This window comes from Janthinobacterium sp. GW460-12-1-14-LB5, from assembly GCF_059423585.1.
On record NZ_JBWKYD010000022.1, the window covers coordinates 1 to 56,646 of the forward strand.

The following is a 56,646-nucleotide window of genomic DNA, read 5'->3' on the forward strand; positions in this document are numbered from 1 at the left end:
TTTCAATTCACAAGAGCGCAAGGAATTCAATCATGTCCACTACATGCAAATGTAGAGCCATCATCTATTAAATCCATGTCCTTTGTTATGTTAATGTGTTGATCGTGCTTGATTGTTGAGGCCAACAATCATTGAGCAACCTGCTTCATTTAATCCGCTCATCGGGTATCTCCATCCCCCGTTTCTTCACATATTCGAGAAACAACCTTGCCCCCTTGGCCATCCTCGACGTGCCATACACGGCATGGATGCTCGGGTCCAGTTCCTTTGACGAGGTCAACCGGTAGGCCGTGCAGACGCGGCGCAGAGTGCCGGCGGCCACGGCCGGTTCCGCCAGCCAGCTGGCCAGGCGCACGATGCCGGCGCCTTCCAGGGCGGCCTGGAAGGTGGCGATGCCGGAAGTAAAGCGGAAGCGCGGCTGCACCTGGTAGCGCACGTTGCGTGTAGCCGAGACGAAATGCCAGTCGCGCAGGATGCGGGGCGCCGAGTGCATGATGATGTCGTGGCCGGCCAGCTCTTCCGGTTCGTCGGGCGCGCCCATGCGTTCTATATAGTCGGGCGAGGCGTACATGTAGCGGCGGTAGTTCCACAGGGGATAGCCGATCAGCTCGCTGGACTGGGGGAAGGCGCCGCGGATGGCAAAATCCAGCTTTTCCTGGATAGGGTCGATGGATTTGTCCGAGAAATGGATGTCCACGGAGACGTTCGGGTAGTCGCGCGAAAATTGCGCCACCACTTTCGGCAAGAAACCCAGCGACAGGATTTCCGGCGCCGAGATGCGTACCCAGCCTTGCGGCGAGTTGCTCAATTCCGCTAATTGGTCTTCCGCCTCGGCCTGCGTTTCCAGCAAGTGTTTGGCCGATGCGTAATACGTTTCGCCGGCCGTCGTCAGGGTGAACTGCTTTTGCGTGCGCAGGATCAGCTCGGCGCCGATGGCGTCTTCGAGGAACTGGATGGCGCGCGTGACGGCCGACGGTGAGCGTCCCAGCATGCGCGCCGCGTGGATGAAGCTGCGTTTTTCCACCACGGTGCAAAAGGCGCGGATCTCCCACATCAGTTTCATTGACATCGCGTGACTCCCGGCAAAAGAAGCCAGTAGACCGCACGGGGCGCATTCCGTCAAGCGTTACGCCTGATTGCGTTTTCCGCAATTTGAAGTTGCATCCGGAAAAATCCACGGCGCCTATACTGCCGCTGTCGCCAATTCCAGATTGCCTATCATGCTGACCATCTCGCTGCTGTGTTTATTTGCCTTCTTTGCCGGCCTGATCGATGCCGCCGTGGGCGGAGGAGGGCTGATACAGTTGCCGGCCCTGTTCAACCTGATGCCGAACATGGCGTCCACGTCCTTGCTGGGCACGAATAAACTGGCGTCCGCCTGCGGCACCACGTTTGCCGCCCGCTCGTTTGTCGGCAAGGTGCATATTCCCTGGCTGCTGGTGCTGCCCGCCGTGGCCAGCGCCTTCGTCATGTCCTTCATCGGCGCGGCCGCCGTGTCCTACGTGCCGCAACAGGTGGTGCGGCCCATGGTGCTGGTATTGATCATCATCATGGCGATTTACACCTTCATGAAGAAGGATTTCGGCACGACGCGCGAAGCGCGCCCCATCGGCCCGCGCGAACGCGTCCTGGCCATCGTCATCGGCGGCGCCATCGGCTTTTATGACGGCCTGTTCGGGCCGGGTACGGGCAGCTTTTTGATTTTCCTGTTCATCCGCGTCTTCGGCTTCGATTTCATCCTCGCTTCGGCCTGCTCGAAACTGGTGAATATCGCCACCAACGTGGCCGCGCTGGCCTTTTTCATTCCCGCCGGCCACGTGGTCTACGCCGTGGCGGCACCTATGGCCGTGTGCAACATCCTGGGCGCGCTGACGGGCACGTGGATCGCCGTGCGCCGCGGCGCCGCCTTCGTGCGCATCCTCTTCCTCGTGCTGCTGGCGCTGCTGATCGTGAAATTGTCCTACGACATCTTCTTCAAGTAAGTTTTTGAACGACAACAAGCCATGAAAACCATCCAGGGCGTGCTGTGGGACAACGATGGCGTGCTGGTCAACACCGAGCAGCTGTTTTACGAAAGCAACCGCGACTTGCTCTTGCCCTACGGTATAGACTTGACGCCAAAGCAATTCTTTGACTGGTTCCTGGACAATAACTACGGCGCCTGGCATCTGTTGCTGGGGCAGGGCCACGATATCGAACTGGTCGAACGCCTGCGGGCCGAGCGCACCGTGCTGTTTGCGCAACGCCTGCGCCAGGCGCGCCGGCTGGCCATGCCCGGCATCGGGCAAGTGCTGGCGGCGCTGCGCCCGCACGTGGCCATGGGCGTGGTCACCAGTGCCTACGAACAGCATTTCCGGATCAGCCATGCGGCCACGGGCTTGTTGCAGCACTTCGACTTCGTGCTGACGCGCGAAATGTATGGCGAGAGCAAGCCGGCGCCCGACGGCTACCAGCTGGGCCTGCAGCGCCTGGGCCTGGCCGCGGCCGACTGCGTGGCCGTGGAAGACTCGCCGCGCGGCTTGCGTGCCGCCAGGGCCGCCGGGCTGGAATGCATCGTCGTGCGCAATCCCATGAACCGTCACCATGCGTTCGACGACGCTTTTTGCGTGGTGGATTCAAACGCCGAGCTGGGCGAGGTGCTGGCCTCGTTCGTGCCCGGCATGGCGGCGGCGCGGGGACAATTAGAGGCCTTCCTCTGATACGGCTTGCCGGTGTGCCATTACAATTGTTTATCGCATTCACCGGCACCGTCCCACGATGACCCTCCCGCAACTGCACTTTGCCCACGCCAACAGCTATCCTGCCGGCACCTACCGCAAGCTGTTCGGCTTGCTGGGCCAGCACTACCATGTGCAGGCGCTCGACATGCATGCGCACGACCCGGATTACCCCGTCAGCACGGGCTGGCCGGAGCTGGTGCGCGAGTACATCGACGACCTGGAGCGCCGCTACAGCGCGCCCGTGATCCTCGTCGGCCATTCGCTGGGCGGCATGCTCAGCGTGATGGTGGCCAAGCAGCGGCCGGATCTCGTGCGCTGCGTGGTCTTGCTCGATTCGCCCGTGGTGGCGGGCTGGCGCGCCTTGCTGGTGCGCCTGGCGCGCAACACGGCGCTGGGCGAGCGTTACTCTCCCGCCCGTTTTTCCGCCCGGCGGCGCAAGCTGTGGCCCGACGCGCAGGCGGCCTATGAACATTTCGCGGCCAAGGACATGTTCGCCATCTGGGCGCCGCAAGTCTTGCGCGATTATATAGACAGCGGTCTGGTCCCCCATCCGGACGGGGTGCAGCTGCGCTTTACGCGCGAAGTGGAAACCGATGTCTACCGCAGCTTGCCGCACCATATCGGCGGCCTCGTCAAGGATGGTTTTCCCGTGCCCATCGGTTTTATCGGCGGCACGGAGTCGGTGGAATGCCGGCAAGCGGGCTTGACGGCCACGCGCAAGCTGGTCGGCAAGTTCTTCCGCCAGGTGCCGGGCGGGCATCTGTTTCCCATGGAAAACCCGGAACTGACGGCGCAAGTGGTGCGCGAGATGATCACGGCATTGCTGGCGAAACAATAGCCTGACGCCAAGGATTTTCAGGGGATGGGGGCCAACAACGGCGGATTTTCGCGTAAAATCCTGCCATTCGGGCCGCGCCTGCACCTGGCGCGCCGCCCCAGCCATTCGATATTCTAGAAAGATACCCCTGCGATGACGATTAAAAGCGATAAATGGATACGCCGCATGGCGGAAACAACGGGCATGATCGAGCCGTTCGAACCGGGCCAGGTCAAGGAACGCGACGGTAACCGCATCGTTTCCTACGGCACTTCCAGCTATGGCTATGACATCCGCTGCGCCGACGAGTTCAAGTTGTTTACCAACATCAACACCACCATCGTCGACCCCAAGGATTTTGACGCGAATAACTTCGTCGATGTGTCGGGCAAGGGCTATTGCATCATCCCGCCGAATTCGTTCGCGCTGGCCCGCACGGTCGAGTATTTCCGCATTCCCCGCAACGTGCTGACGATTTGCCTGGGCAAGAGCACCTATGCCCGTTGCGGCATCATCGTCAACGTCACCCCGTTCGAACCGGAATGGGAAGGCTATGTGACCCTGGAGTTTTCCAACACGACACCGTTGCCGGCGAAAATCTACGCCAACGAAGGCGTGGCGCAAGTGCTGTTCTTCGAGTCCGATGAAGTGTGCGAAACGTCGTACAAGGACCGCGGCGGCAAATACCAGGGCCAGGTGGGCGTGACCCTGCCAAAAACCTGAAGACGTTGAACGGGCAGGGCGCCGGCCCTGTTCTAAATCTGTTTCAGCAGCCACGCCTTCAGCGCGGTTGACGGCTGGTACAGGGGAACATGGCCGCGCAGCAAGATTTGCGCGCTGCGCCGGTAGGCCGCGCCGTCGATGGCGATGGCGTCTCCCGTCTGGCGCGCCACGATGGTGGTGGCCAGGATGCCGGCCGGGTTTTCTATGCCCAGTGCAATTTCCTCATTTACTTGCCCGGCAGGCGGCACGCCGCGCGCCAGCGCATGCGCCACCGTGCCCGGTATCAGGCAAGCGGCCGCCAGGCAGCAGCCGCCCGAAACGGCCAGCGAAGCGTGGCCCGCTTGCGGCGTAAAGTAACGTACCGCAATATTTCCCTCTCCCACGGCAGGCCCCACGATGCAGAACTTGGGGATGGTTTCGCTGCGTTCCAGTTCTTCCAGGGTCATCAACCCGCCATCGCGCTTGCGCAAGCCCATCAGCAGGCCTGCCGCGCTCCACACCTGGCGGATGGCGGCCATGAAAGCCGTGTCCGCTTCCAGTTCCGCGATGGACTCGCGCGCCGTCTTGCCGAACTGGCTCGCTGGCGCGATGACCATGGGCACGGCCACGTCCACGCACGAGACGGCATAACCGTGCACCACATCCTGCGCATTGCCTGTTGGTAATAATTTGCCCGTCTTGGCGCCTGCCGGCTGCTGCAGGAACAGGTCGACGCGGGGGAAACTGCCGGGCACGCCGGGAATTTCAGTGCCGGTAAAGCTGCCGTCGCGTTCGCGCGCCATGCGCGAGGTGGTGATGACGCCCGTATTCGTGTTGCGGATATCGATGTCGTGCGCGCCGATGGCCAGCGCCTCGATCACGCCGCTGTCCAGTCCCCACAGTTGCAGGGCGGACGACATATTGCCGCAGTTCACGCTCCAGTCGATATCGCCATGCTCGCCGGCCAGCTGCGCCAGGGTGCTGACCAGGCGCGGCTGGCCCGCGTGCTGCTCCACCTCGGCGAGGAAGACTTTATTGCTGGTGGGCGCGCCCCGTCCCAGGCCCGTGATCTGCCGGTTGCCCGGCTGCCGGCCGGACTGGGGCACGCCCAGCAGGTGGCGCAGCAACTCGTTGCGCAGCGCCGGGTCCGCAGGCATGGAGGACGCATGCAAGACCAGGCCCGTCGACGTGCCGCCACGCATGTGGTGGACGGGAAACTCGATCACGCCGCAGCGCTGGCGGGGCACGAGGTCGGGCAGGGCGGGCAGCAGGGGCGTCATCATCATTGATCGTGGTCAAGGCAGGAAGCGCCAGTGTGCCAGTTTTTCTTGCTGGCGTGCAAGCGGATGGCGTGTGCGGCGTCTTTACCCGCCTTTACACTTGCCGCCCTGTATTGAGTACCTTGCGCGCCGATAATAAGGTATTGAATGATCAGGGAGGCAATATGGTAGCGGCAATCGGTTCAGGCAGCGCGGTCAGTGCGGTCAGTGGCAGCAGTTCGGGCAGCAGTGCGCAGATCGCGGCGCTGCAAAAGCAGATCACGGCGGCGCAAAAGCAGTTGACGGAATCGCAGAAGGGCGAGCAGACGGAGGCGTCGCAAAAGCTGCAGCAGCAGCTGGCGCAGCAAATCCAGGCCTTGCAGGCGCAAATTGCTCAGTTGCAAGCGGTGGCCGCGCAGCAGGCGGCGCAACAGGATGCGCAGCCGGCCAGCAGTGCCGAGACGGCGGCCAGCCCGGCCAAATCGACTTCGTCCACCCTGGGCAGCATCATCGATACGCAAGCGTAACAGCATTCTCCGCGCGTAAAAGACGCCAGGCTCGCCGACAGGTCAGCCTGGCGTTTTGACGGGCAGCAACATTTCCACGCACAGCCCGCCGCCGCTGCGCAGGCTGGCGCCGATGCGGCCGCCATGGGCGCCGATGACGTGCCGGGCGATGGCCAGGCCCAGGCCGTGGCCATCCGTGCTGTGCTGGGTATTGCTGGCGCGGAAGAATGGTTCAAAAATGCGGACCAGGTCGGCTGGGGCCACGCCGGGGCCCCGGTCCAGCACGGCGATGCGCAGCAGATCCTGCTTGCCATCAGGCAGGCGCGACAGTTTCACTTCCACCGTGCCGCCATCGGGGCTGTGCTTGACGGCATTGCGCACCACGTTTTCCACGGCGCGCGCCAGCAGTTCCGGCTGGCCCGTGACGCTGGCGTCGGCCATGGCCGCGTCACCCGCCAGGGCGATATCCACTTGGCGCGCCTTCGCTTCGTAGCGGGCATCTTCCACGATGTCGTGCAACAGGTCGGCGATGCCGACGTCTTCGCTGAGCGGGGAGCCGGCCCCCGCTTGCCCGGCTCCCGCTTGCCCGGCGCCCGCTTCCAGCCGCGACAGGGTCAGCAGCTCGCCGATCAGTTTATCCATGCGTTCGCTTTCGCGCTCGATGCGCTGCATCGACGCGTCCATCTTGTCCGGCTGCTGGTGCGCCAGGCCGATGGCGGCTTGCAGGCGGGCCAGCGGCGAGCGCAGTTCGTGCGAGACATCATGCAGCAAACGCGTCTGGCTATCCATGAGATGGCGCAAACGTCCCGTCATGCGGTCGAAATCGCGGCCCAGGTCCGTCAATTCGTCGCCGCGCTTGCCGCTGGCGTGAAAACGGGGCGCCAGGTTGCCGTGCGAGGCGGCCTCGAACGCTTGCCGCAGCTCGCGGATGGGGCGCGCAAAATACCAGGCCAGCAAGAAGGAAAACAGCAGGCTGGCGGCGATGGCGGCGGCCAGGGGAATGAAGGTGCGGTAGGGGCTGTCCATGCGCGGGCCGGGCGGCATGCCGCGGCCGAATTCGCCGCGTGGCGGCGGGGCGCCCGCTTCATTGGGACGTGGTCCGGCTCCCATGGCGCGCGGGCCGCTCATGGCGACGGCATTGAGGGTGTCGCGCGCGGCGCCCGCCTCGGCATTGCGGAAGCGTTCGGACGAGGGCAGGAACAGCAGGTAGCGCTGGCCGTCGCTGCCGGTGACCGTGCGCACGACGGGATGGGGCGGGTTTTGCGCCAGCATGGCGCGCGCCTTGGCCAGCATGGCGGGATGCACCGCGCGGCCCATCAGTTCTTGCCCTTTGGCATCGACGGCAAACACGCGCATGCGTTCCATCTTGCCGAGAAATTGCCGCAAGGCCTGGCTGCCGCCCGCTTCCAGGGTGGCGCTGGCCGCTTCGATGGCCATCTGCGCGGGCGGGCTGGTATCGATGTCGAGCGCCCGCTCCTGCTGCGCGGCCCGGTTTTTCAGCCAGAAGGTGCCGCCGATGCCGATGGTGGCCGTCACTTGCGCCAGCATGATGCACAGAAAAAACTTCCAGAACAGGCGTCCCACGCTTACTCCTTGATCAGCTGGTAGCCGAGGCGGTACACGGTCTGCAGGCAGGAGCGGCCGTCGGCCAGACTGCCCAGCTTGCGGCGCAGGCTGCTCAAGTGCACGTCGATATTGCGGTCGAAGCGGGCCATGGGCCGGCCCAGGCCCAGTTCCGACAGTTGATTCTTGCTCACAGGCTTGCCCGCGTGGCGCACCAGCACTTCCAGCAGGTTGAATTCCGTGCTCGTCAGCTCCAGGTGCGCGCCGGCCCAGGCGGCACGGCGCTGTTCCGGCCACATCGTCAATTGCCCCACGGTCAGCGGCGCCAGGCCCGACGTATCGTGCGGCGCCGCTTGTGAACGGCGCAGGATGGCGCGGATGCGCGCCGTCAGCTCGCGCGGCGTGCACGGTTTCGTCACGTAATCGTCAGCGCCCAGCTCCAGGCCCACGATGCGGTCCGTATCGTCGCCGCGCGCCGTCAGCATCAGAATGGGCAGGTTGCTGCCGGCACGGATGCGGCGCAGGGTTTCCAGGCCGTTCATGCGCGGCATCATGACGTCGAGGACGGCGATGGCATACAGGCCCGTCAGCGCTTCGGCCGCGCCGCTTTCGCCGTCATGCACGGCGCGGGCGTCAAAACCTTCCTGCGTCAGGTATTCCTGGAACATGCCGACCAGTTCCACGTCGTCATCGATTAACAAAACCTTGCTCATGCCTGTGCTTTTTCGGGTGAATATCGCCCGATGATAGCAGTCAACAGGGGCTGTTCAGGACGCTTTTACCCGCTTTTACATCGGGAAGGCCACATGCCTGCTTACAGTCCTTTACACGCTTTTACGCGGCCCTAACGTTGCTTTACACGCCAGACGCCGACAATCAGGACTGATCGCCACGAAAGGAAAGCCGATGAAACACCTGAGTATTGTCCTGTCCCTGTTGCTGCTGTCCGCCTGCAGCATGCCGCTGGTCGCCCTGGCCCAGCAGGAATTCGCACCGGATGGTCCGCCGCCGCGCGCCATGCCGGGGCCGCCGCCCGGCTTCGGCCACGGCGCTGGCGGTGCGCCAGGCTTGCCGCCGTTTCTGCACGGCATCGAGTTGAGCGAAGCGCAGCAAGACAAGATTTTCGCCGCCACCTACGCCCAGGCGCCCTTGCTGCGGGAACAGGAAAAGATCGCCTTCCAGGCCCATGAACAGCTGCGCGCGCTGGCCGCCTCCAGCGCCTACGACGATGCGAAGGCCAGCGCGCTGGCCAGCACGGCGGCGCAAGCCATGGCGACGATCAGCTTGCAGCAGGCGCGGCTGGAGCAGCAATTGCTGGCCGTGCTGACGCCGGAACAGCGCAAGCAGGCGCAACAGTGGCAAGACAGCCGCCCCGGCCCACGCCGCCCCCAATAACCGACAGGAGATTAAGCATGAGCATCAGTGCCTTGAGTTCGACCAGCGCCACCAGTCAGCTGAGCGCGTTCAGCCGCCTGGACGGCAGCGGCAGTTTCAGCAGTACCAGCAGCCTGGGCGCGGCGAGTGCGGGCGGCAGCCTGTCCTCCAGCGGTAACCTGGTCAATACAACGGCTTGAAGCATGGAACGCAAGCTCGCCATTGCCGCCAGGAAAGTGCTCTCGCAACGGGCCACGCAAGCCCTGTTCCTGTGCGCCAGCCTGAGCCCCGCCTTGGCGGGCTTGCCCCACTTGATGGAGTATGTATGGAACTACATGGTCACGGTCTGGCATCCGACCTCGAAATGATGCGGCGACAGGCGGCCGAGCGGCGGCAAGTGCTGCGCTGGCTGCTGGCCGGCGCCGCCACCTTGCCCCTGGCCAGCTGCGGCGGCGGCACGGACGCCAGCGGTATCGCCGCAAGCAGCGGCTCTGCCGCTGCGGGTACGGCTACGACACCCGTCACGGGCGCCTGTTCCGTGATTCCCGAGGAAACGGGCGGGCCGTATCCGGCCGATGGCACGAACACGCATGGCGGCAGCATCATCAACGTGCTGAACCAGTCGGGCGTCGTGCGCAGCGATATCCGCGCCAGTTTTAACGGCGCCACGGGTGTGGCGGCGGGTGTGCCGCTGACCATCCATTTGCAGTTGCTCAACGCCAGCGGCAGCTGCGCCAGCCTGGCCGCTTATGCCGTGTATCTATGGCATTGCGACCGCGACGGTCTGTATTCGCTGTATTCGAGCGGCGTGACGGCGCAAAATTACCTGCGCGGCGTGCAGGAAACGGACAGCGCCGGCAACCTCAGCTTCACGACCATCTTTCCCGGCTGCTACGCCGGGCGCATGCCGCACGTGCATTTCGAGGTCTATCCCAGCCTGGCCAAGGCGGCTGCTGCCGCGAACCGCCTCAAGACCTCGCAGTTCACCTTCCCGATGGCAACGTTGAATGAGGCCTATACGGCCAGCGGCTACACGGCCAGCGTGCGCAACCTGGCGCAGATCAGCTATGCCAGCGACAACGTTTTCAGTGACGGCACCAGCCTGCAGATGGCTACGGTGACGGGCAATGCCACGCAGGGCTATGTCGCCACCCTGGTGATCGCCGTGAACGGTTAAGTTGCTGTCATGAAACCCAGGTCGCGCCGAGCGAAGTTGCCGATATTCGGGAACACGTCGGCCAGCTGGCTGTCGGCCACGCCGAACCACTTGGCCAGGGTGGCGCCGTACTGGTCGACGGAAGTGGTCGGCAGCAGGGCGCCGGAACCCACGTCCAGCGCATGGCCCAGGCCCGTGACGGGGAAGGCGCCGTAGATGTCGCCGCCCTTGACGGCGCCGCCCACGACAAAGTGGTGCGCGCCCCAGCCGTGATCCGTGCCGTCGCCGTTGCTGCTGAAGGTGCGGCCGAAGTCCGAGGCCGTAAACGTCGTCACCTGGCGCCGCACGTCGGCGCCCTGCAGGGCCGCCAGGGTCGCGTCGAAATACGCCAGCGCGTGCGCCAGGCGCGCCATCAGGTCGCCATGCAGCTCCTTTTGGCGGTCATGCGTGTCGAAGCTGCCCAGGGTCACATAAAACACTTGCCGCTTTGCCCCCAGCGCACTGCGCCCGCCGATGATGCGCGCCACCGTCTGCAATTGCACGGCCAGCTGGTTGACGCCGGACGCGCCCGTGTTCGGATTGACATAGGGCGGCGGATTGGGCACGCCGCCCGCGCCGGCCGCCAGCATGGCGCCGCTCAGCACGCCCTGGCTGGAAATGGCGCGCTGCACCGTCGCCACGTGCTCCTGCTCCATCAGGTCGTCGCCCGCCGTGCTGATGATGTCGCGCAAGGCGGTCTCGCCCTCGGTGGTGCCGAACAGGTAACCGCTGCCGATATTGCGGATCGGCACGGCACCCGCCTGGCCCACCTGGAACTGGCGCACCTGGCGCCCGCTGAGGAAGAGGGCGTTCGAGGCGGCCGAGATGGCCGTAAACGTCGCATTCGCGTTGCCGGCGCCCAGCAGGTCGCCCAGGCGCCCGCCCCAGCCGATGCTGGCGCCTTCCGGCAAGCCCGATTGCCAGGTCGATTGCTGGTCGTTATGCGAAAACAGCTTCGGCGGCAGCGCCACTGTGCCCGCCTTGTATTGCGCCAGCGTCACAGGCTGGATCAGGGTGCCCACGTTGGCAAGGATGGCGGCGCGGCCGCCGTCGAACAGGTCTTTCACGGGAGCAAGGGCGGGATGCAGGGCAAAGCCGCGGCCCGCCTGCGCCGTGGCGGGCACGATGGGCAGCACGCCGCCCGTTTCGCCGACCCCGGGCAGGTGGATGGAATCGTTGCCGCCCGTGTTGCGCAGGCGCACATATTCACTCCAGGACGGCGTATCGGTGGCCAGCACCGTGTTGAAGGTATCGTTGCCGCCGGCCATGAACAGGCAGACGAGGGCCTTGTAGTCGTCGGCGGACTGGGCCGCAGCCTGGCCCATGGCGGCCAGGTTCAGGGCGAAGGGCGCGGCCGTGCTGCCGGCCAGGCCCAGCATGGAACCGAGGAAGCGGCGGCGCGAGAAATGAGAGGGGGTAGTCATGCAGCTTCCTTATTTTTGAACCAGGTATTCAGGCGAGGCCATGGCCAGGAAAATGGCCAGGTGCACGCGGTAGGTTTTCGCCGTCGTCACTTGCGCGGCATTGCTGCCGCTGGCGGCGGGAATCGCGATGCTCGTGACGGCTGACAGGATTTTGGCGCGCAGCCGGGACGACATATTGCCGGACATCAACAGCAAGTTGACCCGATCCAGCAAGGCGGCCGGCTGGTCGGCCAGGGCCAGTTCGGCCGAGTAATCGGCCCGCACGGCGCGGTTTTCCGCCACGCCGCCGCTGATGGCATCCTGCATGAAGTTCAGGTAGCCGGTGACGGACGGCTCCGACGTGATCTGCATTTCCGGCGCCACCAGGCCCGCCGTGGCCAGCGCCGAATTGGGCGGCACGTACGAGGGGCGGAAGTAGTTGAAGACGGACGGCGCGTTCATGGGATTCTGGCCCAGTCCCGCCAGCGGATCGCTCAGGTAATAGATGCGGTACTGCAAGGAGGCATCCCTGGCGTGAAACGCGCGCATCCAGTTAGCCAGGCGCACCAGCGGTTCGCGCAATTTACCCGTGCGCAAGCTGCTGCCGGCAGGCGCCAGCGCTTCGGGATCGAGCAGCACGGCGCGGATCACGGCCTGCATGTCGCCGCGCACGCCCGCACCATTGTTGGCAAAGGCGGCCGCGACCCGGCCCACGTAGGCGGGGCCGGGATTGCTGGTCACTAAGCGCTGGATCAGCTGGCGGCCAAAGAAGGGGCCCGCGTTCGGATGGTTGAACAGGGTGTCGAGGGCCAGCGCCATGTCCGCTTCGCCGCCTGCCGCGCCCGCCGCGCTGACGCCCAGAAAGCGTTTTTCGCTGGCCGAGTGATACGCCGCATAGAGCTGCATCGGCTTCCAGTCGCGGTCCGGATCGGCCACGCTGCCAAAAAAACGGTTCGCGGCCTGGTCCGGCCCGGCCCAGCTCCAGCCCGTAAACACTTTCGCCAGTCCGCTCACATCGTCGCGCGTGTAGGTGTCGATGGGTTTGCCGCCGGACAATTTCAATGACCCATCCGCATTCAGCTGGTACAGGCCGATGGTAAACAGCTGCATCACCTCGCGCGCGAAATTCTCGTCGGGCGTGCGCGTGGCCGATTCCTTCTGGTTGCGCAGGTGCGACAGATACAGCCCCATCATCGGATGGGTGGCCACACCTTGCAGCAGGGTGCGGAAGTTGCCGAACGCATGTTGCCCCAGCATATCGTAGTAGCTGGCGACACCCCGCGTTTGCGGCCACACGGCCTCGTTTTGCGTGGAAACGACGAAGATTTCCGACAAGGCAAAGGCCACGCGCTGGCGCAACTGGTCGTCGCCGCGCACGGCCTGCTGCCAGAACGATTCATAGAAGTCGTTCGGCCTGGCCTGGGTCGCCGCCGCGCCCGCTGCGGGATATTTGGCGTCGATATATTTGCGGTGCAAGGTTTGCGGCTTGGAAAACTGCGCGCGGAACCAGGCGTCGCTATCGCTGGCGGCCAGCGCATCGATGGCCGCCATGTCCGGCCCGAACGTGGCGCGGCCCAGGAAACGCGACGCTTCCTGGCGCGAGAAGGTGGCCGTCTGATTCGCCGGCGGCGTGGTCAGGGGCGGCGGCGGAATGGTATCGCCTGGCGCGGTGCCGGGGGCGGTGGTCGCCGGCGGCACGGCCGATATGTCCGGATTCGGGGTGGAGCCGGTCTTGCTGTCGCCGCCACCGCCACAGGCGGAAAGCAGGCTGAGTAAGGTAACGGCCAGCAAGCGGCGCAAAGTAGGGTCAGTCATTTAGTTTCTTTCAGGCAATCAAATTCTGGCCCGCTAATTGTAGGGCTTGCCTACCAAAATCCTGTTTCCAATTAACTATTTACGTGTTGGCCACGTTTATTTTTGCTGTGTGTTGAGGTGGTTTTGGCGGTATTTTTGACGAGATAGGACGAAGTTTGTTTTTTGAAAATGGAAAATATTTTTTGCCGGCCGCGGTCACTGTGGCGGATAGGCCACGTAATCATTCCTGCCAATTAAGCTTGTTTGAAAGCTCATCTTGACAACGAAACCCGCTTCGCCGGCAACGGTGGTTTTTACGCTATCGGCGAAACGCCGTTCGCCGCTGGCGCCGTTCTTTCCCCTTGGCGTATGGCTGGCATGACCCTTGCGTAAGGGAGGCATGGGCCACTGGCCCGACTTCTCCGGAGCCTGTCATGACCAGCCGCCTGCTTGCCTATCGTCCCGAAATGGAATTACCCGACGCACCGGCCACGCCGCCCCTGCAGCAGGAAGATGAGCTGGCCCTGGCGGCGCACTTGCTGGAATTGCAGGGGCCGGCCCAGTTCGATGCTTTCCTGGCGCGCCAGCTGGGCGCCACGGCGGCGGGCCAGCAGGTGCGCGGCACGCCGCTGGAAGGGCCGCTGCGCCAGCTGCTGGGCAAGGTGGTGGCGCCCCTGCTGCCGCTGCACGGCGGTTCGCCGCAGGCGCTCAAGCGGCGCGCGGCAGGCATCTTCGGCATGGAACTGGAAGGATTGAGCCCGGAAGACAAGGAATTCGAACTGGCGCGCCAGGTCGTGCATCTGATCGATGCCGTCAATACGGCACTGGCGCAAGACGGCATGGACCGGCGCGCGCCCGGGGCGCGGGTGGAAACTGCCCTGCTGCAAGTGGCGCGCAGCGTGGCGCCAGGCTTGCTCAGGCAGGCGGCGCAAACGCCGGGACGGGACGCTGGCCGCTGGCGCCGCGAGGGCGGGCACATCGTCGTGCTCGATTGTTAGCCGGACGGCCAGTTCGTCCGGCACTGTAGTGTCAACCGAGGTGCTAACTTTGAGGAGCTCATCATGCATGACTTAGATCGTACGACCCTGGAATACGGGCAGGAGATGTCCGGCTTTGAAGCGGAGCAGTTCGAGTTCGGCCAGGGCGAGTGGAGCGGCGAGGGCGGCTCAAACGCGATGTTTTCCGAAGCCGAGGAGATGGAACTTGCCAATGAACTGCTGTCGGTCAGCAATGAAGCCGAACTGGAACAGTTTCTTGGCAATTTCCTGCGCAAGGCCGCCTCCGTCGCGGGCGGCATCATCAAGTCGCCCGTGGGACAAGCCATCGGTGGCGTACTCAAGGGCGTGGCGAAGAAGGCGATTCCCCTGGCCGGCGGCGCCATCGGCGGCTATTTCGGCGGCCCGCTGGGGGCCAAGATCGGCAGCGGCCTCGCTTCGGCGGCCGGCAGCGCGCTGGGGCTGGAAGGAGAGGCGTCGTCGAATGAAGACCGCGAATTCGAGGGCGCCAAGCAGTTCGTGCGCCTGGCCGCCGATACCGTCAACCGCGCCGCGCAAGCGCGCGGCAATGGTGACCCGCGCGCCATCGCCCAGGCGGCGGCCAGCGCGGCGGCGCGCCAGTTCGCGCCCGGCTTGCTGGGCCGTCCCGGCGGCCAGGTCGCGGTGCAGAATGGCAGCGGCGCGGGCAGCCAGGCGCCGGGCGCCGCGCGCAGCCAGGCCGGCATGCGTCCGTCCAGCGGGCGCTGGGCGCGGCAAGGCCACAAAATCGTCCTGTACGGCGTCTGACATCATGGCCATCGGCGCTTACGCCGCCTGGATGCTGGCACAGGAGGCGCGCTCGCTGCTGACGCGGCTGGCGCGGCTGGAGCCGTTCGCGCTGATCGAGCCGACGGTGCTGGCAGCGGCCCTGATGCCCAGCGCCCAGTCGGCCATCGAAAGCCAGCTGGTGCAGGGCCGGCGCGAATTGCGGCGCATGGTGGCCCAGTTCCAGGCCTGGCTGCGGCGCGAAGCGGCCGATGGCGCCAGCATGGCCACCGCCGCCGAGGCGCAGCGCCGCTTCACCTTCCTGCGCCTGAAATTCAACGCCGCGCTGACCCAGTTCGACCTGTTCAACGAAGTCATCACGCAGCGCAGCGAGCACAAGACGGGCGTGTGGCTGGCCGGCCTCGACATCGTCGCCGCCGACGCGCTGGCGCTGCCCGGCAATGTGTACCAGGCGCCGCCCGTGATCTGCTACCTGGACCGGGGGCCGGGCGCCGCCATCCGCCGCGCGCGCACGCGCCTGCCGGGCGGCGGCGACAATCCCGTCGCCATCATCCGCCTGCCGCGCGAACGCATGATCGGCAGCAGCATCGCCTCGTCGCTGGTGCACGAGGTGGGCCACCAGGGCGCGGCCCTGCTGGACCTGGTGGCGTCCCTGCGGCCCATGCTGCAAGCCATGCAGCATGGCGGCAGCGGCCTGGTGCACGTGTGGCAGCTGTGGGAGCGGTGGATTTCCGAGATCGTGGCCGATTTCTGGTCGCTGGCGCGGGTGGGCGTGGCTGCCACCCTGGGCCTGATCGGTGTGGTCAGCCTGCCGCGCGTGTTTGTCTTCCGTCTCAATATCGACGATCCCCATCCGGTGCCCTGGCTGCGGGTACGCCTGAGCTGCGCCATGGGACGGGCCTTGTATCCGCATCCGCAATGGAGCCGGCTGGAGCAGCTGTGGCTGTCGTACTACCCGCTGACCGGCTTGCCGCCGGCCCGCCAGCGCCTGCTGGAGCAGCTGCAGGCCAGCATGGCGGCCCTGGTCGGCTTGCTGGTGCAGCACCGCCCGCCGGCCTTGCGCGGCGGCTCGCTGGCCGAGGCGATGGCCGTGCACACGCGCCAACCGGCCATGCTGGCGCGGCTGTTTCGCAGCTGGAACCTGGCGCCGGGGCAGATGTACGCGGCCGCGCCCACCCTGGTGTTCGCCGTGCTGGGCCAGGCGCGCGCCAGCGGCACCTTGAACCCGGAAGACGAAAGCGAGCTGCTGGGACGCCTGCTGACCCACTGGGCCCTGCGCAGCACCCTGGACACGTCGGAGCTGTGCGCCGACATCGTGCGGCATGGCCGCCGGCCCGGCAGGGCGGTAGCGCCCCTGGCATCCCGTTTGATTATCCATTGAGGAGAATGACATGAGCAGCAAGATCAGCAGCAAGATGGGTGGCAAGAGCAGGGGGGCGGGCCAGGCTGGCCCGATACACCGCGGCGGCAGCATCGCCGTGACCGTACACGAACAGGATAGCGGGGTCATGGTCGTCAATGCCGCCGTCAGCCTGTACCGGGGGCTTGACGCGGATTGCCATAATTTCGATCCCGCCACCTGGGTAGCCGATCCCGCCATGCTGGTGGGCGTGCGCTGGACGGATGGCCGTGGCTGCACCGTGTTTTCCGACCTGGCGACGGGCAGCTACGTGGGGGTGTACGGCAATTTCCCCACCACCGCGCCCCAGTGCGTGACGGTGCAGGCAGGCTGCAGCGCCGTGCTGTGCTTCAAGCCCCACCTCAATCCGCAGGTGGGGCTGGCATTCGAGACGCCCGAATGCCAGCCCAGCGATTGCAATTTCGGCAGGGTGGGCGACCGCGCCGTGGCAAGCGTATCGTTTGACGGCGATCAAAGCGCCGATGGACGCGACCTGGTGCAGGTCCTGGCCGCCTCGCCGTGGGTGCCCCTGCGCGGCACGCCGAACGCGTTTTCCACGCCCGTGCGGCGCGCCGGCATGCACCGTTTCGCGGCGCAGATGATGTTGTCGCAGCGGCCGGAACTGCGCAGCGCCTTGCCCGTGCCTGAGGGACTGAGCCCGAACGCCATGCTGGCCGTGGATGCGGAATACGAGACGGAAGAGCGCCAGCCGCAGCCCATCTCCGGCAATGTGGGCGTGTCGCTGACGCGCACGGAAACGGAACCGACGGAAGACTTGCCGCTGTGGACCCTGATACGCAACAGCACCGAGGCGATGTCGTTTACGAATTACCTGCATTTCATGGACAGCCTGTTTTGCGGCGACCTGGCCAATGTGCGCGGCTTCGAGCAGGAGCGCTTCGTCAAGAAGGCCGACATGTTCCAGCAGCTCAAGCAGCGCCGCGCGCTGCCATTCTCGGATTCGGATTCCTACCGCGTGCTGAAAGTGGCGACGGAAGCGTTCGTGATGGTCAATTGCGGCGTGCTGAACCAGCCGCTGGCCTTCAATCCGGCCGAGGACAACGCCTACCTGGACCGGCGCGACATCCCGCAGGGACGCGACCTGGAAACCGTGCTGCGCAATGATTACCTGGAAAACATCGACGGCTTCCAGACCTTGCCGTATTTGGCCGTGATCCGCCGCAAGCTGCCCGACATCCCCATCAGCATCCCGCGGGGCCAGGAAGGCGAAGTCGACCTGTGCTTTGGCATCATTCAGGAAAAGCTGGCCAATCCTTGCCTGCTGGAACTGATCTGGTCGTACTGGCATGAAGAAGGCATGCTGGTGCAAACCATGAATGCCATCACGCAGCGTTTCCAGAACCTGCGCGCATCCGGCGCCGGCCTCGATCCCCTGTCGAACACGGAAATCGACATGCTGCGCCCCCTGAATAACTTGCTGTGGGGATACACGCAAGATGAGCAGCACCGGCTGACCGTGGTGCGCCGCAACTACGAGTACGACCACCATTACGGCGTGCGGCTCGATGGCAAGGCGGTGCAGCATTTCCGGCCGGCCGACAGCCGCTCGAAATTCCTGGAAGCCTTTCACCATTTGCTGCGCCTGCTGACCTCGTTCTACAAGCAGGATGACGACACCACCGTCAAGGCGGATGCCTTCCCCGTGCTGAATGCCTTGAAGGAAATCCACCTGATCCTGTCGCAGGGCGCGCACAACCAGTTCGGCGACTTGCCGTCGACGGCGCGCATCGAGATGCTGATGCAGCAATGGATGCTGGCGCGGCCCGAGTTCCGCGAATTTTTGCCCACGCGCGTGATGGTGGCGTATCCGGAACCGTGGATGGACCGCGTTGATGCCATGAAGAAACTGCAAGGCTGGACCGATACGAGCGTGATGCATTTCCGCAACCTGGCCATCTTTGGCGAGCAATTGCTGCTCTCCGTGCGCTACGGCAACTGGAGCGATATCTATGAACCCACGCAAGCCTTCAACTGGGCGCGTTTCTGGCGTCCGCAAGTGCAGGGCTATATCCACGGCTACCGCGCCGCCACCGGGGTGGATTTGTCCGTCGACAGCAGCGACCCGGTGGTCGAAGCGACGATGCCCTCGGTGTTGCTGCGCCAGCGCCTGAGCCAGCAGCTGCGCAGCGTCTAGGGCGGGGGCGGGGCGCGTGCATGCTCGACTTTACCAGTGCCCTGTACCTGGGCATGCGCCATCCGGCGGCCGCGCTGGCGCCATGGAGCAGCTTGAGCCTGGGCCAGCCGGCGGCGCTGCGCGAGCCGCCGGGCGCGCAGGCGCTGGCAGCAAGCCTGGCGGTGCTGCAAGGTTGCGAGGCGGCTTGCGTGCTGCCGTCGACCCTGCACCTGTTCTGGGACCTGTTCGGCATGCTGGCTGCCGAGCGGCTCGTGATCCTCATCGATGGCGGCAGCTACGCCATCGCCCGCTGGGGCGCCGAGCGGGCGCGGGCGCTGGGCTTGCCGCTGCGTTTGTTTCCCAGCGGCGAGATGGGAACATTGCGGCGCCTGGTGGCGGCCTGGGGCAGGCAAGGGCGGCGTCCCTTGATCCTGGCCGATGGCTATGTGCCTGGCAGCGAGCAGGCCTTGCCGCTGGCCGCCTATGCGGCCCTGGCGCGCCAGGGGGGCGGCTATCTGCTGCTGGACGATACACAGGTGCTGGGCGTGATGGGCGCGTCCGGCGGCGGTTCGGCGCGGCTGCATCGCTTGCCGGGCGGCTACGACAAGGCGGGCGGCCACCTGATCGTCGGCGCCTCGCTGGCCAAGGGTTTTGGCGTGCCGCTCGCCGTGCTGGCAGGCAGCGGCGCCCTGCTGCGGCGCTTCGAAGCGCACAGCCAGACGCGCGTGCATGCCAGCCCGCCCTCGGCCGCCGTGCTGGCGGCGGCGCGGCGGGCGCTGGTGCTCAATGCGCGGCACGGCGACGTCCTGCGCGTCAGGCTGGCGGACAGGGTGGCGCAATGGCGCAGCGGAATGGCGGCTGCCGGCATCGCTTGCCGGGGCGGCAGCTTCCCCGTGCAGCGCCTGCCCGGACGCGCCCACTTGCAGCCAGCCTTGCGCGCGGCTGGCGTGCTGGCGCTGGCGCAAGCGGGGGAAGGCCCCGGGGCGCTGACTTTTCTGCTGCGGGCCGACCAGGCGCCCGGGCAACTGCAACAGGCAATGGACTTGCTTGAACATCACACGAGGAGGCGATATGAACGAAGCGTTTGAAATGCTGCCCTTTGCGGGGCTGCCAACAGGGGCCGGCGAGCAGGAGTGGCTGGGGGAATGGTCGCAGGAGTGGTCGCAGGAATGGCAAGGGGAGGACGAAGCCGAGGCCGAATGGGAGGGCGAACGCCCGCGTCCCGGTAGCGCTCGCGGCGCCATGCGCGGCGGCGGGCTGCGCGCGCGGCCGCCCTTGCGCGGACAGCGCCGTCCCGCGCCGCCGCGCTACCAGGGGCAGGGCCGCCGGCCGCCCCGCTATGCTGCCCAGCCCTTGCCCTATCTGCCGCCGCGCTACCGGGGCTGGGGCGGCTATCCCGCCATTTATCCCACGCTGTATCCCGCGCCCTATCCCGTGGCGGAACCGGCTTTTGGCGACCAGCAGGAGCCGGATGCGGACCAGGGGCTGGACCAGGGGCAGGACGACGGCCAGCAGCAGGGCGAGATCCCGCCCACCCTGGCCGGCACCATGGGCCGGGTGCCGGAAGCGGCCGCCCTGAATTACCTGGCGCTGGGGACGCTGGCCAATGCCCTGCTTGACCCGAATGGCCGGGGGCCGGGCATGTACGTGATCGAATTCGATGCGGGCGGGCGGCGCCGCGCCTACAGCGGCCAGACGGACGATCTGCACCGGCGTTTGCTGCAGCACCGGCTGTGCGGCCAGATGATGGGCGTGGACCTGAGCGGGCACCAGGTGTACGTGGCGCCCCTGTCCTCGGCGGCGCAGCGGCGGCGCATCGAGCAGCGCATCCACGACGACATGTTTGCCAACCAGCGCGGCGTGCTGACCAACCAGCGGCGCGAACTGGAACTGGCCGTGCTCGGTGAAATGTGGAGCTGACGATAGCACCTTGATAACTGCGAAGGAGAGCATCATGCACCAACTCGAATGCGCATGCGCGCAATGCCGGCAACGGGCCGGCGCCGCGTTTGAAGTGCTGGAATTCGGCCGGGACTGGCCCGGCAAGGGCACGGCGCCGGCCGTCTTCGGCGAAGAGGAGGAATTGCAGCTGGCCATGGAATTGCTGGAAGTGGCCAGCGAGGAGGAACTCGAGCAGTTTCTCGGCAATGTCTTCAAGAGCGTGTGGAAGGGCGTCAAGAAGGTGGGATCCACCATCGCCAAGGTGGCCAAGCCCCTGGGCGGGGCCTTGAAGGCCGTGGCCAAGACGGCCTTGCCCTTTGTCGGCGGCGCCCTCGGCTCGATGATCCCGATACCGGGCGTGGGCACGGCGCTGGGCTCGGCCCTGGGGCGCGCGGCCAGCAATGCGCTGGAGCTGGAAATGGCAGCCGAGGCGCCGGCCGACCGCGAACTGGAGATGGCGCGCCGTTTCGTGCGCATCGCGGGACAGGCGGCCCGCCTGGCGGCCGACGGCGATGGCAGTGCGCGCGCCGTGGAAAGCGCGCTGACGCGGGCCCTGCACCAGCAATTGCCGCATTTCCGCTCGCCTGCGCCGCAGCAGGAGGAGGAAAGCGGGCGCTGGCGCCGGCGCGGCAACCGCATCGTCGTCATGGGCGACTGGAACTGAGCGCAGGGAGGCGGCCATGGCGCTGGTCATCGATAGCCACTGCCACGCCGGTCCTGGCGACGGCTTGAGCGGACCGTGGGACAGCGATGCGCCGCTCGATGCTTATCTGCGCCGCGCCCAGGCGGCCGGCATCGCCCGCAGCGTGCTGTTCGCCACCTTTCACTCCGATTACGCGATCGCCAACCACGGCGTGGCGCGCCTGGTCGCTGCCGATCCCCGGCGTTTTTACGGCTTTGCCTTCGTGCATGCGCGGCGCGACCGGGGCCGCATCCAGGACTTGCTGCGCACGGCCGTCGAGCGCTACGGCTTTGTCGGCATCAAGGCGCACCGGTTCGATGCGCGCATCAGCGGCGAAGTGTGCGATGCGGCCCGCTTCTTCGGCTTGCCCGTGCTGTACGACCCGGCCGGCGAAGTGGCCGTGGCCGAACTGCTGGCGCAGCAGTATCCCGACGTCAACTTCATCCTGCCCCACCTGGGCAGCTTCGGCGACGACTGGGCGGCCCAGCTGGCGCTGATCGATCACCTGGTTCGTCACGCGAATATCTACACGGACAGCTCGGGCGTGCGCCGTTTCGACTTGCTGCGGCAGGCCGTGCGGCGCGCGGGGCCGCACAAGGTCTTGTTCGGCTCGGATGGCCCCTGGCTGCATCCGGGGCTGGAATTGCACAAGATTGAGCTGCTGGGCTTGCCGTCGCTGGATATGGCGCTGATCACGGGAGGCAATTTTTTGCGGCTGGCGGGACTGGCTTGAGGCAGATCAAAGCGCGGCTGGCGAGGCCGGCAAGGCGGCTGCAGCCGCTTGCGTCGCGCAGGCAGCCGCCTTGCGGCGTATCTGCAGGGCGCGGTCCGTCACGCCCAGGCGGGCGGCGGCGCGCTGGTTGTTGCCGTGTTCATCGGCCAGCACCAGGCGGATGGCCATGTCGGTGGCGCAGCGCGTGATGTGCGACAGCTTGCAGCCCTGGGCCAGGGCGCGCCGCACGGCCGCCTCGAAGTGCTGGTCGGGCCACAGCGGCGCCAGCAGCCGTTCTTCGGGGGGCAGGGCGCCGATGGTGATGGGGCCGGGGCCGCAATGGCGGTGCCAGATGCGCGTGACGGTCTGGCGCAGTTCGCGCACATTGCCCGGATAGTCGCGCAGCAGCAAATATTCGCGCACGGCGGCGTCCAGCGGCGGCGCGGGGCGTTGCGCCAGTTCGGCCAGGAAATGGCGGGCCAGGGGCAGGATATCGTCCTGGCGTTCGCGCAGGGGCGGCGCCTGGCAACGCCAGCCGGCGATACGGTAGTACAGGTCGGCGCGGAAGGCGCCGCGCGCCACTTCGTCTTCCAGTTCGCGGTTGGTGGCGCAGACGAGGCGAAACTGGGTTGGCTGCCAGGTATTGCCGCCCACGCGCTTGTATTTGCGCTCCTGGATGGCGCGCAGCAGCTGCGCCTGCAGGGGCAGCGGCAGTTCGCCCACTTCGTCGAGAAACAGCACGCCGCCGTCCGCCAGGGCGAAAGCGCCGTCGCGCGCGCCAGACGCGCCCGTAAAGGCGCCCCGTTCATGGCCGAACAGTTCGCTGCCGGCCAGGTCCGGCGACAGGGTGGTGCAGTCGAGAATGGTGAAGTCGCCGCTGCAGTTGCCGAGGCGGTGGACCAGTTGCGCCAATAAATCCTTGCCCGTGCCCGTCTCGCCCGTGATCAGCACGGAGGCCTGGCTGAAGGCGGCCATTTCCACCACCTGGTGCAGCAAGGTGGTCCAGGCCGCGCTGTCGCCCACCAATTGCCGGCGCACGGCGCTGGATGCCAGCAGCTGCGCCACGGCTTGCCAGCGCTGCAGGCGCGCCAGCACCGGGGCCGCATCGGCGCCGCCGGCTGGCCACAGCAGCACATCGCGTGCGCCAGCGGCCATCAGGGCTCGCTGTTGCGCGCAGCTGGGGGACTGGCCGCAGGCGGCAATGGCCAGCACGCGGGCATGGCCGCACAGCGCCGGCAGCGCTTGCAGCAGCGCCGCATCGGCCTCGGCAAACAACACGATGCCCGCGCCGTCTTCTTCACCATCGTGCCGCCGGGCTACAGTTACCTGAGCCTGCTTCAATGCCGTCATCAGCAAGGCGCCACTGCCAGCCGCCGCCTGCTGCACGATTTCCAGCCACACCTTGAGCGTCATATGCCAGCCATCACGAGGGCACGAGTCGCCCATCTTAGAAGCCCGATACCCCAGCCATTTGATCTGGCGCAAGCGTGCGCGGGAGGCACACAATGAAAAACGCCGCCTGACTCACATCAGGCGGCGCTATTAATGAAGTTCAACGAACGTCACGAGAGTGCCTAGAAACGTTCAGGGCAAGGCGCGTTGCCGAAGACAGTACGAATAGTACGGCGAGGCAATGCAACGCCGCCATGGACGTTTTCTAGGTGCTCTAGTCCTGACGAACGCAGTCGACGAAATAGCCGCGCTTGCCATCGACTTCGCGTTTCACGAGACCATGCACATCCGTCTCGAAGCCGGGGAAGCGCTCGTTGAAGTCGCGCGCGAAGCGCAGGTAGTCGACGATGGTCTTGTTGAAGCGCTCGCCCGGGATCAGCAGCGGGATGCCCGGTGGATACGGCGTCAGCAGGATGGACGTGATGCGGCCTTCCAGTTCGTCGATGGCCACGCGCTCGATTTCGCGGTGCGCCATCTTGGCGAACGCGTCCGACGGCTTCATGGCCGGGATCATGTCCGACAGATACATTTCCGTCGTCAAGCGCGCCACGTCGTAGGCCTTGTAGAAATCGTGGATTTGCTGGCACAGGTCGCGCAAGCCCATTTTTTCGTAGCGTGGGTTGGCCGCCGCAAATTCCGGCAGGATGCGCCACATCGGCTGGTTCTTGTCGTAGTCGTCCTTGAACTGCTGCAAGGCCGTCAGCAGGGTATTCCAGCGGCCCTTGGTGATGCCGATGGTAAACATGATGAAGAACGAGTACAGGCCGCATTTTTCAATGATGACGCCGTGCTCGGCCAGGTATTTGGTGACGATGGACGCGGGGATGCCCGTGTCGCCGAACTGGCCGTCCAGCGACAGGCCAGGGTTGACGATGGTCGCCTTGATCGGGTCGAGCATGTTGAAGCCGGGAGCCAGGTCGCCGAAGCCGTGCCAGTCATCCTCGGCGCGTATCATCCAGTCTTCCTGCTGGCCCATGCCTTCGTCGTTGAAGCTGGACGGGCCCCACACCTGGAACCACCAGTCCTGGCCCCATTCCTGGTCGATCTTCTTCATGGCGCGGCGGAAATCGAGCGCTTCCATGATCGATTCTTCCACCAGGGCCGTGCCGCCCGGCGCTTCCATCATGGCCGCGGCCACGTCGCACGAGGCGATGATGGAATACTGCGGCGAAGTCGAGGTGTGCATCAGGTAAGCCTCGTTGAAGGCGTCCTGGTCCAGCTTGACCGTATCCGATTCGCGCACGAGGATTTGCGAGGCCTGCGACAGGCCGGCCAGCAATTTGTGCGTGGACTGGGTCGAGAAGATCATCGATTCCTTGGCGCGCGGACGGTCCTTGCCGATGGCATGCATATTCTTGTAGAAATCGTGGAAGGTGGCGTGCGGCAGCCATGCTTCATCGAAGTGCAGGGTGTCGATCTTGCCGTCGAGCATTTCGCGCAGGGTTTCCACGTTGTAGATCACGCCATCGTAGGTCGATTGCGTGATGGTCAGAATGCGCGGCTTCTTGTTCTTCGCTTCGCGCGCGAACGGGTTCGCCTCGATCTTGCGGGCAATGCTTTCCGGCGTGAATTCGTGCAGCGGGATGGGGCCGATGATGCCCAGGTGATTGCGTGTCGGCATCAGGAACACGGGAATCGCGCCGCACATGATGATCGAGTGCAAGATTGACTTGTGGCAATTGCGGTCGACGACGACGATATCGCCGGGCGCCACGGTCGAGTGCCACACCATCTTGTTCGAGGTCGACGTGCCGTTGGTGACGAAATAGCAATGGTCGGCATTGAAGATGCGCGCCGCATTGCGTTCGGACGCGGCGACGGGACCCGTATGGTCGAGCAGCTGGCCCAGTTCCTCGACGGCGTTGCAGACGTCGGCGCGCAGCATGTTTTCACCGAAGAACTGGTGGAACATCTGGCCGATCGGCGACTTCAGGAACGCCACGCCGCCCGAGTGGCCGGGGCAGTGCCACGAGTAGGAGCCGTCGTTGGCGTAGTGCACCAGCGCGCGGAAGAACGGCGGCGACAGGCCATCGAGGTAGGATTTCGCTTCGCGGATGATGTGGCGCGCGACGAATTCCGGCGTATCTTCGAACATGTGGATGAAACCATGCAGTTCGCGCAGGATATCGTTGGGGATGTGGCGCGAGGTGCGCGTTTCGCCATACAGATAAATCGGGATGTCGGCGTTCTTGTAGCGGATTTCCTCGACGAAGGCGCGCAGCGATTTCAAGGCATGGTCAGTTTCCTCGATGGAACCGCCGCCGAATTCTTCATCGTCGATCGACAGCACGAAGGCTGACGCGCGCGATTGTTGCTGGGCAAATTGCGACAGATCGCCGTAGCTGGTCACGCCCAGCACTTCCATGCCTTCTTTTTCCATTGCGGCGGCAAGGGCGCGAATGCCCAGGCCGGACGTATTTTCAGAACGGAAATCCTCGTCAATGATGACGATGGGGAAACGAAATTTCATGCATGTCTCCAAAAAAGCAAGCCGCCCCTGACAGATGTGGAGGGGCGGACTAGGGCGCGACGGTCAGGCGGTGGTACAACCCGGCAGCCGCAGAAAAAAAATAAGAACGGGATTCTCGCAGAAATGCGGCGTCTGCGGGAAAAAAATATCAGCCCTCAGCCTCACAAGCTTGCGCTAGCGTGACGCATGGGTGTGACAGGGGTATTACAGCAACATTCTGTCAATAACTATCAACCTTATCAGGCTTTGCGTTCCAGCGTGACAAAGGCGTAAGGCAGGCCGGATTTCTCCGATACATGCGCCTCGCGCGCGGTTTCTTGCCACAGAGCATGGTCCACGGCAGGGAAAAACGCATCGCAATCAAAGCTCTTGCCGATTTCCGTGACGATCAAGCGCTGTGTCAGGGGCAATGCTTGCCGGTAAATCTCGGCGCCGCCGATGACATAGCCTTCGGCGCCGTCCAGCAGGGCGATGGCCGCTTCCACCGACGGCACCGCTTCCACGCCTTCATGGCGCCAGTCGGCATTGCGCGTGATGACGATGTTGCGGCGGTTCGGCAGCGGCCGGCCGATGGAATCGAAGGTCTTGCGGCCCATGAGGATGGGGTGGCCCGTCGTCAAACGCTTGAAGTGCGCGAGGTCTTCCGGCAATTTCCACGGCAAGGTATTGTTGATGCCGATGCCGCCTTGCTGGTCGGTGGCGACGATGATGGTCAAATGGCTCATTGCTTCTGTCAAAGTAGTTGGGGCGGGGCCCGATGCCCGTCATTATCGTTGAAATTGCCGGCAGCCTCCAGATGCGCACGCATGGCATCGGCCAGCGCACCCGGCGCTTCCAGCGGAATCATGTGGCCGGTGTTGTCTTTTAGTAATGCCAGGGTGGCCTGCGGCAGGCGGGCGGCCATGGCGCGCAGGTCGTCGGGATGGACGAGCTTGTCGTCTTCGGCGCCCACGATCAGCACGGGGAAATCGAGTTCCGGCAGGCGCGCCATCAGGTCGGGACGGTCGATGGTGGTGAGAAATTGCGCCAGCAGCACGTCCTTGCCCAGGTCCAGCCCCATTTGCCGGATCAGGCCCGTGATGGCGGGATCGTCCAGGTGTGACGGGTGCAGCAGTTCGCGCAGGCGCTGGCGCGTGATGCCCGCATAGGCATTGCGCTCGAGCATGGCGACGATACGCTGGCGCGTTTCGATTTCCGCCGGCAGCAAACCTTTGGCCGAATTGGCGATCAAAGTGAGGGATTTCACACGCTGCGGGTGCGCCAGCGCGTGTTCGAGCGCCAGGTAGGCGCCCAACGAAAAGCCCACCAGGTGGGCTTGGGGCGCGCTGTGGCCGGCGATCAGCGCCTGCATCTGCGGGCGCGTGCGCGCCTCGTGCAAGGGCACATGCCGTAGATCAAAGGCGCCGCCCAGGGCAGGCGCCAGGCGCGACCACAGACGCTCGTCGCACAGGGTGCCGGGAATGCAGTCGAGTTGTATCTTGTTCAAGGACATCCCGGGTTCAAGTCGCTGATGGGGGTGAAAATTTTTGTCGAGCGGCATTATCCGTCATTTTGCGCATTAGGACAGCCGTTCGGTATTTTCCTCATGGCATTATTTTCAATAGTGCGCGGCTGACAAGCAGGAACTTTATGGTAGGCTCATGGCTCATCAAGCCGGCGTGCCGGCGGCGTGACTTGAAACACCGGATGCAACCCATTCATTACTAAATACTAAAGAGGAATTACCATGGCGATCAGTTTGCAAAAAGGCGGCAATGTCAACCTGAGCAAGGAAGCTCCCGGCTTGAAGAAAATCGTGATTGGCCTGGGCTGGGATCCGCGCGCCACCGATGGCGCCGCTTTCGACCTGGACGGCAGCGCCTTCCTGCTGAAAACGGACGGCAAGGTCCGTTCCGATGCTGATTTCATTTTTTACAACAATCTGAAGTCGGCTGACGGTTCCATCGTCCACGCGGGCGACAACACGACCGGTGGCGGCGATGGCGACGACGAGAAAATCGCCGTCGACCTGGCCAACGTGCCGGCCGACATCGACAAGATCGCCGTGGCCGTCACCATCCACGATGCGGAAAACCGCAAGCAGAACTTCGGCATGGTGGGCAAGGCTTACATCCGCTGCCTGAACGGCGACAACGGCACGGAAATCGCCCGCTACGACCTGTCGGAAGACGGCTCGACGGAAGCGGCCATGATCTTCGGCGAAATCTACCGCGCCGGCAGCGAATGGAAATTCAAGGCCATCGGCCAGGGTTTCAAAGGCGGCCTGGGCCCTCTGGCCCGCTCGTTCGGCATTAACGCTTAAGAGCTCCGGAAAACGGCCCATGGCGGCGTTGCGCCGCCTCGCCGTACTATTCGTACTGTCTTCGGACGACGCGCCTTGCCCTGAGCCGTTGTCCGAAGCTCCCACACCTGAATACATAATCCCATGGAAAACCTGATCAAGGGGCAGCGCCTGGCGCTGTCCGGCCTCGTCACGGGCAATGTCGTGCAGCTGGGGCTCGCCAGTGCCGGCGTGGCGCTGGACTTTGCCTGTTTCGGCCTCGATGCCGCCGGTAAACTGTCCGACGACCGCTACATGACGTTCTTTAACCAGCCGCGCACGCCGTGCGGCGGCGTGGAAACCTCGGCGCCGTCCGGCGATGCGGCCGGCTTCAGCTACCAGCTGGACCGTTTGCCTGCATCCATCGAGCGCCTCGTCGTCACTGCCGCCATCGATGGCGCGGCCACCATGGCGCAGCTGGGCAGCAGCTACCTGCGCCTGCTGGACGGCGGGCGCGAACTGGCCCGCTTCGCCTTTGCCGGGCCTGATTTTGCACAGGAAAAAGCCGTCATGCTGGGCGAGTTCTACCGCAAGGACGGCGGCTGGCGCTTCATGGCCGTGGGCCAGGGTTTTAACGGCGGCCTGGACGCGCTGGTCGCCCATTTCGGCGGCGAAGTGGCCGAGGCCGCGCCAGAGCCTGCGGCGGCGAAGATTTCCTTGTCGAAAATTTCGCTGACCAAGGCGGGGCAGACGCACAAGGTCTCGCTGGAAAAGGGCGCGGGCGCGCCGAGCAAACTCACCGTCAAGGCCACCTGGGTCGATAACGGCGACGGCGACGACGATAACGACGACCTCGACCTGCGCGTGGGCATCCTCTTGCCGAATGGCCAGATGCGCTTCATCCAGGCACCGGACACGGCCGGGAACTTCGACAGCATGCCTTTCGTGCGCCACCTGGGCGACGTGGCGGGCGCGGCGGGCAAGGAGCCGGCCACGGAAACAGTGGAAGTCAATCCTGCGCTGGCGCAACATTACGGCGGCACGGTGGGCCTCGTCTTCAGCGTGTATTCGGCGGTGGCCAATGGCGCCGTCTCGGTCGCGTCCATGCGGCCGAAGATGGTGATGCAATATGGCCAGCAGATCGTCGAGTGCGACTTCGATTTCCGCCTGTCCAAGGCGGCCGACGACGATTCCGTCTACACCTATGTGATCGGCATGGCGCGCGTCACGCCCGACAGCATCATCCTGGAACCGTCCGGCAAGACGTCCGAGCCCGGCAGCGAAGCGACGCCGTGGCTGAGCTGGCAGGGCGAGAACCTGCAACTGGCCTTCAACGGTCCCGTCGTCTTCAAGGGCGAGGACAAGGAAGACGAAGATGATTGCAATGCCGATAACCCGCGCCGCTATATCGCCTAGGAGATACTGATGGAAACCTTGTCCAAGGGACAGCGCTTGCCGCTGGCCAATCTCGTTCCCGATGGCGTCTTGCAGGTCGGCGTCGCCGCCCAGGGCCTGGCGCTCGACGTGGCCTGTTTCGGCCTCGATGCGGCCGGCAAACTGTCCGACGAGCGCTACATGACCTTTTTCAACCAGCCGCGCACGCCGTGCGGCGGCGTGGAAGCGCGCGCGGGCAGCGGTGGCGACATGGCCGAGTTTGCCTTGCAGCTGGCGCGCTTGCCGGCCGGAATCGACCGCCTTGTCGTGACGGCGTCCATCGATGGCGGCGGCGTGATGTCGCAGCTGCAAGCCGGCCACGTGCGCCTGCAGGCGGGCGGGCGCGAGCTGGCACGCTTTGCCTTTGCCGGGTCTGATTTTGCGCAAGAAAAAGCCGTCATGCTGGCAGAAATTTACCGCAAGGATGGCGGCTGGCGCTGCATGGCCGTGGGGCAAGGTTTCAACGGGGGACTCGATGCGCTGGTGCGCCACTTCGGCGGCGAAGTCGACCAGGCCGCTTCTGCTGCCCCTGCCGCGCCTGCAGCCGCCTCTGCCGTCATGCAGGCAAAGATCAACCTGGAAAAGCGCGTCGAACGCGAGGCGCCGCAACTGGTCAGCCTGGTCAAGCAGGCGGGCGTGTCCCTGCAAAAAGTGGGCCTGCTTGACCACCGCGCCAAGGTGTGTCTGTGCCTCGATATTTCCGGTTCCATGGGACGGCTATATAAAGAGGGGCTGGTGCAGCGCTTTGCCGAGCGCATCCTGGCTTTGGGCTGCAAGTTCGACGACGATGGCGAGATCGATGTTTTTCTTTTTGGCAAGAACGTCCACCATCCGGCGCCGATGGCCTTGAGCAACTGCAATACCTACGTGAGCCAGGCCATACAGCGCCATCCGCTGGAAGGCGACACGCGCTATGGCGCCGCCATGCAGGCCATCCGCGCCTTTTATTTCCCGGACGCGGCAGGCGGCGAGCGCACGCGGCCCGTCGCGGCCGAGTTGCCCGTGTACGTGATGTTCGTGACCGATGGCGGCACCAGCGACCAGGCGACGACGGAAAAGCAATTGCGCTGGGCCAGCAATGAGCCCATCTTCTGGCAATTCATGGGCATCGGCAAGGGGCGCAAGTCGAAAAGCAAGTTCCTCGCCGCCTTTGCCGATTCCGACTTCCCGTTTCTGGAAAAGCTCGACGAACTGCAGGGGCGCCTGGTCGACAATGCCAATTACTTTTCCGTCAGCTCGCCCGACGAGCACAGCGATGCGGAACTGTATGATTTGTTGATGACGGAATATCCGGGCTGGCTGAAACTGGCGCGGGGGCAGGGCTTGCTGACTTAACGTAAAGATAGCGCAAAGGCAGGGCAAAGGTCATCGGATGAGGCTGTACGGCCACAAGTGCAAGAGATTTGTAAATTGAAGTAAATAACAATGGTTCGCATTTGCTTTGCTCCTTGCAATCGTGGCATGCTTGAACTGTGCCCACACATGTGCTCTCACGCTGCGGCGTAGTGCCTCATCCGTAGCGTCTCGATTACTTTTAGCCAATGCATAAACTTCTTTTCCATTGCCTGGCGGGCGGCAGCCTGCTCGTCTCCGGCGCCGCTGTCCAGGCGCAAACCGTCACCGGCGACAATGCCGTCAAGCCGGCGCCGGCCGCCGGGTCTCCGCCTTCCGTCAGCGTGACGGCCGAACGTCCCACGGGCCGCATCGACCGGCAAGTCTACGACGTCAAGTCCGACGTGGGCAGCAGCAACGGCACGGCGGCCGACGCCTTGAACAATGTGCCGTCCGTGGCCGTCGATCCCGATGGGTCCGTCTCCCTGCGCGGCAGCAGCAATGTGCAGATTTTGATCGATGGCAAGCCGTCGGCCATGCTGCAGGGCGATTCGCGCGGCGCCACCCTGAACGCCATGGCGGCCGACGATATCGAATCCGTGGAAGTGATCAACAATCCCGGGGCCCAGTTCGGCAACGAGGCCGGTGGCGGGCCGATCCTGAACCTGGTGATGCGGCGCAACCGCAAGCCGGGCGGTTTTGCCACCGTCAACGCGAATGCGGGCATCGCCGGACGCTACAACAGCTCCGTCTCCGGCACCTATAACGAAGGGCCGTGGGGCTACCAGGGCGGCATCAATGTGCGCCATGACGGCCGCAATTCCGTGGGCGAGGTCAGCCGCGAGCGCCTGGAGCGTGGCACTGGCGCGTTCGCCCCCAGCAGCCAGCAGTCCAGCAACAATGGCTTGAACGACTCGCTGGGCTTGCACGGCACCGTGAATTACAACCTGAACACGAATGACACCCTGGCCGCCAGCGTGTCGTATAACGGGCGCAGCAACGACCAGCGCTCACTCGACCGCTACATCAATGGCGACAGCACGGGCAGCACCATCGGCGACTATGTGCGCCGCACCGTGCGCAACGGCGACAGCCGCAACTACAGCTGGGGCGCGCGCTACGACCACAAGGGAGAATTGCCGGGTGAAACCCTCAAGATCGACCTGCGCGTGTCGTCGTCGACCAACGAGAGCGACAGCGATTACGCGAATACCTACGCGGTTGCGCCTGTAAACGCCTTCGACAGCCGCGCGCGCCAGCACAGCGAGACGGGCAACCGCATCGTCGACTTCAGCGGCGACTACGAGCGTCCGTTGGCGGGCGGCACGGCCAAGCTCGGTTACAAGGTGGCCGACAACCAGAGCAGTTTCGACACTTTATATACGGACATCAACCCGGCCAGCCTGCTTGCGACCGTCAACCCCATGCGCAGCAACCGCTTCGAGATGGATGAACGCACCATCGCGCTGTACGGCTCCTACCAGATGCGCCTGAGCGAGCGCTGGGGCGCGCTGGCCGGCTTGCGCGCCGAGTACACGGATTTGACCGTGCGCCAGATCACCAGCGGCGTCGAGGCCGGCAACAACTACGTCAACTACATTCCCAGCCTGTTTGCCACCTACAAGGTCAGCGACGAGAGCAACTTGCGCTTCAGCTATGCGCACCGCCTGCGCCGCCCGAATGCGGGCGACCTGAATCCGTACGTGGTCTACCGCGACGAGTTCAATGTGTCGGCCGGCAATCCGAAGCTGAAGCCTACGCAGACGGATTCGTTCGAAATCGGCTATGAAACGAAATTGTTCGGCCTGGAAAGCAGCTTGCGCGCCTACCACCGCCGCGACACGGACGCCATCGTCGATTACCGCTACTTTATCAGCGACAATGTGTTGCTGACAACGCGCGAAAACGGAGAGGGCAGCCATTCGAGCGGCCTGGAATTCAGCGTCAGCGGCAAGCTCACGCCATCGCTGACCCTGAACACGAGCGGCAACCTGGCGCGCAGCCAGCAGACGAGTTCCGACGACCTGGGCAACCGCAGCACGCGCACGGCGAATGCCCTGAGCGGCCGCGCGCGCCTCAATTACCAGATCAATCCGGCCAACCAGCTGCAACTGGCCCTGCAAATGCAAGGCAAGACCTTGTCGGGACAGGGCTACCGCTCGCCGAACAATACCTTGAACCTCAGTCTACGCCACACGGTGACGCCGCAATTGAGCCTGGTCATGAACGTGACCGATGTGTTCAGCAGCAACAAGATGGAAACCGTCATCAACAGCGCCTCCCTGCGCGAGACGAGCACGCGGCGCTTCGATGGACGGATGATTTACGTGGGACTGTCGTACCGCCTCGGTGGCGCCACGTCGGCGGCGAAAGAGGGCGAGCGCGAACCGCGCTTCGGTCCGCCGGGCGGACGCGGGCCAGGCGGCCCAGGCGGTCCCGGCCCGGGTGGGCCGGGTGGTGAGGCAGGCTAGGCCGCCAGCGCGATCTCGTTCAGGAAGTCGATGAAACTGTCCGCATGGCGCTCGAAGCGCCATGCGCCCATGCCGTGTTCGGCCGTGTACACGGGCGCATCGCCGCCGGCAATGGCGCCCAAGTCCAGGCAATACGGATCGGCGCCCGCGTCGGCGATTACCAGGTACTGTTCCGGCCAGCCGGCGATGGCGGCGCCGCTGACGGGATCCCAGGCGTAACCGTGCTGGGCCTTGACCAGTTCGGCCGCGCCGTACAGGCTCAAGCCCTGGAAATACTGTTGGCTGTCGATAAATACCCGCAGCGGCGAATGGCAGGCCAGGAAGCGCCGGTACTGCTCCGGCAAGGCCCAGCGCTGCGCGATGCCGGCCATGTCGGCGGCGCTGGCGATGGTCAGCCAGTTCGATGGCTGGGCCAGGTCCTGCTCTTTTTTTCGCCGGGCCGCCAGTTTTTTCTCCAGCCTGGCGGCAGCCTTTTCCAGCGGCGTGCGCGGTTCATCGAGCGCCGCGTGGGTGACGGGCGCCGCATGGCCTGCGCCATCCGGGTAGCCATCGCGCTGCCAGGCCTGCACAGCCTCCAGTCGCAGCTGCTCTTCCTTCCAATGGCCGGGATCGTACGGCAAACCGGCATCGAAAGGCTGGCGGCTGAAGACGGCCAGGCTTTTCACGGCCTTGGCGCGCACGCTCAGCTTGGCATTTTCCGCAGTGGCCAGGGCCACGAGCGGAGCATACGCTTCCTTGCCCATGCTTTTGAGCATGCCATCCACGCCCCAGTAGGCGAGGCCGTCCATATCAAGGCTCCAGCTGAAAAAATCGCCGTATTCTCCCGGTTCGGCCAGGGCGACGATATCCGTCATCAGGAAGGCGCGCCAGTGCAGCAGCTGGCCTTCCCTGGCGTAGGCGGTCAGGATATCGAGCACGGCCAGCCGGTCATCTGCGGCATGCTTTTTCAGCAGCCGGTCTTTCAGATTGGAAAACTTGACGCCGTCCGTCTCGTCAAACAGCTTGCGGTGCAGCGCCGCCAGTGGTGACACCGCCATCAGACGGCCATCGCGGCCTTGATGGGCGCGTGGTGTTCATAGCCTTCCAGCGAGAAATCCGACGGTTCGATCTTTTCCAGCCATTCCGGCTCGTATTTGCCCGTCTTCGCGTAGTCGGGCACGCGCTCGGAAATGACGAAACGGGGCGCCGGGAACGGCGTGCGCTTGAGTTGCTCTTCCACCATGTCCAGGTGGTTTTCATAGATGTGCGCGTCGCCGATGAAATACGTAAACCAGCGCGGCGTATAGCCCGTCAGGCGCGCCACCAGGTGCAGCAGGGCGGCGCCTTCGGCGATGTTGAACGGCGTGCCCAGGCCGATATCGTTGCTGCGCACATATAAACACAGCGAGATTTCGCGCGTGCTGGCGTTCGGGATGAACTGGTACAGCAAATGGCAGGCGGGCAGGGCGACGGCGTCCAGCACGGCCGGGTTCCAGCCGTGGAACAGGATGCGCCGGCTGCCCGGGTTCGTCATGATGGTATCGAGGCACTCGCGCAACTGGTCGACGGCCTTGTACAGCAGCACTTTTTGCACGCCGTCCTCGACGATGGGGGCAATCAAGGTATAACCGTTGGCTTGCGCGTCGGCGATCTGCGCGGGCTGGGCCGCGGCTAGCAGTTTGTAGGCGGGCCATTGACGCCATTGCACGCCATACACGGGACCGAGGTCATCCTCGCCTTCGCGGTAGGGATTGGCCAGCCATTGCGCGTTTTCATTGGCGTTCTGGTCCCACACCTTGCAGCCCAGCGCGCGGAATTCGGCCGCGTTGCGCGAGGCGCGCAGGAAGGCGCACAATTCGCCGATCACGGATTTGAAAGCCAGTTTCTTGGTTGTCACGGCAGGGAAATTGCCGTTGGCCAAGTCGAAACGCATCATGGCGCCCGGCACGCTCAGGGTGCGGATGCCCGTGCGGTTGTCTTGCCAGCTGCCCGTTTCGAGCACGGTCTTGATCAAATCTTGATATTGCTGCATGTATTTCTCCAACGGTAAGGATGGTGATTGTAACGCAGGCGCGACAGGCGGGATGCGGGCGACGCACATAATTACACTACCTTATCCCCTGCAAACATGACTCTGTGGTAATTTGTGTGTCCCTAAGGAAATACAGAAACGGCAGATGCTGCACCATGTTTTTGCGACAATTTGTGAATAGTAATAACGCCGCCGTGGTGGAGATGAGCAGGGCCGATTTTTTCAAGGCCAACCTGCGCCTGATTCTGGCCTGGCCCTTGCTGGGGCTGGTTCTGTGCGCCGTGCTGTGGACGGCCACCTTGCTGCAGCTGGAGGCGGAAAAGAAGGTGGCGCAGCAGCAGGCGCTCGACAGCGTGTCTTCCTTGTCGAAGGCCTACAGCCAGTACCTGCTGCGCACCCTGGAACAGATGGACCAGCTGACCTTGCAGCTCAAGTACGAGTGGGAAAATTCGCGCGGCCAGTTGCGTCTGGACCAGTTGAAGACGCAGGGCATGTATGCCTTGCCGCAATTTGCCATCGTCGCCATCCTCGACCGCAAGGGCCACCCCGTGACGGCCACGGCGCCGCTGCAGCGCCTGCGGGTCAACGAGCGCAGCGATTTCCTGCTGCGCCACTGGCGCAGCAATTCCAGCGCGCTGCGCATTGCGCTCGGCAGCGTCAACGGGGGCGGTGTCGCCACGGCGCCCGGTGCCGATGAAGGCCTCGTGCATTTCACGCGCCGGCTGGAAGACGAGGATGGCAATTTCGATGGCGTGCTGCTCATCTCCATCCATTCCAGTTACTTTTCGGAATTCTACGACAGCGTCAATTTTGGCAAGTTCGGCATGTCCGCCATGGTGGGCGAAGAGGGCGAGCTGTTCGGCACGCGCCTCGGCTCGCGCGTCCTGCCGACCCAGACCGGCCGGGGCACGCCCTTCCTCGATACCAGCTTCCTCGAAACGGACAGCGGCGCCCTGCATTCGGGCGGCAGGATCGCCTTTTCCGACAAGCAAAGCCGCTATGTGGGCTGGCAGGCGCTGAAAGCCTATCCGTTTACGGCCGTGGTCGGCCTGTCGGACGGCGAGATGCTGCATCCCTACGAGGAAACGCGCACCATTTATCTCGGCATCGCCCTGGCCGTCACTGTGCTGCTGCTGGCCTTTGCCGCCGTCGCCACCGTGTTGTCGCTGCGCCTGGCGTGGCGCCACCACCAGTCCGAAGGCGTGCGCAATGCCTACCGCATGGCCACCGAAGGCACGAGCGACGGCTTTTATATCATCGCCGCCCTGCGCGGCACCGATGGCAGCATCCTCGATTTCGAGATCGTCGATTGCAACGAGCCGGGCGCCGGTTACTTCGGCGTGCGGCGCGAGCAATTGCTGGGCATGCGGCTGCAGTCGCGCGCCCACGAGCCGTATTTCCGCGACCTGATCCACAATTACCGGGCCGCCATGGAGTCCGGCTTTTCCGAGGAAGAGATCGAGTTGCCGGAAGGTAACCCTTTCAAGCTGCGCTGGATACGCCGGCGCCTGGTGCGCAGCGGCGACCGCCTGGCCGTCACCCTGCAAGACATCAGCACGGCCAAGGAGCACGAGCGCGACTTGCGCCGCCTGGCCAATGAAGATGGCTTGACGGGCTTGCCCAACCGCTACTGGCTGCAGCAATTCCTGCCGGGCGCCCTGGGGCGGGCCGCCATCGCGCGGCACATGCTGGCGCTGCTGTTCATCGACCTGGACGGCTTCAAGGATATCAACGATACGCAAGGCCACGCCGAGGGCGACAAGGTGCTGCGCGCCGCCTCGCTGCGCCTGAAGGCCGTGCTGCGCCCGGGCGACCACGTGGTGCGCCTGGGCGGCGACGAATTCGTCGTCGTGCTCGACCCTGTGGAGGACGACAGCCGCGCCGAGCAGGTGGCGCAGCGCATCGCCATCGCTTTCGACGAACCGTTTTACCTGGGCAGCGAACGCCACAAGATGGGCGCCTCGATCGGCATCAGCCTGTATCCGCGCGATGGCGCCGAGACGGAAGTGCTGCTGAAGAATGCCGACATCGCCATGTATGCCGTGAAAGTGGCAGGCAAGGGCCATCACCGCTTCTTCCAGCCCGAATTGTTCGAAACCATCCGCAACCGCCGCGAACTCGAGCAAAGCCTGGTGGCGGCGCTGGAGCAAGACCAGTTCCTCGTCGTCTACCAGCCCCGGGTCGACGCCATGAGCGGCCAGCTGTGCAGCATGGAGGCGCTTGTGCGCTGGCAGCATCCGCAGCACGGCATGGTGCCGCCGCTGGAATTCATTCCCGTGGCCGAGAGCAGCGGCTTGATTTCGCAGCTGGGCGAAGTCGTCATCGAGAAGGTGTGCCTGCAGATGGCGCGCTGGCAGGCCAGCGGGCTGGAAATGGTGCCCGTATCGATCAACGTCTCGGCGCGCCAGTTCGGCCGTGGCGACGTGCACCAGGTGCTGGCGTCCGCGCTGGCGCGCCACCGCATCGATGCGCGGCTGATCGAGGTGGAAATCACGGAATCGGCCATGATGGATGAGCAGAACCGCGCCGTGGAGCAGCTGTCGGCCATCCGCGCGCTGGGCGTGCGCCTGCTGGTCGACGATTTCGGCACGGGATACTCTTCGCTGTCGCAGCTGCAGAAGTTCGCCATGGATGGCTTGAAGATCGACCGCGCCTTTACCATGGAGCTGGGGCGCTCGGAGCAAGGGGAAGTGTTCGTGCGCGCCATCCTGTCGATGGCGCATGCGCTGGGCATGAGCGTGGTGGCCGAAGGGGTGGAGACGCGCGAGCAGCTCGACATTCTGCGCGCCCTGCAATGCAATGAAGTGCAGGGCTATTTCATCTCGCGCCCCGTGGCGGCCGAACAGATGCTGGCGCTGATGCACCTGCGCTTTCTGATACCGCTGCCGGCCCCCGTGCTGCCCCCGTACAGCCCCGCGATTGGCGTAGAAAACAACGCTGTTTCATAAAAAGAGCGAACGTTCGCTTTTTTCTAAAAAATATTATATGCTTCGCTCATGCCGTCAGTGAATTGGAGTTCACGGCGGCAAGAACAGTGCAGGACGGGTGAGGTTGAGCTACCCGGGATAATGTGACGAAGACACTTCATATAATAAAGAGAGACTAACTTGAAACATAAATATCTGCCCCTTTTGATCGTTGCCGCGTTCGCCGGCATCTCTTCCACCGCACAAGCATCGGGCTACCGTTTTGGTTCGCAAAGCGTTTCCGCCCAGGGCACGGCTGACGCCAGCGGCGCCGAAGCGGCCGACGCGTCGACCATTTTCTACAACCCGGCCGGCATGTCCCGCCTGGAAGGCACGCAGTTCGTGGGCGGCGGCACCCTGGTGGTACCGCATTCGACGTTCCAGGATAAGGACTCCGTCAATTTCAGGAACAAGCTGACAGGCGGCACGACCAAGGACTACGCACCGGATGCCGTCTTTGCGCCAGCCCTGTACGCCAGCAAGAAAATCAATGACCAATGGACCGTCGGCATGGGCCTGTTCGTGCCCTACGGCGCCAAGCTTGACTATGGCAACAGCTGGAGTGGCCGCTATGCGATCACCAATATCAAGCTCGAAGCCATCGCCCTGAATCCTTCCGTGTCGTTCAAACTGGACCAGCACCACTCGTTCGGTTTCGGCGTGACGGCCGAATACATGAAGGCGGAGCTGGGTCAGGCAGTGGACGTGCCAGGTTCGGTCTCTTTCCTGCAGCAACATGCGCCAGCCGCATCGACCGCTTTTCTTACGAATATCCTCAAGACCCAAGGCATGGATGCATTTAATGCTGCCAGGACCGCACTGGGTACAGCCAAAGATGGCCATGCCTCGATGGATGGCGACGACTGGGGCTTCGGCTTCAACCTGGGCTATCTGTACCAGCTGAATGAAGGCACGCGTTTCGGTATCGCTTACCGTTCGTCGATTTCGCACAAGCTGAAAGGCGACACGATCTGGGACTTCTCGCAAGTGTCGAACAATGCGGCCGTGAATGGCTTTATCAGCGCCGCATCGGGCAAGGTCAACTCCAAGGCGCTGGTCGAACTGCGCACGCCGGAAACCGTATCGATCAATGCTTTCCACCAGATGGACGATAAGTGGGCTCTGATGGGCGACGTCACCTGGACCCGTACTTCGCGCCTGCAGAACCTGGATATCCAGTTCCCGCCGACGGCCGAAGGCCCGGAACGCATTCGCCAGAACTGGAAAGATACCTACCGCGTCTCGCTGGGCACCAACTACAAGTACAGCGAAAGCCTGTTGCTGCGCGCCGGTATCGCGCATGACCAGGCGCCAGTGCGCAGCGCCGAACTGCGTCATCCTGCCTTGCCGGACAGCGACCGCATGCAGTACTCGATCGGCGCGAACTGGAAGCTGAACGCCAATTCCTCGCTGGATCTGGCCTACAGCTATATCGACTTCAAGGATGCTGAAGTGAACTACACTAATAAATGCGGTCCAGTGCCGCCGTTGTCCACTGGCTGCACCGGCAACGGTGAAACCACCAAGGGCCTGTTCAAGACCCGCATGCAGTTGATCGGTCTCGCTTATAACTACAAGTTCTAAGCAGGTAGTGGCGGCCAACCCGGCCGCCATGAAATGAAGAAAGCGCCTTCGGGCGCTTTTTTTTATGCCGCGCAGCACGAAACTTGCTTTTCGAAAAATGTTGATTCATTATTGGAATGAAACCGGATGCAGGTCTGGATGGACATGAAAACCGACAAGGGCATGACATGCGAATTGACATTGATCAAAGCGGCGATGCGTCATCGCTGACGGCGCTGGCGGGCGCCAGCCCATGGGCTCTCTGCGGCGCCACCCGCGGCGGGGAGGCCTGGCCATGAGCGCCACGTTTCCTGCGTTGCCGCCGGCTTTCGTGCGGCCCGGCTTCGGCGACACGCCCGTCGGCGCGGTGGTCGCCTTTGCCGGGGACAGCGCCGGTGCGCATATCGAGGCGAGCGGCTGGATGTCGTGCGACGGCCGCACGCTCGCCGTCGCCAGCTATCCCGAGCTGTTCGTCGTGCTCGGCTATCTGCATGGCGGTTCGGACGAGCAATTCTGCCTGCCCGACTACCGGGGCAGCTGTTTGTGCGGCCACGTTGCCGGTGCTTCCGCGCCGACCGATATCGGCGTCAACTACCTGATCAAATTTACCTACGGCTTGCGGACACGATAGCCATTCCCGCTTGGCCAGCGAGCCGGCCTGGCGGGAAGCCGGGGTCTAGGCGTGCATGGCCTGGTCCAGCAGGCTCAAGGCATGCCGTACGCTGTCGTCGGGCAGTTCCAGCAAGTTATCCCCCACATACCACTCCACCACGCTGTGCCCGGGCAGGGCGGCGTGGCTGGCGCGGCCGAACAGCCAGATGCCGTGTTCTTCGGCCACCTGGTTGCGGATGGCGATGGCCCGCTCGCGCGACACGGGCAAGTGCAGATGCAGCATGTTGGCCTGCGGCTGGGCGGGGTTGACGGCGATCGATGGAAAATCGCGCAGCAGCGCGTACAGCCATTGCGTGCGTTCGAAATAGCGGGGCATGGCGGCCAGGCGCGCATCGAATTGCATGGCGGCGGCCACCACGTAGGGCGTGCGGTGCACGATATTGCCGCCCTGGCGGCGGAACCACTCGCGCGCCCGTTCCACGAACGGGCGGCTGCCGGCCAGCACGGCGCCACCGAGGCCGCCGATGCCCTTGTACAGCGACACGTACACGGAGTCAAAGCCGTCGCAGATGACCGGCAAGGGTTGCTTGAAGCCGGCTTGCGCTTCCCACAGGCGCGCGCCATCCATGTGCAGGTGGATGTTGCGTTCGCGGCAATGCCGTTTGATCTCGCTCAACTCATCCCACGACGGACATTGCCCGCCGATTTCGCGCATCGGCAGTTCGAGCTGCGCGGCGCCCAGCGCATCGGGCACGGCGCGCAAGTCGTCCACCGTCCACGGGCGGTGCGGGTCGCCGATCATCAAGCCCTTGAAATGATCGAGCAATTCATGGTTGCCCCGCTCGTGGCGCAGGATGTGCGACGTCGGATGCAGCGCCACCAGGCGCGAGCCGCGGTCCTGGCAGGCCAGGCGCAGGGCAGTGACTTGCGCCAAGGTGCCCGTGAGGCAGAATACGGCCGCCTCGAAGCCGAGCAGGCTGGCGATCTTGTTCTCGAACTGTTCGATCAGCGCGCCTTCGCCATAGGTATCGTGCGCAACATCGTTGGCATCGCACCAGGCGGCCATGGCGGCGAAGGTGGCCGCTGGCGTGGGCTGGCGGTGGCCCGGCAGGATGGTGTGGCAGCGCTGGCGCAGTTCAAGCTCGTTCACGGTGTTTTCCTTACAGGGTGGCCGTGGCCAGTTTTGCGCCAAAGCCGATGAACATGGCGCCCACGCCGCCGCCCATGCCGGCCGACAGGCGGCGACGGCGGCGGAAGGTCTCGGCCAGGCGCGCACCGACAAAGATGATGGCCGTCAGGTAGGTAAAGCTGATTACCTGGCAGATCAGGCCCAGGCCGATGAAGGACAGCACGGGGTTCGGGAAGGCCGGGTCGACGAACTGGATGAAAAACGAGATGAAGAACAGGATCGCCTTCGGGTTCATCAGGCTGATGATCAGGGCCTTGCGGAACGGGTCGCTTTCCTTGGCGGGAGCAGGTACGGCAGCCGCTTCGCCTTCAGCGGGAGCGGGTGCGCGCAGCTTGCGCCAGCAGCCTATCAGCATTTGCAGGCCGATCCAGCCCAGGTAGGCCGCGCCGATGTATTTCACGACGTAGAACAGGGCCGGGCTGGCTTTCAGCAGCGAGGCGACGCCGCAGGCCGACAGCACCATCAGTATCAGGTCGCCGGCGAAGATGCCGAAGGCGCCCTGGTAGGCGGGCCGCACGCCGCGCTGGGCGGCCACGGACAGCACGTACATGGAATTGGGGCCGGGCAGGATGACGATGAAGATGGTCCCCAGTAAAAAGGTCCAGAAATCGGTGATGCCCAGATTGGCGTGGAAAAGTGCGTTCATGATTATTCCGCTGGATTGAGCTGTACGTGATGGAATTGCAGTGCGGCAAGATTCGCATAGATGCCGCCCAGGGCAACCAGCGACGCGTGCGTGCCCGTCTCGACGATCTTGCCGTCTTCCATGACGACGATGCGGTCGGCCCGCTGCACGGTCGCCAGGCGGTGGGCGATGATGACGGTGGTGCGTCCCACCATGGCCGCTTCCAGCGCCTTTTGCACCAGGCGTTCCGATTCCGCGTCCAGCGCGCTGGTCGCTTCGTCGAGCAGCAGCAGCGGCGGATTTTTCAGCAGGGCGCGGGCGATGGCGATGCGCTGGCGCTGGCCGCCGGACAGGCGCACGCCCCGTTCGCCGAGGAAGGATTTGTAGCCGTTCGGCAGGCGCTCGATGAATTCGTGGGCGGCCGCCATTTTCGCGGCGGCGATGACTTCCTCGTCGCTGGCGCCGGCGCGGCCGTAGCGGATGTTTTCCATGGCGTCAGCCGAGAAGATCACGGTATCCTGCGGCACGATGCCGATGGCGTCGCGCAGGGTGTGCAGGTCCAGCTGCTTGATGTCGACGCCATCGAGGCGGATGCTGCCGCTCTGCGGGTCGTAAAAACGCAGGAACAGCTGGAACAGCGTGGTCTTGCCGGCGCCGGACGGGCCGACGACGGCCACCGTTTCGCCGGCGCGGATGTCGAGGCTGACGTGGTCGAGCGCGTGCGTGTCGGGGCGCGACGGATACGAGAACATGACATTGTCCAAAGTCAAGGCGGCGCCGTTCGCGGCGCGCGCGGGCAGCGGCAGCGGCGTGGCAGGCGATTCGATTTCCGATTTGACGGCCATCAATTCCAGCAGGCGCTCGGTGGCGCCGGCGGCGCGCTGCGCTTCGCCCATGACTTCGGACAGGGCGCCGATGGCGCCGGCCACGATGGAGGCGTACAGGATGAACTGGCCCAGGTCGCCGCCCGTCATCGAGCCTTCCAGCACGGCGCGCGCGCCCAGCCACAGCACGAACACGATGGTGCCGAAGACCAGCAAGATCGCGATCATGGTCAGCAGGGCGCGGGCGCGGATGCGGCGCATGGCCGTCATGAAGGCGCCTTCGACGGAGTCGCCGAAGCGCTTCGATTCTATTTTCTCGTGCGTAAACGCCTGCACGGTGGGCATGGCGTTGAGGATTTCGCCGGCCATGGCCGAGGCGTCGGCGATGCGGTCCTGCGAATCGCGCGACAGCTTGCGCACCTTGCGGCCGAATACGATGATGGGCACGACGACGAGGATCAGCAAGCCGATGATGATGCCGGCCAGCTTGGCGCTGGTGACGAACAGCATCACCAGGCCGCCGAGGAACAGCAGCACATTGCGCAGCGCCATGGAGATGCTGGTGCCGACCACGGCTTGTATCAATGTCGTGTCGGTGGTGATGCGGGACAGGACTTCGCCCGTCTGCGTGGTTTCAAAGAATTCCGGGCTTTGCGTGACGACGTGGCGGTACACGGCGCTGCGGATGTCGGCCGTGACGCGCTCGCCCAGCCACGACACGGTATAAAAGCGCGCCGCCGTGGCCAGTGCCAGGATGGAGGCCACGCCGAACAGGGCGAGGAAGACCAGGTCGACGTGCTGGATGCTTTTCGAGCCGGCCGCGCCGCCGAAACCGAGGTCGATCATCTGCTTGAAGGCGGCGGGAATGGCCAGGGTCGAGGCGGCGGCCACCACCAGCGCGATACCGGCCAGGAAGAACTGCTTGCGGTACGGCGTCAGAAAGGGCATCAAGCCCTTGAAGGCGGCCAGGCTGCCTTTCTTCAGTTCGCGGCTGGTGCCGGTATCAAGAGTTGGTGCGGTGCTAGCTGTACTGGTGCTGCCTGTTTCTGTGCTGGTTGTCATTGTTTTTCGCTTTGATTTACATATTCGATGGTGCTGATAACGCTTACAACTTCATCGGCTGAACATAGCCCGTCATTTCCAGGTAGGCGCGGCCCGCGGGCTGGCCGTCGCGCTCCACCGTCACGGCGCCTTCCCAGTACACGGCCCCCGTCGAGCGGCGCGAATCGAGTTCCTGGTCTGGCTGCAATGGCTTGATCTGCCAGCGTGTGGCGCCGGTGCGGATCTCGGTGGCGACCGGGTATTCGGCCTGCGTGCGGGGCGAACGCCACAGCTGCGTGGGCGTGAAATCGACGTCGCCGGGCGCGTACTGCGTCATCTTACCGGACGCATCGCGCCATGTCGCGTGCGCCCATAGTTTAGCACCTGTCTTGCTGCGGATCTGGAAGGCCATCAGGGCGCCGCCGTCAGCGAGGTTGGCGCCTATCCAGTTCCAGCCGCTGGCGTCCGCATCGAGCACCTGGCTCGACCACTCGTGATCGAGCCAGGTGGCGCCCGTCACGGCTTCCGGCTTGCCGCCCGCGCGGGCGATCGTGCCCGTGGTACGCAACTGCGGCTTGCTGTAGTAATAACTGGACTGCTCGGGCCGCGCGCCCTTGCGCGAGTAGCCGCCAACGCCCTGCAGCAGCACGGGCTGCGTGGGGGCGAGGGTCAGTTGCAGGTTAAAATCGCGCGCGGCCAGGCTGACCCGGTAGCTGCCGTCGGTCTGGCGCTGCATGCGCCAGTCGTCGAGTTTCACGTCCGTGTCGCCCACCTTGGCGTAGGCCAGGCCGAAACCCTCGCGCGCGCTTTTTTCGTCGTGCAGCAGCTTGCCCACTTTCGGGTCGGACAGGGCCGCGTGGCCGATGATCAGCTGTTTCGGCGCGAAGGCGCTGGGGTTGTCCGCGTCGGCGGCCGTGGCGCTGCGAAAGAAGGTCACCTGGTAACCGAGCTGCTCGCCGCCGGCGGTTTTGACCCAGCCCGTGGCGTACCACCATTCCGTCTTGTACGCGGGGTGGGCGCCGAAATCGTGCGGCATGCGCAGGGTCTGGCCGGCCGGCAGCGGCGTGACGGGGGCGAAGGCGGGCGGCGCGGCGATGGCGGCGGCGCTGCAGAACAACAATAAACAAGTCAAGCGGCGCATTACCAGTCCTCCCTGACGGCGCGGATGGGGCCAGCGGACAGCGCCTGGCGCCCCGCGATGAGGGCGGTGAGGGCGGCCGCCGTCAGCAGGGCGGCGGCCACGGTGGCGATCAGCGGCCAGGGCAGGTGCAGCTGCATGGTCCAGTGGAACGATTGCGGGTTGACGATGAAGACCAGCACAAAACTGATCAGCAGGCCCAGGACAAAACCGGTGGCGATGCCCAGCGCCGTCAGCGCGCCGCCTTCCAGCGCCAGGATGGACAAGATCTGGCCGCGCGTCACGCCCACGTGGCGCAGCATGCCGAATTCGCGCGCGCGCGCCAGGGTCTGCGCGGAAAACGTGGCGGCAACGCCGAACAGGCCGATGACGATGGCGATGGCTTCCAGCAGATACGTGACGGCGAAGCTGCGGTCGAAAATCTGCAGGCTCAGGGCGCGGATGGCCGACGGATTCGACACTTCCAGGCTGGCGCCGAAAGGCAGGGCCTTGAGCTTTTCCTGCAACTGCTCGCCCGTGGCATCCTTGGCCAGCCACAGGGCCGCGTCGCTGACGTCCATGTCGCCGGTCAAGGCGCGGTAGTCGTCCAGCGGCATCTGGATGGCGCCGGACGAGCGCGCGTAGTCGCGCCAGATGCCGGCGACAAAGAACTGGTGCAGGCCGCCCGCCAGCGGCAGGGCCATCTGCTGGCCAGGTTTGACGTTGTACAGATCGGCCGCCGCTTCGGACAGCCACACGGGTTTCGCGCCCGCTGGCACAGGCAGCGTTTCGCCCACCAGCACCATGCTCTTGCCCGGATCGGCCAGGTTGATGGGACGCGCCAGCAGCATCACGTTGGGACGGTCCGGCGCCAGCGACAGCGAGCGCAGGCGCTGGAAATCCACCCTGGCCACGCCGGGCAGCGCGGCGATGCTGGCCTGTTCGCGCGGATTCAGTCCCGCTGTGCCGCCGCTGGCGGCCGGGCGCGCATACACGTCGGCCGGCAGAATCTGCAGCAGCCAGTCATCGACGGAGACGCGGAAACTCGACACCATGATGGCCATCGCCACCATCAGGCTAAAGCTCGACAGCACGCCGCCGAGCGCGATGCCGGCCTGGCCCGAGGCGTTCGCCAGGCGCGCTACGGTCAGGCTGCGCACGGGCGCATGCTGGCTCGTTTCCGTGCGCAGCCAGGCGCGCTGCAGCAAGCGGAAGACGACGGCCGCCAGCTGCGGCATCAGGGCGATGGCGCCGATCAGCAGCAGGGCGATGGACAGGTAGCCGAACAGCGGCAGCTCGAACACGGGCGGCAGGAACGTCAAGGCGCCGGCCAGCAGCAAACAAGCCAGCGCGGGCCAGGTCTTGGCCAGGCGCGTCGTGACGACTTCCTCGCTGCCCGATTTCAGGGCGATGGCGGGGGCGGCGCGTGCCGCTTCCAGCGCGGGGGCCGCGCAGCCCAGCAAGGCGACGCCCAGACCCAGGGCAAAGTAGACAAAGGCGGCGACGGGCGTGAACTGCACCTGCGGCTGCACGCCCGCGAAATAGCCGGCGCCCAGGTCGCCGCCGAAGAAGCGCAGGGCGACGGCCGCCATGGCGTAGCCGCCGGCGATGCCCAGCCCAGCGCCGACGATACCGAGGCTGGCGCCCTCTAACAGCACCTGGCGCAGCAGTGTGCCCCGCTCCATGCCCAGCACGCGCAGCAGCGCGAACTGGCCGCGGCGGCGGATGACGGACAGCGCCTGCGTGGAAAACACCAGAAAGGCGCCCGTAAACAGGGCGACGAGGGCCAGCACCGTCAGGTTGACGCGGTAGGCACGGCTCAGATTATTGTTGCGGCTATTCTGGTTGTCGTCATTCGGCTGGCCCACCTGGAAACGTCCCGGGTACTGCGCTTCCAGCTCCCTGGCCAACGCGGCCTGGAAGGCGTCGCGGTTGACGCCCTGGCGCAGTTTCAGGTCGATGCGCGACAGCTTGCCCAGCTTGTTGAAGCGCCACTGCGCCGCGCCGATATCCATCACGGCGATGCGCTGGCCGGCGCGCGCCCGCTGCAGCGAACCGGCCACGCGCAGCGATACGCTACCCGTGCCCGATTGCAGGGCAATGCTGTCGCCCTGCGCCACATTGATCCAGCGCAAGGCGGCCGGCGATAAAAAGAGGGCGTCGTCGGCCAGGGTGTCGAAAGGCTGGCCTTCGGCCGGCGCGCCGATCAGGTCGGGCGAAATGAAGCCGGCGCGGAAGACGTCGAGCGCCAGGATGTGCAGCGGGCCGCCGTCTTTCTTTCCTGCTACGCCGGCTTGCAGTTCCAGCACGGGGGAGGCCACGGCCACGCCGTCGCGCTGCGCCAGCCACGGGTAGATGGCTTCGTCGAACAGCGCTTCGCGCCCGGCCACCTGCACGTCGGCCTGGCCGGACAGGCTTTTGACGGCCGTGGAAAATTCGTTGAAGGCGGCCGCGTTGATCAAATGGATGGCAAAACCCAGCGACACGCCGATGGCGATGGCCAGGATGGCGACGAAGGCGCGCACGGGATGCGCGCGCCATTCGCCCAGCAGCAGCCAGCGTGACAACAGGCGCGTACCCGCGGGATTGGCTGCCGGCGCACTCAATTCAGACATTCGACGGCCAGGCGTTCGCCGGCGCGCCGCGCTTTCAATTGCGCCGCGTCGCGGGTTTTATCGCCGGCGCCGACGGCGTCCTGCGCCGCCCATTTCTGTTCGAGGCGCAGCTGGGCGCAGTGCTTGTCATGGGCTTCGCGCTGTCTGGCGCCCCGTTCGCGCGCCTGGTCTTCCCGCTGTTCCTGCTGCTTGCGCGCCGCTGCCAGCTGGCTGGCGACCCGCTCCTGGCGCGTGGCCGCGCCCTTGTCGACGGCAGGCGGCGGCGAGGGGATTTCCAGGATCTGCAGCTGCCCGCCCGTGCAGGGCGTGGCGCTGTAGCTGGTCTGGCCATCCTGCACGCATTTGTAGACGTCCTGCGCGCTGGCGGAAGCAGCCAGCAAGGCCATGAGCAGGAGATACGGCGGCTTCACAATATCTTCCCCGGATTCATGATGTTCTGCGGGTCCAGCGCCTGTTTCACGGCGCGCATCAGTTGCAGTTCCAGCGGCGACTTGTAGTGGGCGAGATCGGCCTTTTTCAGCGCGCCGATGCCGTGTTCGGCCGAAATCGAGCCGCCAAAGCCATGCACCTGGTCGTGCACGATGCGGTTGATGGCATCCTGGTTGGCGAGGAAGTCGCCATCCGTCATGCCGGGCGGCGGCGCCACGTTGTAATGCAGGTTGCCGTCGCCCAGGTGGCCGAAGCACACGAGCTGGCAGCCGGGGAAGGCGCTTTCCAGCGCCACATCCGTGACGGCGATAAAGTCGGCGATGCGGGAAATCGGCAGCGAGATATCGTGCTTGATGTTCTTGCCCGCCTGCGCCTGCGCCAGCGGAATGTGCTCGCGCAGCTGCCACAGGCCTTCCGACTGCGCCACGGAACTGGCGACGACGGCGTCGGCGATCAACTCGTCTTCCAGGGCCGCGCCGATGCTCGCCTCGAGCAATTCCACCGCATGCGCCTCGGACTGGCTGCTGGACAGTTCCAGCAGCACATATTGGCCATGCGGCTCGGCGAAAGGCCGCGGCAGCTGCGGGAACTGCTCGGCCACCAGTTGCAGGCAGTACTGCGACATCAATTCAAAACCCGTCAGGCTGGCGCCGCAATGGTCCTGCATCAGGCTTAATAAACGCAGGGCGTGGGCGGGCGAGTCCATGGCGGCCAGCGCCGTGATGCAGGCCTTCGGCTGCGGGTACAGCTTCATCACCGCGCCCGTGATCACGCCCAAAGTGCCCTCGGCGCCGATGTACAGGTCGCGCAAATCGTAGCCGGTATTGTCCTTGCGCAAACCGCGCAAGCCGCTCCAGATCTCGCCCTGCGGCGTGACCACTTCCAGCCCCAGGCACAGTTCGCGCGTGTTGCCGTAACGCAGCACGGCCGTGCCGCCCGCATTCGTCGCCAGATTCCCGCCGATGGTGCAGCTGCCTTCGGCCGCCAGCGACAGGGGGAACAGGCAGCCGGCGGCGGCCGCCGCTTCCTGGATGGTTTGCAGGATGCAGCCCGCGTCCACGGTGATGGTGCGGTTGACGGGATCGAGCGCGCGAATGGCGTTCAGGCGCGCCAGCGACAGCACGACGGCCGTGCCGGCCGCGTCGGGGATGCTGCCCAGCACCAGGCCCGTGTTGCCGCCTTGCGGCACGACGGGGACTTGCCATTGCGCGCAGGCGCGCAGGATTGCGGCCACTTGCTCCACCGTGGCGGGGCGCAGCACGGCCAGGGCCTTGCCGGTGAACCTGTCGCGCCAGTCGGTGAGGAAGGGTGCCGTGTCGGCATCCTGGGTGAGGACGTAGCTGTCGCCCAGCAGGGCGCGGCAGGCGGCGAGGAAATCGGCTTTTTCAGTCATTTCTTGATGCTCACTTTATTCACTTTTTCCAGTAGCTCTTTGGCCATGCGCCTGGCGGCCTTTTTATACGGGCGCAGATACAGCACGGCGCAGGCAAAATAGATGCAGACGATGGCCGCTTCTCCCCAGGCCATCAGGGCCGAGGTGGGGTTCGTGTCGCTGTAGCCGCGCACCACGCCTTCCGTGAAGTACAGCAGGATCACCATCGACGACCATTGCAGGGTGTAGACGTCGCGCTTGATGACGCCGTACAGGGGAATGAACAGGGGCGCCGCCTTCAGGACGACCCAGGAACCGCCCGGCTGCAGCGGCGCGACGACGGTTTCCCACAGCAGGCACCAGACGATCAGGGTGACGAGGCTGGCGATGGCGCCCCAGTGAAAATACTTGTGCAGTGCGCCGTGCATCATGCGCCTGCCAGTTTCGCGGCGTTTTCCGCCAGGCGCCGGCCCAGGGCGATGGCCAGGCGTTTTTCATCGTCGCTCAGGGCCTTGTCGCCGGCTATGCCCGACCAGTGCGTGGCGCCGTACGGCGAGCCGCCCGTGGAGGTGGTCATCAGTTCCGGGTGCGTGTAGGGCAGGCCCATGACCAGCATGCCGTGGTGGAAGAGGGGGATCATCATCGACAGCAGGGTCGATTCCTGGCCGCCGTGCAGGCTGCCCGTGGACGTGAACACGCAGGCGGGCTTGCCGGACAGGCTGCCGGCCAGCCAGTCGCTGGCCGTGCCGTCCCAGAAGTACTTCATGGCGGCGGCCATGTTGCCGAAGCGCGTGGGCGAGCCGAGGGCCAGGCCCGCGCATTCCTGCAGGTCTTCCAGTTCCACATAGGGAGCGCCAGCGGGCGGCACCTCGGGCGCCGTCGCCTCGGCCACCGTGGAGACGGCGGGCACGGTGCGCAGGCGGGCATCGCAACCGGGCACGCTTTCCACTCCCTGGGCTATCAGCTCGGCCAACTGGCGCGTGGCGCCATGGCGTGAATAAAACAATACGAGAATAATCAGATTGGTTGGCTTCATCATTGGTATTATAGGGCGCTTTACAGCCTGATACGACTGCTGTCATGGCGCCGTTCTGATTTTGCACATGTTTTCAAAATATATATTCCCCATCTTTCAATACCTGTGGCGCGCCCTGAGCATGGGACTGGCCGTCGTGCGCGGCCTGACGTGGTCCGAAACGCGCGACCTGCTGCAGTTCGCGCGCCGCCGCGTGCGCGAGGAAAGCCTGCCGCAGGTGGCCGGCAGCCTGACCTTCGCCACCGTGTTCGCGCTGGTGCCGCTGCTGACGCTGGCCCTGGCCATCTTCACCACTTTCCCGCTATTCAATACCTTCCGCCATGCGCTGGAAGACTATTTCGTGCAAAGCGTGATGCCCAAGGGCATTTCGAACACCATTCTCGGCTACCTGACCACGTTCGCCTCGAAGGCCACGCGTTTGTCGGCCATCGGCGCGGGCGCCCTGATCGTTACCTCGGTGGGCATGATGGGTTTGATCGAGCGCGTCTTCAACCGCATCTGGCGCGTGCGCCAGGAGCGCCGCTGGACCAAGCGCCTGCTCGTGTACTGGGCCATCGTCACCCTGGGTCCGCTGCTGGTGGGCGTGTCGCTGACGGTGACGTCGCGCCTCTTCATGGCCACCAGCGGCGTGGTGGGCGCCGTGCCCTTCCTCGGCGCCGTGTTTTATACCTTGGTGTCGATCGGCCTGACCATGCTGGCGTTCACCTTGCTGTACATCGCCGTGCCGAACCGCGACGTGGATTGGCGCGACGCGGCCTGGGGCGGCTTGCTGGCGGCGCTGGCGTTCGAGGTGGCCAAGCGCGGTTTCGGCGAATTCATCCAGGAATTTCCCACGTATTCGCGCATCTACGGCGCACTGGCCGCCTTGCCGCTGTTCCTCGTGTGGATTTACCTGAGCTGGATGATCACCCTGGTGGGTGCCTTGCTGGTGGCTGCCTTGCCCGTCGTGAAATACGAGCGCTGGTGGTACGAGGCGGCGCCGGGCAGCGAATTCGTCGACGCTGTCGCCATCCTGAAAGTGCTGTACCGCGCTTGCCACTGCGCCGATTCGGCCCTGGTGGGCGCGGCCGAGATCCGCCGCAGCACGCGCCTGGGCTTCGAAGAAATGGAAACCCTGCTCGACAAGATGGTGCAGCAAGGCTGGGTGGGACGCGTGAACGTGGATGGCGCCGTGCGCGTCCAGTGGGGCAAGCGCGTGGCCGACAGTTCCGACCACTGGGTCTTGCTGGGCAACGTCAACCGCATCAGCCTGGCCGACGTCTACCGCTTGTTCGTCTTCGGCGGCATGCGCGTGAACTCCGGCTATCCGGCCGGTTCCACCAACGAGCGCGACATCAAGGCGGCCGAAGAGGCTGCGGCGCTGGCGGCGCAGGTGGAAAACGCCGTGGAGCAGGGACTGGGCCTGACCCTGGCCCAGCATTTCGGGGCCGTCAAATGCAATTGAGTGGTTTTAACTGAGCGGTCTTAGTACACCACGGGCCGCAAGGCCGCCAGCAGCGCCGCTGCCTTGAACGCGGCCGCATCCTGCGTCCGCACCACGCCCAGATAATACGTGTCTTCGCCGCCGTGCATGTTGACAAGGCGCAGCTGATGCGGCGCCAGGTGGGCGGCGATGGCGGCCAGGCCATCGGCCATCGCGTCGCCGTCTTCGCGCTCCGACCACGAAAAATCGCGCAGCGCGGGCAAGCCGATATGCTGGACTATGCGCGGCACTTCATCGACGGCTTTCCAGTCCAGGGTGGTGCCGTGGCCCAGCGTGTGGGCGGCCGTGGACCAGAGCAGGAAGAAACAGGCCGCTACGGGCGTGTCTCCTTCGTATTCTTCTTCCGGGTCGTCCTCCGCCAGCTCGTCGAGCGTGATGTCTACGCAGCGCGCGGCCAGGTCCGCGTCGCCCTGCAAGAACAGGGCGGCCATGGTGCGCAACTGCGCGCGGTCGGCCTTTGCCAGGATTTGCGCCGGCGTAAAGCTGCGGCGCCTGACGGGTTTTTTCTTGCTCAGGCCCATGGCTTCGCTCAACTGGGCCGTGATGGCCGCCTTGAAGTTTTCCACGGTGTCGAACTGTTCCAGCAACTGGCCCGTGAAATCCATGCTCCAGGCCATGCCATCCTTGACGACATATAAAAAGTCGCTTTGCACGGCCACGCCGCGCAGATGGTGGGCGGGCGGATATAAAGGCACAAACGATTGTTTTCCGTCCAGGGTCAGCATGCAGGCCAGGCCTTGCGCATCGATGGCGAATATCAGGTTCTTGCGCAGCCTGGGCGGCGACGACGTCGTGGCGCAATCGATGGCTTCGTACTGGCAGGGCGCCAGCAGCTCGCCCTGGCTATCGACCAGGCCAAACAGGAAGCGGCCATCGATGCGCTGGCTGACGATGGCGATCTTCTTTTTCGTGCCGAAGTCCTGCACGGAGCTGTAGGCGGGCGGCACCACCATCGCGCCCGCGGCGTCCAGCACACCGTGGACATTGCGCTCGTCCTGTTCGCCCGTCAGGCGCATGAAGTCGATATACCCATCGTCGCGCTGGCACAGGTTGTCCACGCCTTCGATAAGCCGTGCGCCGTCCGGCAAGCGCCGGAGGCAGGTGGCGCCGTCCGGCGCAACCTGGTGGAGCAGGTGGGGGCTGATCACGTACAGGTCGCCGGGTGCGGGCGGCAGCACCACCGTGCCGTTCAGGTCCAGCACGCCGTGCGCATCGGGGGCGTCCGCCGTGGCAAAGGTGATCCAGCCATCGTCCGCGTAGTAGACGCCCAGGTCGACATAGCGCTGCGACAGCGGCACGATCCAGCGGCCATAGGGCGTGACCAGGCCCAGGATGTCGGGCTGTTCGGCCTTGCTCACTGCATAGCACAGCGCATCTTCCTCCCATCCCGCCACTTCCAGGCCCTGCAGGAACGGCACATCTTGCGTATCGAGTTCCTCGACATCGGCCAGTTGCGCATCGGCCGTGGCCGACCAGTAGCCCGTGGCGGGCGATGCGGCGCCGGCGGCCAGCAGGGGCGCCAGCGCTTCCTTGTCGCCGCGCTGCAGGGCAGAGTGCAGGGCTTGCGCCTCGGCGCGCAGGGCGTCGAGCCCGGCTACGTAGTCCGGCGTGTCGATATCGTGGGGGATCAGCTGCACGCAATCGAGGATCAGCCACGCCTGGCCGCCCGCCAGCAGGGCGCTGATGCCGGCGCGCGCGACGATGGCGGCCGCGTCGCGCGGCCTGTCCATCAGGGCGGACAAGGCTTGCCAGCTCGCTTGCGCCTGCGCCATCGGCGCGGCCAGCACGCAGGGGCAGTCCTCGCCATCGCCGTAGATGGGCCAGGCGACGGCTTGCGTGCCGGCGCCGATGAGCAGCTTGAACAGCGCAGGTACCTCCAGCCGCCATTCGGCCAGGCCGGTGATCGTCTCGGTGTCGAAGCCGGCCTGGCCGGGTAAAAAGGCGGTGCTGAACAGGGCTGCGGTATTGATCATGGATATTTATCTAAAGTGAACGGGGGATTCAGGGCGCTGGCGGCATGAGCCAATGCGCCAGCGCGCCGCGCTCCAGGCCCAGGTGTTTGGCCACGGCGGCCGCCTCGAAGGCCCACAGGCCGTAGTAGCCGCCCAGGCCGTGCGCGCGCACATGGCCGTTGAACCAGTCTTCGCGCACCAGCGCGCCATGCCAGCTGGCCAGGTACTGTTGCAGGTGTTCGAGCTGCTGCGCCGGGTCGTCGGCGTCCAGGCACTCGAACAGGGCGGAATAGGGCTCGGCGAAATACCATTCGTCGACGGCCGGACGCTGCGGGTCGATGGTCGACAGCAGCGCCTCATACACGCCATCTTCGCCATCGAAAGCCGTTTGCAGGGCAGCCAGGCGGGCGGCCAGGTCGTGGCGGCCGAACAGCAGGGCCGCGCCCAGCAATTGCAGGGTACGCGCGTAATCGGTCAATTGTTCGAAATCAAAGGCGGGCAAGGCGTCGTCATCGTAGGCCTCGGCCAGGGCCGCGCGCGCCGTTTCGCAGGCGGCGACGGCCGCTTCCAGCGCCGTTTCCACCTCGGGCAGCGGCAGCCCGGCCGTGTAGCGCAGCGAGAATGCCTGATAAGCCGTGCTGGCGGCGGCGCAGGCCCAGTAGGCGTCATCGCCGCCATCGATTTGCGCCTGCGCCTGTGCGCGTCCGTAGGCGGCCAGCAAGGCGTCGAGGTAGGCCAGGTTGCGGGCAAAATCAAATGGGGTGCCGGAAGGCAGGGGCGGCGACTGGCGCGGCGCGTGGGGCCAGGGCGTGGACGAAGGCGGGCACGCGGCGGCGCAATCGCGCTGGATGGCCCAGTCGGCGAAGATCTGCTGCAAATATGCCGCCGTCTCGTCGTCGTGCGCGATGGCACCTGCGCCCACCAGGGTCGTGCCCAGCAGGGTGTAGCCGGGGAAGCGGCTGCTTTCGTAGGCGATGGTGGTGACGCTCTGGATGGCCTTGCCGTCGCTGAGGTCGCGCACGCGGAAATACACGTCGTCCCAGCCCGCCAGCGGCGGCGCCGGCGCCTCGTTCGGCAGGGTGCTCCAGCTGCCGTCGTCCTGTTCTTCATAGGCGTCGAGCAGCTCGTCGATGCCGCCGGGGCGGTCGATGCGGTTGTTGGCGTCGTACTGCAGCCCCAGTTCGGCCGCAAACGCGGCCGCGTGGCGGCCCTCGAAGACCAGGTACTGGGCGTTCATGGTGCCGGCCAGCAGGTCGGACTCCTGGCCCGCCACCTGCAGCGCCTGCGGCAGCCGGTACCAGTGGTGGCCGGGGATGCCGGCCATGGGGCCGTTTTCGTCCGCCTGGGGATTGGCGCAGCGCAGCTGTTCCAGCCAGTTGTAGCGTTCGTGCCGCGCCGCCTCCGTGCCGCTGCCGCGGCCGGTCAATTCATCGAACAGGGTATTCAACAACATGTGCATCTATCCTAAAAAAGCGTTCATGCCGCCGCTGTTTGCGCAAACGCAAACAGCGCGTCGAGCACGGCGTCCGGCTGCTCGGCCATCAATTCGTGCCCGCTGTCGACCTGCACCACCGTGCCATGCGCGATGGCGGACGTCAGCAAGCGGGTCGATTTGGGTGGCGTCATCATGTCGCGCGCGCCGAAAATGAACAAAGTGGGGCAGTGTACCGAAGCGGCGGCGATTTCGCCGTTCGCGTAGGCATTGCAGGCAAAAAAATCCGTATGAAACACGTGATCGGGGTTGAGGACGGCGATGCGCTGTTTCAGGCGCCGCGCGCCGCCCATGGCGTAGAAGCCGGGGCCGGGAAACGACGGCTTTTGCGCGATCGACGAGTGCGACCAGATATTGACCATGTCGATGGCGGCCTGTTCGTCCTGCAGCGCCGTTTCCAGCAGCGCGGGCGAGACTTTCATCGGGTAGGTGGAACCGAGCATGGCCAGGTGGCTGACGCGCTCCGGCGCCAGGAATGCCGCTTCCAGCGCGATCAATGAACCCATGCTGTGGCCGACGAGCATGGCCCTGGGCGCGCCGGCAGCGTCCAGCACGGCCAGTATCCAGCGCGCCAGTTCCGCCACATTATCCTTTGCCGCGCCGCCGCTGCGGCCATGGCCCGGCAAGTCGACGGCCAGCACGTTCCAGCCGTGGTGGGCGAAATAGCGCGTCTGCAGGGCCCACACGCTATGGTCGTTCTGCGCGCCGTGGATGAAGACGGCCGTGGGCTGGTTCGGATTGAATGGCTTGCCGCCCGTGTAGCAGTAGGCCGTGGTGTTGTCGATGGTGAGCTGCATGTCAGGCGCCTTTCTGCGACAGTTTCAGGCCACGGGCCAGGTCTTCGATCAAATCGTCGGCATCTTCCAGGCCCACCGACAGGCGCATGGTGCCCTGCGTGATGCCCGCCTGCGCCAGTTGATCGTCGGGCACGCGGAAGTG

General features: G+C 65.0%; 50 protein-coding genes (1 of these 50 only partly in view). 25 read left to right on the top strand and 25 right to left on the bottom strand.

Going from position 1 to position 56,646, the window contains the following annotated elements; all coding sequences use genetic code 11:
- Positions 1 to 145: 145 nt before the first annotated feature.
- Positions 146 to 1,069: a LysR family transcriptional regulator gene (locus AC07X6_RS21345; RefSeq protein ID WP_494792288.1), complete on the bottom strand. Its 924-nt coding sequence runs from the start codon at positions 1,067 to 1,069 to the stop codon at positions 146 to 148.
- A 151-nt stretch (positions 1,070 to 1,220) separates the two neighbouring features.
- On the opposite strand from AC07X6_RS21345, the gene AC07X6_RS21350 reads away from it, so the two are divergent.
- From AC07X6_RS21350 to dcd, 4 genes are all read left to right on the top strand, one after another.
- Positions 1,221 to 1,982, top strand: a complete 762-nt coding sequence (locus tag AC07X6_RS21350; protein ID WP_230539529.1) for a sulfite exporter TauE/SafE family protein — start codon at positions 1,221 to 1,223, stop codon at positions 1,980 to 1,982.
- A 21-nt stretch (positions 1,983 to 2,003) separates the two neighbouring features.
- A complete protein-coding gene (locus AC07X6_RS21355) occupies positions 2,004 to 2,699 on the top strand; it encodes an HAD family hydrolase (RefSeq protein WP_494792289.1) in 696 nt (231 codons plus the stop codon).
- A 58-nt stretch (positions 2,700 to 2,757) separates the two neighbouring features.
- Positions 2,758 to 3,558 (top strand): alpha/beta fold hydrolase, encoded by an 801-nt coding sequence (locus AC07X6_RS21360; protein ID WP_494792290.1) that lies wholly within the window; start codon positions 2,758 to 2,760, stop codon positions 3,556 to 3,558.
- 132 nt (positions 3,559 to 3,690) lie between these two features.
- Positions 3,691 to 4,260, top strand: a complete 570-nt coding sequence (gene dcd / locus AC07X6_RS21365; protein ID WP_034755486.1) for a dCTP deaminase — start codon at positions 3,691 to 3,693, stop codon at positions 4,258 to 4,260.
- Between the two features lie 32 nt (positions 4,261 to 4,292).
- Here the strand turns inward: dcd and AC07X6_RS21370 are convergent, their stop codons facing one another.
- The gene (locus AC07X6_RS21370; RefSeq protein ID WP_494792291.1) at positions 4,293 to 5,525 is read right to left on the bottom strand and encodes a PrpF domain-containing protein; all 1,233 of its coding nucleotides are present in this window, start codon (positions 5,523 to 5,525) and stop codon (positions 4,293 to 4,295) included.
- Between the two features lie 158 nt (positions 5,526 to 5,683).
- Here AC07X6_RS21370 and AC07X6_RS21375 point away from each other — a divergent pair, with 158 nt between their 5' ends.
- Positions 5,684 to 6,025, top strand: a complete 342-nt coding sequence (locus AC07X6_RS21375) for a FlxA-like family protein (RefSeq protein ID WP_494792292.1) — start codon at positions 5,684 to 5,686, stop codon at positions 6,023 to 6,025.
- A gap of 42 nt (positions 6,026 to 6,067) precedes the next feature.
- Here AC07X6_RS21375 and AC07X6_RS21380 read toward each other — a convergent pair whose 3' ends face one another.
- Together AC07X6_RS21380 and AC07X6_RS21385 are read right to left on the bottom strand one after the other, a co-directional pair.
- Positions 6,068 to 7,588, bottom strand: a complete 1,521-nt coding sequence (locus AC07X6_RS21380) for a sensor histidine kinase (RefSeq protein ID WP_494792293.1) — start codon at positions 7,586 to 7,588, stop codon at positions 6,068 to 6,070.
- A gap of 2 nt (positions 7,589 to 7,590) precedes the next feature.
- On the bottom strand, positions 7,591 to 8,280 hold the full coding sequence (locus tag AC07X6_RS21385; protein WP_230539535.1) for a response regulator transcription factor: 690 nt from the start codon (positions 8,278 to 8,280) through the stop codon (positions 7,591 to 7,593).
- 193 nt (positions 8,281 to 8,473) lie between these two features.
- Here AC07X6_RS21385 and AC07X6_RS21390 point away from each other — a divergent pair, with 193 nt between their 5' ends.
- The 4 genes from AC07X6_RS21390 to AC07X6_RS21405 are packed head-to-tail and all read left to right on the top strand — an operon-like array spanning position 8,474 to position 10,118.
- On the top strand, positions 8,474 to 8,962 hold the full coding sequence (locus AC07X6_RS21390; protein WP_494792294.1) for a Spy/CpxP family protein refolding chaperone: 489 nt from the start codon (positions 8,474 to 8,476) through the stop codon (positions 8,960 to 8,962).
- Positions 8,963 to 8,979: 17 nt separating this feature from the next.
- Entirely contained in the window at positions 8,980 to 9,141 is a 162-nt protein-coding gene (locus AC07X6_RS21395; protein ID WP_494792295.1) for a hypothetical protein, read from the top strand.
- Positions 9,142 to 9,144: 3 nt separating this feature from the next.
- Positions 9,145 to 9,309: a hypothetical protein gene (locus tag AC07X6_RS21400; RefSeq protein ID WP_230539538.1), complete on the top strand. Its 165-nt coding sequence runs from the start codon at positions 9,145 to 9,147 to the stop codon at positions 9,307 to 9,309.
- Positions 9,267 to 10,118: a dioxygenase family protein gene (locus AC07X6_RS21405; RefSeq protein WP_494792296.1), complete on the top strand. Its 852-nt coding sequence runs from the start codon at positions 9,267 to 9,269 to the stop codon at positions 10,116 to 10,118. Before AC07X6_RS21400 ends, AC07X6_RS21405 begins: the two co-directional genes overlap by 43 nt.
- Here the strand turns inward: AC07X6_RS21405 and AC07X6_RS21410 are convergent.
- Together AC07X6_RS21410 and AC07X6_RS21415 are read right to left on the bottom strand one after the other, a co-directional pair.
- Positions 10,115 to 11,560, bottom strand: a complete 1,446-nt coding sequence (locus AC07X6_RS21410) for a DUF1501 domain-containing protein (protein ID WP_494792297.1) — start codon at positions 11,558 to 11,560, stop codon at positions 10,115 to 10,117. The genes AC07X6_RS21405 and AC07X6_RS21410 overlap by 4 nt on opposite strands.
- Before the next feature lie 9 nt (positions 11,561 to 11,569).
- Positions 11,570 to 13,354 carry a DUF1800 domain-containing protein gene (locus AC07X6_RS21415; RefSeq protein ID WP_494792298.1) on the bottom strand — a complete coding sequence of 595 codons (1,785 nt, stop codon included), beginning with the start codon at positions 13,352 to 13,354 and terminating at the stop codon, positions 11,570 to 11,572.
- 413 nt (positions 13,355 to 13,767) lie between these two features.
- On the opposite strand from AC07X6_RS21415, the gene AC07X6_RS21420 reads away from it, so the two are divergent.
- From AC07X6_RS21420 to AC07X6_RS21455, 8 genes are all read left to right on the top strand, one after another.
- Complete coding sequence (locus tag AC07X6_RS21420; RefSeq protein ID WP_474291665.1) at positions 13,768 to 14,331, top strand: hypothetical protein; 564 nt, start codon at positions 13,768 to 13,770, stop codon at positions 14,329 to 14,331.
- 63 nt (positions 14,332 to 14,394) lie between these two features.
- Positions 14,395 to 15,114, top strand: coding sequence for a hypothetical protein (locus AC07X6_RS21425; protein ID WP_494792299.1), 720 nt, complete (start codon positions 14,395 to 14,397; stop codon positions 15,112 to 15,114).
- Positions 15,115 to 15,118: 4 nt separating this feature from the next.
- Positions 15,119 to 16,474 (top strand): hypothetical protein, encoded by a 1,356-nt coding sequence (locus tag AC07X6_RS21430; protein ID WP_494792300.1) that lies wholly within the window; start codon positions 15,119 to 15,121, stop codon positions 16,472 to 16,474.
- Positions 16,475 to 16,484: 10 nt separating this feature from the next.
- The gene (locus tag AC07X6_RS21435; RefSeq protein ID WP_494792301.1) at positions 16,485 to 18,647 is read left to right on the top strand and encodes a hypothetical protein; all 2,163 of its coding nucleotides are present in this window, start codon (positions 16,485 to 16,487) and stop codon (positions 18,645 to 18,647) included.
- A gap of 20 nt (positions 18,648 to 18,667) precedes the next feature.
- The gene (locus AC07X6_RS21440; RefSeq protein WP_494792302.1) at positions 18,668 to 19,714 is read left to right on the top strand and encodes a PLP-dependent aminotransferase family protein; all 1,047 of its coding nucleotides are present in this window, start codon (positions 18,668 to 18,670) and stop codon (positions 19,712 to 19,714) included.
- The gene (locus tag AC07X6_RS21445) at positions 19,698 to 20,546 is read left to right on the top strand and encodes a hypothetical protein (RefSeq protein ID WP_494792303.1); all 849 of its coding nucleotides are present in this window, start codon (positions 19,698 to 19,700) and stop codon (positions 20,544 to 20,546) included. Before AC07X6_RS21440 ends, AC07X6_RS21445 begins: the two co-directional genes overlap by 17 nt.
- Before the next feature lie 34 nt (positions 20,547 to 20,580).
- Positions 20,581 to 21,231 (top strand): hypothetical protein, encoded by a 651-nt coding sequence (locus AC07X6_RS21450; protein WP_230539548.1) that lies wholly within the window; start codon positions 20,581 to 20,583, stop codon positions 21,229 to 21,231.
- 16 nt (positions 21,232 to 21,247) lie between these two features.
- Entirely contained in the window at positions 21,248 to 21,982 is a 735-nt protein-coding gene (locus AC07X6_RS21455; RefSeq protein WP_494792304.1) for an amidohydrolase family protein, read from the top strand.
- 6 nt (positions 21,983 to 21,988) lie between these two features.
- On the opposite strand, the gene AC07X6_RS21460 is transcribed toward AC07X6_RS21455, so the two are convergent.
- The 4 genes from AC07X6_RS21460 to AC07X6_RS21475 all read right to left on the bottom strand — a co-directional run bounded on the left by AC07X6_RS21460 (position 21,989) and on the right by AC07X6_RS21475 (position 27,369).
- Positions 21,989 to 23,374, bottom strand: a complete 1,386-nt coding sequence (locus AC07X6_RS21460; RefSeq protein WP_494792305.1) for a sigma 54-interacting transcriptional regulator — start codon at positions 23,372 to 23,374, stop codon at positions 21,989 to 21,991.
- A 253-nt stretch (positions 23,375 to 23,627) separates the two neighbouring features.
- On the bottom strand, positions 23,628 to 25,883 hold the full coding sequence (locus AC07X6_RS21465; protein WP_474291656.1) for an Orn/Lys/Arg family decarboxylase: 2,256 nt from the start codon (positions 25,881 to 25,883) through the stop codon (positions 23,628 to 23,630).
- A 239-nt stretch (positions 25,884 to 26,122) separates the two neighbouring features.
- On the bottom strand, positions 26,123 to 26,608 hold the full coding sequence (locus AC07X6_RS21470) for a dihydrofolate reductase (protein WP_494792306.1): 486 nt from the start codon (positions 26,606 to 26,608) through the stop codon (positions 26,123 to 26,125).
- Positions 26,609 to 26,616: 8 nt separating this feature from the next.
- Complete coding sequence (locus tag AC07X6_RS21475) at positions 26,617 to 27,369, bottom strand: alpha/beta fold hydrolase (RefSeq protein WP_494792307.1); 753 nt, start codon at positions 27,367 to 27,369, stop codon at positions 26,617 to 26,619.
- A 240-nt stretch (positions 27,370 to 27,609) separates the two neighbouring features.
- Between AC07X6_RS21475 and AC07X6_RS21480 the strand changes: the two genes are divergently transcribed.
- The 4 genes from AC07X6_RS21480 to AC07X6_RS21495 all read left to right on the top strand — a co-directional run bounded on the left by AC07X6_RS21480 (position 27,610) and on the right by AC07X6_RS21495 (position 33,380).
- Complete coding sequence (locus tag AC07X6_RS21480) at positions 27,610 to 28,185, top strand: TerD family protein (protein ID WP_230539554.1); 576 nt, start codon at positions 27,610 to 27,612, stop codon at positions 28,183 to 28,185.
- A gap of 123 nt (positions 28,186 to 28,308) precedes the next feature.
- Entirely contained in the window at positions 28,309 to 29,559 is a 1,251-nt protein-coding gene (locus AC07X6_RS21485; protein WP_230539555.1) for a TerD family protein, read from the top strand.
- A 9-nt stretch (positions 29,560 to 29,568) separates the two neighbouring features.
- Positions 29,569 to 30,912 carry a VWA domain-containing protein gene (locus tag AC07X6_RS21490; protein WP_230539556.1) on the top strand — a complete coding sequence of 448 codons (1,344 nt, stop codon included), beginning with the start codon at positions 29,569 to 29,571 and terminating at the stop codon, positions 30,910 to 30,912.
- A 206-nt stretch (positions 30,913 to 31,118) separates the two neighbouring features.
- A complete protein-coding gene (locus AC07X6_RS21495; RefSeq protein ID WP_494792308.1) occupies positions 31,119 to 33,380 on the top strand; it encodes a TonB-dependent receptor domain-containing protein in 2,262 nt (753 codons plus the stop codon).
- Here AC07X6_RS21495 and AC07X6_RS21500 read toward each other — a convergent pair.
- Together AC07X6_RS21500 and AC07X6_RS21505 are read right to left on the bottom strand one after the other, a co-directional pair.
- Entirely contained in the window at positions 33,377 to 34,417 is a 1,041-nt protein-coding gene (locus AC07X6_RS21500; RefSeq protein WP_494792309.1) for an SMI1/KNR4 family protein, read from the bottom strand. The two genes, AC07X6_RS21495 and AC07X6_RS21500, sit on opposite strands and share 4 nt — an antisense overlap.
- The gene (locus tag AC07X6_RS21505) at positions 34,417 to 35,391 is read right to left on the bottom strand and encodes a thymidylate synthase (protein ID WP_494792310.1); all 975 of its coding nucleotides are present in this window, start codon (positions 35,389 to 35,391) and stop codon (positions 34,417 to 34,419) included. The genes AC07X6_RS21500 and AC07X6_RS21505 overlap by 1 nt, the downstream gene beginning before the upstream one ends.
- A 173-nt stretch (positions 35,392 to 35,564) precedes the next feature.
- Between AC07X6_RS21505 and AC07X6_RS21510 the strand changes: the two genes are divergently transcribed.
- From AC07X6_RS21510 to AC07X6_RS21520, 3 genes are all read left to right on the top strand, one after another.
- On the top strand, positions 35,565 to 38,339 hold the full coding sequence (locus AC07X6_RS21510; RefSeq protein ID WP_494792311.1) for a bifunctional diguanylate cyclase/phosphodiesterase: 2,775 nt from the start codon (positions 35,565 to 35,567) through the stop codon (positions 38,337 to 38,339).
- 159 nt (positions 38,340 to 38,498) lie between these two features.
- Positions 38,499 to 39,941, top strand: coding sequence for an OmpP1/FadL family transporter (locus AC07X6_RS21515; protein ID WP_494792312.1), 1,443 nt, complete (start codon positions 38,499 to 38,501; stop codon positions 39,939 to 39,941).
- A gap of 274 nt (positions 39,942 to 40,215) precedes the next feature.
- Positions 40,216 to 40,551 (top strand): phage tail protein, encoded by a 336-nt coding sequence (locus AC07X6_RS21520; protein WP_494792313.1) that lies wholly within the window; start codon positions 40,216 to 40,218, stop codon positions 40,549 to 40,551.
- Between the two features lie 45 nt (positions 40,552 to 40,596).
- On the opposite strand, the gene AC07X6_RS21525 is transcribed toward AC07X6_RS21520, so the two are convergent.
- The 9 genes from AC07X6_RS21525 to wrbA are packed head-to-tail and all read right to left on the bottom strand — an operon-like array spanning position 40,597 to position 50,780.
- Positions 40,597 to 41,682 carry a threonine aldolase family protein gene (locus AC07X6_RS21525; protein WP_494792314.1) on the bottom strand — a complete coding sequence of 362 codons (1,086 nt, stop codon included), beginning with the start codon at positions 41,680 to 41,682 and terminating at the stop codon, positions 40,597 to 40,599.
- Positions 41,683 to 41,692: 10 nt separating this feature from the next.
- Positions 41,693 to 42,367 (bottom strand): leucine efflux protein LeuE, encoded by a 675-nt coding sequence (leuE, locus tag AC07X6_RS21530; RefSeq protein ID WP_494792315.1) that lies wholly within the window; start codon positions 42,365 to 42,367, stop codon positions 41,693 to 41,695.
- A gap of 2 nt (positions 42,368 to 42,369) precedes the next feature.
- The gene (locus AC07X6_RS21535; RefSeq protein ID WP_494792316.1) at positions 42,370 to 44,232 is read right to left on the bottom strand and encodes an ABC transporter transmembrane domain-containing protein; all 1,863 of its coding nucleotides are present in this window, start codon (positions 44,230 to 44,232) and stop codon (positions 42,370 to 42,372) included.
- Positions 44,233 to 44,275: 43 nt separating this feature from the next.
- A complete protein-coding gene (locus AC07X6_RS21540) occupies positions 44,276 to 45,352 on the bottom strand; it encodes a lipocalin-like domain-containing protein (RefSeq protein WP_494792317.1) in 1,077 nt (358 codons plus the stop codon).
- Positions 45,352 to 47,943: an FtsX-like permease family protein gene (locus AC07X6_RS21545; RefSeq protein WP_494792318.1), complete on the bottom strand. Its 2,592-nt coding sequence runs from the start codon at positions 47,941 to 47,943 to the stop codon at positions 45,352 to 45,354. Before AC07X6_RS21545 ends, AC07X6_RS21540 begins: the two co-directional genes overlap by 1 nt.
- A complete protein-coding gene (locus tag AC07X6_RS21550; protein WP_494792319.1) occupies positions 47,931 to 48,353 on the bottom strand; it encodes a DUF4124 domain-containing protein in 423 nt (140 codons plus the stop codon). Before AC07X6_RS21550 ends, AC07X6_RS21545 begins: the two co-directional genes overlap by 13 nt.
- Positions 48,350 to 49,765: an FAD-binding oxidoreductase gene (locus AC07X6_RS21555; RefSeq protein WP_494792320.1), complete on the bottom strand. Its 1,416-nt coding sequence runs from the start codon at positions 49,763 to 49,765 to the stop codon at positions 48,350 to 48,352. Before AC07X6_RS21555 ends, AC07X6_RS21550 begins: the two co-directional genes overlap by 4 nt.
- Complete coding sequence (locus AC07X6_RS21560) at positions 49,762 to 50,172, bottom strand: DUF2069 domain-containing protein (RefSeq protein ID WP_494792389.1); 411 nt, start codon at positions 50,170 to 50,172, stop codon at positions 49,762 to 49,764. Before AC07X6_RS21560 ends, AC07X6_RS21555 begins: the two co-directional genes overlap by 4 nt.
- The gene (gene wrbA / locus AC07X6_RS21565) at positions 50,172 to 50,780 is read right to left on the bottom strand and encodes an NAD(P)H:quinone oxidoreductase (protein WP_494792390.1); all 609 of its coding nucleotides are present in this window, start codon (positions 50,778 to 50,780) and stop codon (positions 50,172 to 50,174) included. Before wrbA ends, AC07X6_RS21560 begins: the two co-directional genes overlap by 1 nt.
- A gap of 67 nt (positions 50,781 to 50,847) precedes the next feature.
- Here wrbA and AC07X6_RS21570 point away from each other — a divergent pair, with 67 nt between their 5' ends.
- A complete protein-coding gene (locus tag AC07X6_RS21570; RefSeq protein WP_494792321.1) occupies positions 50,848 to 52,224 on the top strand; it encodes a YihY family inner membrane protein in 1,377 nt (458 codons plus the stop codon).
- A gap of 20 nt (positions 52,225 to 52,244) precedes the next feature.
- Here the strand turns inward: AC07X6_RS21570 and AC07X6_RS21575 are convergent, their stop codons facing one another.
- The 4 genes in view from AC07X6_RS21575 to AC07X6_RS21590 are tightly spaced (at most 28 nt apart) and all read right to left on the bottom strand, a layout consistent with a single transcriptional unit that may run on beyond the window.
- Positions 52,245 to 54,236 (bottom strand): DUF6630 family protein, encoded by a 1,992-nt coding sequence (locus AC07X6_RS21575; RefSeq protein ID WP_494792322.1) that lies wholly within the window; start codon positions 54,234 to 54,236, stop codon positions 52,245 to 52,247.
- Between the two features lie 28 nt (positions 54,237 to 54,264).
- The gene (locus tag AC07X6_RS21580; RefSeq protein ID WP_494792323.1) at positions 54,265 to 55,668 is read right to left on the bottom strand and encodes a PoNe immunity protein domain-containing protein; all 1,404 of its coding nucleotides are present in this window, start codon (positions 55,666 to 55,668) and stop codon (positions 54,265 to 54,267) included.
- A 23-nt stretch (positions 55,669 to 55,691) separates the two neighbouring features.
- A complete protein-coding gene (locus AC07X6_RS21585) occupies positions 55,692 to 56,504 on the bottom strand; it encodes an alpha/beta fold hydrolase (protein ID WP_494792324.1) in 813 nt (270 codons plus the stop codon).
- A gap of 1 nt (position 56,505) precedes the next feature.
- Positions 56,506 to 56,646, bottom strand: the end of a protein-coding gene (locus AC07X6_RS21590; protein ID WP_494792325.1) for an O-acetylhomoserine aminocarboxypropyltransferase. 1,170 nt of this gene lie beyond the right edge of the window; 141 of the gene's 1,311 nt are visible here — the last part of the coding sequence; its start codon lies beyond the right edge, outside the window; it ends in the stop codon at positions 56,506 to 56,508.

Coding starts and splice junctions, on each gene's coding strand:
- AC07X6_RS21345 (WP_494792288.1), bottom strand. CDS start 1,069: ATGTCAATGAAACTGATGTGGGAGATCCGCGCCTTTTGCACCGTGGTG.
- AC07X6_RS21350 (WP_230539529.1), top strand. CDS start 1,221: ATGCTGACCATCTCGCTGCTGTGTTTATTTGCCTTCTTTGCCGGCCTG.
- AC07X6_RS21355 (WP_494792289.1), top strand. CDS start 2,004: ATGAAAACCATCCAGGGCGTGCTGTGGGACAACGATGGCGTGCTGGTC.
- AC07X6_RS21360 (WP_494792290.1), top strand. CDS start 2,758: ATGACCCTCCCGCAACTGCACTTTGCCCACGCCAACAGCTATCCTGCC.
- dcd (WP_034755486.1), top strand. CDS start 3,691: ATGACGATTAAAAGCGATAAATGGATACGCCGCATGGCGGAAACAACG.
- AC07X6_RS21370 (WP_494792291.1), bottom strand. CDS start 5,525: ATGATGATGACGCCCCTGCTGCCCGCCCTGCCCGACCTCGTGCCCCGC.
- AC07X6_RS21375 (WP_494792292.1), top strand. CDS start 5,684: ATGGTAGCGGCAATCGGTTCAGGCAGCGCGGTCAGTGCGGTCAGTGGC.
- AC07X6_RS21385 (WP_230539535.1), bottom strand. CDS start 8,280: ATGAGCAAGGTTTTGTTAATCGATGACGACGTGGAACTGGTCGGCATG.
- AC07X6_RS21390 (WP_494792294.1), top strand. CDS start 8,474: ATGAAACACCTGAGTATTGTCCTGTCCCTGTTGCTGCTGTCCGCCTGC.
- AC07X6_RS21395 (WP_494792295.1), top strand. CDS start 8,980: ATGAGCATCAGTGCCTTGAGTTCGACCAGCGCCACCAGTCAGCTGAGC.
- AC07X6_RS21400 (WP_230539538.1), top strand. CDS start 9,145: ATGGAACGCAAGCTCGCCATTGCCGCCAGGAAAGTGCTCTCGCAACGG.
- AC07X6_RS21405 (WP_494792296.1), top strand. CDS start 9,267: ATGGAACTACATGGTCACGGTCTGGCATCCGACCTCGAAATGATGCGG.
- AC07X6_RS21410 (WP_494792297.1), bottom strand. CDS start 11,560: ATGACTACCCCCTCTCATTTCTCGCGCCGCCGCTTCCTCGGTTCCATG.
- AC07X6_RS21415 (WP_494792298.1), bottom strand. CDS start 13,354: ATGACTGACCCTACTTTGCGCCGCTTGCTGGCCGTTACCTTACTCAGC.
- AC07X6_RS21420 (WP_474291665.1), top strand. CDS start 13,768: ATGACCAGCCGCCTGCTTGCCTATCGTCCCGAAATGGAATTACCCGAC.
- AC07X6_RS21425 (WP_494792299.1), top strand. CDS start 14,395: ATGCATGACTTAGATCGTACGACCCTGGAATACGGGCAGGAGATGTCC.
- AC07X6_RS21430 (WP_494792300.1), top strand. CDS start 15,119: ATGGCCATCGGCGCTTACGCCGCCTGGATGCTGGCACAGGAGGCGCGC.
- AC07X6_RS21435 (WP_494792301.1), top strand. CDS start 16,485: ATGAGCAGCAAGATCAGCAGCAAGATGGGTGGCAAGAGCAGGGGGGCG.
- AC07X6_RS21440 (WP_494792302.1), top strand. CDS start 18,668: ATGCTCGACTTTACCAGTGCCCTGTACCTGGGCATGCGCCATCCGGCG.
- AC07X6_RS21445 (WP_494792303.1), top strand. CDS start 19,698: ATGAACGAAGCGTTTGAAATGCTGCCCTTTGCGGGGCTGCCAACAGGG.
- AC07X6_RS21450 (WP_230539548.1), top strand. CDS start 20,581: ATGCACCAACTCGAATGCGCATGCGCGCAATGCCGGCAACGGGCCGGC.
- AC07X6_RS21455 (WP_494792304.1), top strand. CDS start 21,248: ATGGCGCTGGTCATCGATAGCCACTGCCACGCCGGTCCTGGCGACGGC.
- AC07X6_RS21460 (WP_494792305.1), bottom strand. CDS start 23,374: ATGACGCTCAAGGTGTGGCTGGAAATCGTGCAGCAGGCGGCGGCTGGC.
- AC07X6_RS21465 (WP_474291656.1), bottom strand. CDS start 25,883: ATGAAATTTCGTTTCCCCATCGTCATCATTGACGAGGATTTCCGTTCT.
- AC07X6_RS21470 (WP_494792306.1), bottom strand. CDS start 26,608: ATGAGCCATTTGACCATCATCGTCGCCACCGACCAGCAAGGCGGCATC.
- AC07X6_RS21480 (WP_230539554.1), top strand. CDS start 27,610: ATGGCGATCAGTTTGCAAAAAGGCGGCAATGTCAACCTGAGCAAGGAA.
- AC07X6_RS21485 (WP_230539555.1), top strand. CDS start 28,309: ATGGAAAACCTGATCAAGGGGCAGCGCCTGGCGCTGTCCGGCCTCGTC.
- AC07X6_RS21490 (WP_230539556.1), top strand. CDS start 29,569: ATGGAAACCTTGTCCAAGGGACAGCGCTTGCCGCTGGCCAATCTCGTT.
- AC07X6_RS21495 (WP_494792308.1), top strand. CDS start 31,119: ATGCATAAACTTCTTTTCCATTGCCTGGCGGGCGGCAGCCTGCTCGTC.
- AC07X6_RS21500 (WP_494792309.1), bottom strand. CDS start 34,417: ATGGCGGTGTCACCACTGGCGGCGCTGCACCGCAAGCTGTTTGACGAG.
- AC07X6_RS21505 (WP_494792310.1), bottom strand. CDS start 35,391: ATGCAGCAATATCAAGATTTGATCAAGACCGTGCTCGAAACGGGCAGC.
- AC07X6_RS21520 (WP_494792313.1), top strand. CDS start 40,216: ATGAGCGCCACGTTTCCTGCGTTGCCGCCGGCTTTCGTGCGGCCCGGC.
- leuE (WP_494792315.1), bottom strand. CDS start 42,367: ATGAACGCACTTTTCCACGCCAATCTGGGCATCACCGATTTCTGGACC.
- AC07X6_RS21535 (WP_494792316.1), bottom strand. CDS start 44,232: ATGACAACCAGCACAGAAACAGGCAGCACCAGTACAGCTAGCACCGCA.
- AC07X6_RS21540 (WP_494792317.1), bottom strand. CDS start 45,352: ATGCGCCGCTTGACTTGTTTATTGTTGTTCTGCAGCGCCGCCGCCATC.
- AC07X6_RS21545 (WP_494792318.1), bottom strand. CDS start 47,943: ATGTCTGAATTGAGTGCGCCGGCAGCCAATCCCGCGGGTACGCGCCTG.
- AC07X6_RS21555 (WP_494792320.1), bottom strand. CDS start 49,765: ATGACTGAAAAAGCCGATTTCCTCGCCGCCTGCCGCGCCCTGCTGGGC.
- AC07X6_RS21560 (WP_494792389.1), bottom strand. CDS start 50,172: ATGCACGGCGCACTGCACAAGTATTTTCACTGGGGCGCCATCGCCAGC.
- wrbA (WP_494792390.1), bottom strand. CDS start 50,780: ATGAAGCCAACCAATCTGATTATTCTCGTATTGTTTTATTCACGCCAT.
- AC07X6_RS21570 (WP_494792321.1), top strand. CDS start 50,848: ATGTTTTCAAAATATATATTCCCCATCTTTCAATACCTGTGGCGCGCC.
- AC07X6_RS21575 (WP_494792322.1), bottom strand. CDS start 54,236: ATGATCAATACCGCAGCCCTGTTCAGCACCGCCTTTTTACCCGGCCAG.
- AC07X6_RS21580 (WP_494792323.1), bottom strand. CDS start 55,668: ATGTTGTTGAATACCCTGTTCGATGAATTGACCGGCCGCGGCAGCGGC.
- AC07X6_RS21585 (WP_494792324.1), bottom strand. CDS start 56,504: ATGCAGCTCACCATCGACAACACCACGGCCTACTGCTACACGGGCGGC.